Source organism: Comamonas jiangduensis (assembly GCF_030162955.1).
GTDB lineage: Bacteria > Pseudomonadota > Gammaproteobacteria > Burkholderiales > Burkholderiaceae_C > Comamonas > Comamonas jiangduensis.
On record NZ_JARXOV010000003.1, the window covers coordinates 1 to 55841 of the forward strand.

At 57.4% G+C, this 55841-nt stretch carries 58 protein-coding genes and 1 tRNA gene (1 of these 59 running past the window's edge); 21 read left to right on the top strand and 38 right to left on the bottom strand.

Annotation, left to right across the window (positions count from 1 at the left end; translation table 11 throughout):
• Positions 1-166: 166 nt before the first annotated feature.
• Positions 167-553, top strand: a complete 387-nt coding sequence (locus tag QEP12_RS02890; RefSeq protein ID WP_219164020.1) for a VOC family protein — start codon at positions 167-169, stop codon at positions 551-553.
• Between the two features lie 65 nt (positions 554-618).
• Positions 619-807, top strand: a complete 189-nt coding sequence (locus QEP12_RS02895) for a hypothetical protein (RefSeq protein ID WP_284213297.1) — start codon at positions 619-621, stop codon at positions 805-807.
• A 149-nt stretch (positions 808-956) separates the two neighbouring features.
• On the opposite strand, the gene QEP12_RS02900 is transcribed toward QEP12_RS02895, so the two are convergent.
• A complete protein-coding gene (locus QEP12_RS02900) occupies positions 957-1943 on the bottom strand; it encodes a Bug family tripartite tricarboxylate transporter substrate binding protein (RefSeq protein ID WP_284213298.1) in 987 nt (328 codons plus the stop codon).
• 615 nt (positions 1944-2558) lie between these two features.
• Between QEP12_RS02900 and QEP12_RS02905 the strand changes: the two genes are divergently transcribed.
• The 3 genes from QEP12_RS02905 (at position 2559) to QEP12_RS02915 (ending at position 5071) form a co-directional block, all read left to right on the top strand.
• Positions 2559-3170 (top strand): class I SAM-dependent methyltransferase, encoded by a 612-nt coding sequence (locus tag QEP12_RS02905; RefSeq protein ID WP_174863104.1) that lies wholly within the window; start codon positions 2559-2561, stop codon positions 3168-3170.
• An 85-nt stretch (positions 3171-3255) separates the two neighbouring features.
• Complete coding sequence (locus QEP12_RS02910; RefSeq protein WP_284213299.1) at positions 3256-4029, top strand: tRNA-uridine aminocarboxypropyltransferase; 774 nt, start codon at positions 3256-3258, stop codon at positions 4027-4029.
• A 121-nt stretch (positions 4030-4150) separates the two neighbouring features.
• Positions 4151-5071 (top strand): transporter substrate-binding domain-containing protein, encoded by a 921-nt coding sequence (locus QEP12_RS02915; protein ID WP_174863103.1) that lies wholly within the window; start codon positions 4151-4153, stop codon positions 5069-5071.
• Positions 5072-5145: 74 nt separating this feature from the next.
• On the opposite strand, the gene QEP12_RS02920 is transcribed toward QEP12_RS02915, so the two are convergent.
• From QEP12_RS02920 to rpsO, 27 genes are all read right to left on the bottom strand, one after another.
• Positions 5146-6144 (bottom strand): branched-chain amino acid ABC transporter permease, encoded by a 999-nt coding sequence (locus QEP12_RS02920; protein ID WP_284213300.1) that lies wholly within the window; start codon positions 6142-6144, stop codon positions 5146-5148.
• A 15-nt stretch (positions 6145-6159) separates the two neighbouring features.
• Positions 6160-7044: a branched-chain amino acid ABC transporter permease gene (locus QEP12_RS02925; protein ID WP_219164014.1), complete on the bottom strand. Its 885-nt coding sequence runs from the start codon at positions 7042-7044 to the stop codon at positions 6160-6162.
• A gap of 83 nt (positions 7045-7127) precedes the next feature.
• Complete coding sequence (locus QEP12_RS02930) at positions 7128-8336, bottom strand: ABC transporter substrate-binding protein (RefSeq protein WP_370891852.1); 1209 nt, start codon at positions 8334-8336, stop codon at positions 7128-7130.
• A 147-nt stretch (positions 8337-8483) separates the two neighbouring features.
• Positions 8484-9683, bottom strand: coding sequence for an ABC transporter substrate-binding protein (locus tag QEP12_RS02935; RefSeq protein ID WP_431308054.1), 1200 nt, complete (start codon positions 9681-9683; stop codon positions 8484-8486).
• Between the two features lie 48 nt (positions 9684-9731).
• The gene (locus tag QEP12_RS02940) at positions 9732-10442 is read right to left on the bottom strand and encodes an ABC transporter ATP-binding protein (RefSeq protein WP_174863099.1); all 711 of its coding nucleotides are present in this window, start codon (positions 10440-10442) and stop codon (positions 9732-9734) included.
• Positions 10442-11212, bottom strand: coding sequence for an ABC transporter ATP-binding protein (locus QEP12_RS02945; protein ID WP_174863098.1), 771 nt, complete (start codon positions 11210-11212; stop codon positions 10442-10444). The genes QEP12_RS02940 and QEP12_RS02945 overlap by 1 nt, the downstream gene beginning before the upstream one ends.
• Before the next feature lie 442 nt (positions 11213-11654).
• Positions 11655-12137, bottom strand: a complete 483-nt coding sequence (locus QEP12_RS02950; RefSeq protein ID WP_174863097.1) for a DUF1178 family protein — start codon at positions 12135-12137, stop codon at positions 11655-11657.
• Between the two features lie 72 nt (positions 12138-12209).
• Complete coding sequence (locus QEP12_RS02955; RefSeq protein WP_284213301.1) at positions 12210-12521, bottom strand: DUF2818 family protein; 312 nt, start codon at positions 12519-12521, stop codon at positions 12210-12212.
• Between the two features lie 15 nt (positions 12522-12536).
• Complete coding sequence (nuoN, locus tag QEP12_RS02960; protein WP_174863096.1) at positions 12537-14030, bottom strand: NADH-quinone oxidoreductase subunit NuoN; 1494 nt, start codon at positions 14028-14030, stop codon at positions 12537-12539.
• 23 nt (positions 14031-14053) lie between these two features.
• On the bottom strand, positions 14054-15529 hold the full coding sequence (locus QEP12_RS02965; RefSeq protein ID WP_284213302.1) for an NADH-quinone oxidoreductase subunit M: 1476 nt from the start codon (positions 15527-15529) through the stop codon (positions 14054-14056).
• A gap of 9 nt (positions 15530-15538) precedes the next feature.
• On the bottom strand, positions 15539-17575 hold the full coding sequence (nuoL, locus tag QEP12_RS02970) for an NADH-quinone oxidoreductase subunit L (RefSeq protein ID WP_284213303.1): 2037 nt from the start codon (positions 17573-17575) through the stop codon (positions 15539-15541).
• Positions 17576-17603: 28 nt separating this feature from the next.
• Complete coding sequence (nuoK, locus tag QEP12_RS02975; protein ID WP_042418761.1) at positions 17604-17912, bottom strand: NADH-quinone oxidoreductase subunit NuoK; 309 nt, start codon at positions 17910-17912, stop codon at positions 17604-17606.
• Complete coding sequence (locus tag QEP12_RS02980; protein ID WP_174863095.1) at positions 17909-18583, bottom strand: NADH-quinone oxidoreductase subunit J; 675 nt, start codon at positions 18581-18583, stop codon at positions 17909-17911. The genes nuoK and QEP12_RS02980 overlap by 4 nt, the downstream gene beginning before the upstream one ends.
• Before the next feature lie 30 nt (positions 18584-18613).
• On the bottom strand, positions 18614-19123 hold the full coding sequence (gene nuoI, locus QEP12_RS02985) for an NADH-quinone oxidoreductase subunit NuoI (RefSeq protein ID WP_219164006.1): 510 nt from the start codon (positions 19121-19123) through the stop codon (positions 18614-18616).
• A gap of 11 nt (positions 19124-19134) precedes the next feature.
• Entirely contained in the window at positions 19135-20211 is a 1077-nt protein-coding gene (gene nuoH / locus QEP12_RS02990; protein WP_284213304.1) for an NADH-quinone oxidoreductase subunit NuoH, read from the bottom strand.
• The gene (gene nuoG / locus QEP12_RS02995) at positions 20208-22328 is read right to left on the bottom strand and encodes an NADH-quinone oxidoreductase subunit NuoG (protein WP_284213305.1); all 2121 of its coding nucleotides are present in this window, start codon (positions 22326-22328) and stop codon (positions 20208-20210) included. Before nuoG ends, nuoH begins: the two co-directional genes overlap by 4 nt.
• Before the next feature lie 20 nt (positions 22329-22348).
• Positions 22349-23722, bottom strand: coding sequence for an NADH-quinone oxidoreductase subunit NuoF (gene nuoF / locus QEP12_RS03000; RefSeq protein WP_284213306.1), 1374 nt, complete (start codon positions 23720-23722; stop codon positions 22349-22351).
• Complete coding sequence (gene nuoE, locus QEP12_RS03005) at positions 23719-24210, bottom strand: NADH-quinone oxidoreductase subunit NuoE (RefSeq protein ID WP_174863091.1); 492 nt, start codon at positions 24208-24210, stop codon at positions 23719-23721. Before nuoE ends, nuoF begins: the two co-directional genes overlap by 4 nt.
• Entirely contained in the window at positions 24207-25460 is a 1254-nt protein-coding gene (locus tag QEP12_RS03010; RefSeq protein ID WP_174863090.1) for an NADH-quinone oxidoreductase subunit D, read from the bottom strand. The genes nuoE and QEP12_RS03010 overlap by 4 nt, the downstream gene beginning before the upstream one ends.
• 30 nt (positions 25461-25490) lie before the next feature.
• Positions 25491-26099 carry an NADH-quinone oxidoreductase subunit C gene (locus QEP12_RS03015; protein WP_174863089.1) on the bottom strand — a complete coding sequence of 203 codons (609 nt, stop codon included), beginning with the start codon at positions 26097-26099 and terminating at the stop codon, positions 25491-25493.
• A 12-nt stretch (positions 26100-26111) separates the two neighbouring features.
• Positions 26112-26591 carry a NuoB/complex I 20 kDa subunit family protein gene (locus QEP12_RS03020; RefSeq protein ID WP_042418791.1) on the bottom strand — a complete coding sequence of 160 codons (480 nt, stop codon included), beginning with the start codon at positions 26589-26591 and terminating at the stop codon, positions 26112-26114.
• Between the two features lie 31 nt (positions 26592-26622).
• Positions 26623-26982 carry an NADH-quinone oxidoreductase subunit A gene (locus QEP12_RS03025; RefSeq protein ID WP_174863088.1) on the bottom strand — a complete coding sequence of 120 codons (360 nt, stop codon included), beginning with the start codon at positions 26980-26982 and terminating at the stop codon, positions 26623-26625.
• Between the two features lie 72 nt (positions 26983-27054).
• Positions 27055-27139, bottom strand: a tRNA-Leu gene (locus tag QEP12_RS03030).
• Positions 27140-27268: 129 nt separating this feature from the next.
• Positions 27269-27631 carry a preprotein translocase subunit SecG gene (gene secG, locus QEP12_RS03035; protein ID WP_284213307.1) on the bottom strand — a complete coding sequence of 121 codons (363 nt, stop codon included), beginning with the start codon at positions 27629-27631 and terminating at the stop codon, positions 27269-27271.
• Positions 27632-27669: 38 nt separating this feature from the next.
• Entirely contained in the window at positions 27670-28416 is a 747-nt protein-coding gene (gene tpiA, locus QEP12_RS03040) for a triose-phosphate isomerase (protein ID WP_284213308.1), read from the bottom strand.
• A 178-nt stretch (positions 28417-28594) separates the two neighbouring features.
• Positions 28595-30829: a polyribonucleotide nucleotidyltransferase gene (gene pnp, locus QEP12_RS03045; RefSeq protein WP_284213309.1), complete on the bottom strand. Its 2235-nt coding sequence runs from the start codon at positions 30827-30829 to the stop codon at positions 28595-28597.
• A 228-nt stretch (positions 30830-31057) separates the two neighbouring features.
• Positions 31058-31324 carry a 30S ribosomal protein S15 gene (rpsO, locus tag QEP12_RS03050; protein ID WP_174863082.1) on the bottom strand — a complete coding sequence of 89 codons (267 nt, stop codon included), beginning with the start codon at positions 31322-31324 and terminating at the stop codon, positions 31058-31060.
• Positions 31325-31559: 235 nt separating this feature from the next.
• Here rpsO and QEP12_RS03055 point away from each other — a divergent pair, with 235 nt between their 5' ends.
• From QEP12_RS03055 to QEP12_RS03095, 9 genes are all read left to right on the top strand, one after another.
• On the top strand, positions 31560-32108 hold the full coding sequence (locus QEP12_RS03055; protein ID WP_284213310.1) for a GspH/FimT family pseudopilin: 549 nt from the start codon (positions 31560-31562) through the stop codon (positions 32106-32108).
• Positions 32109-32182: 74 nt separating this feature from the next.
• A complete protein-coding gene (locus QEP12_RS03060; RefSeq protein WP_284213311.1) occupies positions 32183-32803 on the top strand; it encodes a GspH/FimT family pseudopilin in 621 nt (206 codons plus the stop codon).
• Positions 32800-33420, top strand: a complete 621-nt coding sequence (gene pilV / locus QEP12_RS03065; RefSeq protein ID WP_174863080.1) for a type IV pilus modification protein PilV — start codon at positions 32800-32802, stop codon at positions 33418-33420. The genes QEP12_RS03060 and pilV overlap by 4 nt, the downstream gene beginning before the upstream one ends.
• An 11-nt stretch (positions 33421-33431) precedes the next feature.
• The gene (locus QEP12_RS03070; protein WP_284213312.1) at positions 33432-34274 is read left to right on the top strand and encodes a PilW family protein; all 843 of its coding nucleotides are present in this window, start codon (positions 33432-33434) and stop codon (positions 34272-34274) included.
• Between the two features lie 28 nt (positions 34275-34302).
• Positions 34303-35100, top strand: coding sequence for a pilus assembly PilX family protein (locus QEP12_RS03075; RefSeq protein WP_174863078.1), 798 nt, complete (start codon positions 34303-34305; stop codon positions 35098-35100).
• 105 nt (positions 35101-35205) lie between these two features.
• On the top strand, positions 35206-39063 hold the full coding sequence (locus QEP12_RS03080; protein ID WP_284213313.1) for a pilus assembly protein: 3858 nt from the start codon (positions 35206-35208) through the stop codon (positions 39061-39063).
• Positions 39064-39092: 29 nt separating this feature from the next.
• Positions 39093-39533, top strand: a complete 441-nt coding sequence (locus tag QEP12_RS03085) for a type IV pilin protein (protein ID WP_284213454.1) — start codon at positions 39093-39095, stop codon at positions 39531-39533.
• Between the two features lie 104 nt (positions 39534-39637).
• On the top strand, positions 39638-40759 hold the full coding sequence (gene ribD, locus QEP12_RS03090; RefSeq protein WP_246254199.1) for a bifunctional diaminohydroxyphosphoribosylaminopyrimidine deaminase/5-amino-6-(5-phosphoribosylamino)uracil reductase RibD: 1122 nt from the start codon (positions 39638-39640) through the stop codon (positions 40757-40759).
• Between the two features lie 68 nt (positions 40760-40827).
• On the top strand, positions 40828-42612 hold the full coding sequence (locus QEP12_RS03095) for a phospholipase D family protein (RefSeq protein ID WP_284213314.1): 1785 nt from the start codon (positions 40828-40830) through the stop codon (positions 42610-42612).
• A 150-nt stretch (positions 42613-42762) separates the two neighbouring features.
• On the opposite strand, the gene QEP12_RS03100 is transcribed toward QEP12_RS03095, so the two are convergent.
• Complete coding sequence (locus tag QEP12_RS03100; RefSeq protein WP_284213315.1) at positions 42763-43827, bottom strand: tRNA dihydrouridine synthase; 1065 nt, start codon at positions 43825-43827, stop codon at positions 42763-42765.
• Between the two features lie 202 nt (positions 43828-44029).
• Between QEP12_RS03100 and QEP12_RS03105 the strand changes: the two genes are divergently transcribed.
• Positions 44030-44518, top strand: a complete 489-nt coding sequence (locus tag QEP12_RS03105) for a hypothetical protein (RefSeq protein ID WP_174863070.1) — start codon at positions 44030-44032, stop codon at positions 44516-44518.
• Between the two features lie 51 nt (positions 44519-44569).
• On the opposite strand, the gene QEP12_RS03110 is transcribed toward QEP12_RS03105, so the two are convergent.
• From QEP12_RS03110 to clpB, 5 genes are all read right to left on the bottom strand, one after another.
• On the bottom strand, positions 44570-45748 hold the full coding sequence (locus QEP12_RS03110; protein ID WP_174863069.1) for a methyltransferase: 1179 nt from the start codon (positions 45746-45748) through the stop codon (positions 44570-44572).
• A 68-nt stretch (positions 45749-45816) separates the two neighbouring features.
• Positions 45817-46338 (bottom strand): GNAT family N-acetyltransferase, encoded by a 522-nt coding sequence (locus QEP12_RS03115; RefSeq protein WP_219163990.1) that lies wholly within the window; start codon positions 46336-46338, stop codon positions 45817-45819.
• A gap of 209 nt (positions 46339-46547) precedes the next feature.
• Positions 46548-47984 carry a coniferyl aldehyde dehydrogenase gene (locus QEP12_RS03120; protein WP_174863068.1) on the bottom strand — a complete coding sequence of 479 codons (1437 nt, stop codon included), beginning with the start codon at positions 47982-47984 and terminating at the stop codon, positions 46548-46550.
• Positions 47985-48165: 181 nt separating this feature from the next.
• Positions 48166-48537, bottom strand: a complete 372-nt coding sequence (locus tag QEP12_RS03125) for a hypothetical protein (protein WP_284213316.1) — start codon at positions 48535-48537, stop codon at positions 48166-48168.
• A gap of 51 nt (positions 48538-48588) precedes the next feature.
• Positions 48589-51201, bottom strand: a complete 2613-nt coding sequence (gene clpB, locus QEP12_RS03130; RefSeq protein WP_174863067.1) for an ATP-dependent chaperone ClpB — start codon at positions 51199-51201, stop codon at positions 48589-48591.
• A gap of 238 nt (positions 51202-51439) precedes the next feature.
• Here clpB and QEP12_RS03135 point away from each other — a divergent pair, with 238 nt between their 5' ends.
• From QEP12_RS03135 to QEP12_RS03145, 3 genes are all read left to right on the top strand, one after another.
• On the top strand, positions 51440-52000 hold the full coding sequence (locus QEP12_RS03135) for a cytochrome b (protein ID WP_219163986.1): 561 nt from the start codon (positions 51440-51442) through the stop codon (positions 51998-52000).
• 43 nt (positions 52001-52043) lie between these two features.
• Positions 52044-52616, top strand: coding sequence for a YceI family protein (locus QEP12_RS03140; RefSeq protein ID WP_284213317.1), 573 nt, complete (start codon positions 52044-52046; stop codon positions 52614-52616).
• A 132-nt stretch (positions 52617-52748) separates the two neighbouring features.
• Positions 52749-53321 (top strand): YceI family protein, encoded by a 573-nt coding sequence (locus QEP12_RS03145; RefSeq protein ID WP_284213318.1) that lies wholly within the window; start codon positions 52749-52751, stop codon positions 53319-53321.
• Between the two features lie 52 nt (positions 53322-53373).
• Here the strand turns inward: QEP12_RS03145 and moaE are convergent, their stop codons facing one another.
• The gene (gene moaE, locus QEP12_RS03150; protein ID WP_284213455.1) at positions 53374-53835 is read right to left on the bottom strand and encodes a molybdopterin synthase catalytic subunit MoaE; all 462 of its coding nucleotides are present in this window, start codon (positions 53833-53835) and stop codon (positions 53374-53376) included.
• Positions 53836-53947: 112 nt separating this feature from the next.
• Here moaE and QEP12_RS03155 point away from each other — a divergent pair, with 112 nt between their 5' ends.
• The 3 genes from QEP12_RS03155 to QEP12_RS03165 all read left to right on the top strand — a co-directional run bounded on the left by QEP12_RS03155 (position 53948) and on the right by QEP12_RS03165 (position 55050).
• Entirely contained in the window at positions 53948-54202 is a 255-nt protein-coding gene (locus tag QEP12_RS03155) for a hypothetical protein (protein WP_174863065.1), read from the top strand.
• 145 nt (positions 54203-54347) lie between these two features.
• A complete protein-coding gene (locus tag QEP12_RS03160) occupies positions 54348-54668 on the top strand; it encodes a hypothetical protein (RefSeq protein ID WP_174863064.1) in 321 nt (106 codons plus the stop codon).
• A 196-nt stretch (positions 54669-54864) separates the two neighbouring features.
• Positions 54865-55050: a CsbD family protein gene (locus QEP12_RS03165; RefSeq protein ID WP_174863063.1), complete on the top strand. Its 186-nt coding sequence runs from the start codon at positions 54865-54867 to the stop codon at positions 55048-55050.
• Between the two features lie 153 nt (positions 55051-55203).
• On the opposite strand, the gene QEP12_RS03170 is transcribed toward QEP12_RS03165, so the two are convergent.
• The 3 genes in view from QEP12_RS03170 to QEP12_RS03180 are tightly spaced (at most 20 nt apart) and all read right to left on the bottom strand, a layout consistent with a single transcriptional unit that may run on beyond the window.
• Complete coding sequence (locus QEP12_RS03170; RefSeq protein ID WP_174863062.1) at positions 55204-55557, bottom strand: recombinase family protein; 354 nt, start codon at positions 55555-55557, stop codon at positions 55204-55206.
• A 9-nt stretch (positions 55558-55566) separates the two neighbouring features.
• Positions 55567-55818 carry a molybdopterin converting factor subunit 1 gene (gene moaD, locus QEP12_RS03175; RefSeq protein WP_284213319.1) on the bottom strand — a complete coding sequence of 84 codons (252 nt, stop codon included), beginning with the start codon at positions 55816-55818 and terminating at the stop codon, positions 55567-55569.
• A 20-nt stretch (positions 55819-55838) separates the two neighbouring features.
• On the bottom strand, positions 55839-55841 hold the 3' end of the coding sequence (locus tag QEP12_RS03180; protein WP_284213320.1) for a molybdopterin molybdotransferase MoeA. 1236 nt of this gene lie beyond the right edge of the window; only the last 3 of its 1239 coding nucleotides appear in the window; its start codon lies off the right edge, out of view; the stop codon is at positions 55839-55841.

The window sequence follows — 55841 nt, forward strand, 5'->3', positions numbered from 1 at the left end:
CACCTCTGATTCTTACGCAGCAAGCGCTAGCAGCCATCAAAATTAATGGGTTGCATCGCCTGTGTGACGCGCTGCGTGCCAGGGCAAGCGTTAGCATGCGTGCGGGCTGGTGCTGTGCAGCGCCCCAGCCCTGACCCACTACCGCTTACTGAGGAGACACCCCCCTATGTTCAGCCACGTCATGCTCGGCGCCAATGACCTCGATGCGTCCGTCAAGTTCTACAACGCCCTGCTGGGCACCTTGGGTGCCAAGCCCGGTGTGCAAGACCGCCACCGCTATTTCTGGCGCCATGCGGGCAGCACCTTCAGCGTGACCCTGCCCATCAATGGTGAGCCTGCCACGGCGGCCAATGGCTTTACGCTGGGCTTTGCGGCCGATTCCACCGAGCAGGCGCTGCAAGCCTATGAGGCAGCATTGGCTGCAGGCGGCACCGCCATTGAAGACGCCCCCGGCTGGCGCGGCGATGAGCGCATGAAGCTGTATCTGGCCTATTTGCGTGACCCTGCGGGCAACAAGGTGTGTGTGATGCACCGCCCACCCAAGGCGGCGTAAGCTCGCTGGACTGCAGCGTGCGGTGTCGGCCAGCCAGCAACCGCAGGCCCGCATGCTGCTGGCGTATGCCTATTGAAATATTGAAACGCTGCCCTGCGTGCAAAGCGACATGGCAGAAACGACAAAGCCCGCATGCAGCGGGCTTTGTGATGGTATTGGACGGCGACTCTTACGCGATCACCGTATTACGGCAGAACGTCTCTGCAGCTGTCACTTTTCTTTTTCTCGTCGAAGTGCTCGACGTACTGGCGTGAGATCAGCATTGTTTGCGCAAACAACCGAGCGAGTATACGAAAAATGCTGCACTGCGTGCTGAACCCTGTTTAAAGCCCTTACGCAGTGCCTACCAGCCGCGCTGATGCACGTTTGGCAAATCCCCCCGCCGACAGCGGCACCGCAGCCATCAACCTTCGGCCTTGAACCCTGTGCGCTGCACCACGGGCGCCCATTTGGCGATGTCCTGGCGCAGTTGCTGGGCAAAGTCTGCGGTGCTGCCTTGGTTGACGGTAAACGCCATTTCCGCCAGTGCCTGCTGCACCTTGGGCGCCGCCACACTGCGCGTAGCCGCCTGGTGCAGGCGTTGCACCAGCGCAGCCGGTGTGCCCTTGGGGGCCAGCAGGCCCATCCATTCGCTGGCAGTCAGTGCATCCATGCCTTGCTCTGCAAAGGTAGGCACCTGGGGAAACTGTGGCATGCGCTGCTTGCTGGTGACGGCCAAGGTACGCAGCTTGGGGTTGCCAATCTGCGCGACGGCTTCGCTGGCTACGTTAAAACTGGAGGGGATTTGCCCCGCCATGACATCTTGCAGCGCCAGCACACCGCCCTTGTAAGGAATGTGCAGGTAATCCACACCCAGCTGGGCGGCGTACAGGGCGCCCAAAAAGTGCATGGCCGTGCCTGCGCCCGCCGAGCCGTAGGAGGCCTGCTTGGGATGGGCTTTGAGCCATAGGCCAAAGTCTTTCAGGGTGCGCACGCTCTCGGGCACCGCCGGGCCAATATTCAGGCTGTACGACATCTCGCACAGGTTGGCGATGGGGGCCAGATCGGCCACGGCGTCATAGCTGAGCTTGTCGTACACATGGGGGTAAATGGTGAGGATGGCACCGGGCGTCACCAGCAAGGTGTTGCCGTCGGGCTTGGCGTTTTTAACCGCCTCTACCGCAATGCGCCCCCCCGCGCCGGGGCGGTTTTCCACCACCACAGGCCCCCCCAGCTCTTCAGCCAGTTGGATGCCCATCTGGCGCGCGACATAGTCGGCAGAGCCGCCTGCGGCAAAGCCCACCAACAAGCGCACGGGCTGACCATTGCTGGCGAAGGCGCTGAGCGCCCCCCAAGGAGACAAAGTGGCCGACGCTGCCGTAGCAGCCACCAATTGGCGACGCGAGATCATGACAAAGTGCTTTCTGATGAGGTGGCAAGGCGCACAACCACCAACTGCGCCAAGCGCGGCACTGGCTCTGTGTGGGTCTGGTGCCCACTCCTCCCTCCAGTGCATTGGCAGTCATGCGCAGCGGATTCTAGAAAGGCCCAACCCCGCCCCAAGCCGAATAGATCAAACACAGGCGTGCAGTGCAATGGCTTGCCATACCTGGCAAATTGTTCTAGCACCATCAATTTGTGCGCCGCACCAAAGCTTGGCGGATGATTCCTGCGTCAGGCGCGGGCAGCGCAACCAGCGCATGCTTGGCGGCTGAACGCCTGCCACGCAAAAAACATGCGTAAAAACTGCTAATACACCTATGGGGTGGTCGATCATTGCGTGTAGATTTTCTATAAATACCTGCCAAATCTGCCCTCAAGGCAGATGCAGCAAGCGCCATTAGCTCCTAAAGAATTAGCACCCATACCGCAGCAGAGCATGCCGATAAGGTCTATGCCCGATACTCAGCGGCTCTTTCTTTGGAACCACTTCACACCCTCCACACCTTGTTGCCCTGCCTGGTCTGTGCTGCATGCTGCGGCGGGGGGCGTCAGTCGTTCTTCACCCCTTTACACAGGAGAGCGCGTGCAATCAGCGAGCGACCAATGGTTTGACGAGGCGTACTACCAGCGCTTTTACTTTGACAAAAAGACCAGCGTGGTAGACCCCGAGCACATTGAACGCCTGGGCACTTTTGTGTGCAGTTACCTGAAATATTTGCGCGTTCCCGTGGCCCGTGTTCTGGACGTAGGCTGTGGCATTGGCCTGTGGAAAGGCGTGGTGCAGCAGCAGTTTCCCGGCTGCAGCTACCACGGTGTGGAATTGAGCGAATACCTGTGCGGCCGCTTTGGCTGGGAGCGTGGCTCCGTGGTGAATTACCAGAGCAGCGAGCCGTTTGACCTGGTGATCTGCCAAGGCGTGCTGCCCTACCTCAGCCCCGCAGACCTGAAACTGGCTTTGCACAATCTGGGCAAGCTCTCACGCGGCGCCTTGTACCTGGAAGCCGTGGCCAAGGAAGACTACGAGCGCGACATCATTGACGAAGACTTGACCGACCCGCGCTTGTTCCGCCACCGTGCGGCGCTGTACCGCCAGGGCCTCAAGCAAAGTTTTAGCGAACTGGGTGGCGGCATGTGGCTCAGCCGCAAAGCGCAAGTTCCGGTGTTTGAGCTGGAGTGCGCCGGCGGCGGGCACTAAAGACTAAAGATGCGGCAGCAGCGGCGCTGCATTGGCCCATGCGGCTGCATTGCCACCTGCCCGCTGCGACAATAGCGCCCTGCCCATGTCCGCACCTCGCAACGCCCCCCCCACTTTTCCCCATGCTGTCGCACGCCTGCGCACAGCCCGTTTAGCACGCAGCACCCGGCCTTTTCTGGCCCGCGGTGGCGTCAAGGGCGAGCGCTGTGAAGGCTGTAGACTGCGCCCCACACACTGCATGTGCGCGCTGCGCCCTCAGTTAGCTACACGTGCAGGGGTGTGCCTGCTGATGCACGATGCAGAGCCTCTCAAGCCCAGCAACACCGGCTGGCTGATTGCCGATGTGGTGCAAGACACTTTTGCCTTTGGCTGGAGCCGCACCGAGGTGGACGCACAGCTGCTGGCTTTGCTGGACGATCCGCAGTGGCAGCCGTATGTGGTTTTCCCCGGCGAGTACGTGCAACCGCCCGAGCGCGCAATCTCCGCACTGGCCAGTGATGCGCCGCACAGCGGCAAGCGCCCGCTGTTTATCTTGCTGGATGCGACTTGGTCCGAAGCGCGCAAGATGTTTCGCAAAAGTCCGTACCTGGATCGCTTTCCCGTCTTGGGGTTTCAGCCCGAGCAGATCAGCCACTACCAGTTGCGCCGTGCCAAACGCGACGATCACTTTTGCACCAGTGAAGTCGCGGCCCTGTGCCTGGAACTAAGCCCAGACGCCCGCGATGTGCATGCAGGACAGGTGCTGGAGCGCTATCTGGCGGTGTACACCCACCACTATCTGCGCGCCAAACACCAGTTGCCACCGCAGTGGGAGGGCGATGCCCACCAAGCCTTGCAAAGCACGCTGCAGCCATCGTAGAAACCGCATGCGGGCATTCCCTGCTGCAGAATTTGCATAACACTGTGATGTCTTAAGCCAGTGGGACAATTTGCGGCAAAGGCCACCCATCTGCGGTGCGGCCTACCGATTGCGAGTCCCCATGAAGTCTGTTGTGAAGTTCTCTTTGGCCTCGGCTGCACTGACTGCAGCCGTTTTTACTTCTGCGGCGTACGCCGCAGCCCCTGGGGCAGCATCGGCTACGCTGCAGCGCTGGCAAGCGGGGGGCACAGTGGTGCTGGGTGTGCGTGAAAGTGCCACGCCCATGTCCTATGCCCTGGGGGCCAATGAAAAGTTTGTGGGCTACCACACCGAGTTGTGCGAGCAAGTGGTGCGCACCATTGCGCCCAAGGCCCAGCTCAAATACATGGTGCTCACGCCGCAAAACACCATGCCGCTGATCCAAAACGGCACAGCAGATTTCAACTGTGCCAGCATGACCAACAGCCTCAAGCGCCAAGACCAGGTGGCGTTTGGCCTGACCACCTATGTCAGCGAAGTGCGCATGGCCGTGGCCCGCAACCAGGCCATCACCAGCTTCAAGCAGCTGGACGGCAAAAAAGTCTCTGTCTTGACGGGAACCACGGCAGTGCAAATCCTGCGCCGTTTTGCTGCCGAGCACGGCATTCAGTTTCAGACCCTGATGGCCAAGGATCAGTTTGAAGCGTTCTTGCTGCTGGAGTCAGGCCGCGTCGATGCGTTTGTGCTGGACGACAACATGCTCGCTGGCGTGATCGCGCAAAGCAAGAACCCCGAAGGCTTCAAAATTGTGGGGGAAGTCATTGGTGCAGAGCCGATTGCCATTCAGTTCAGCAAGGCGGATCCGGCCATCAAGCAAGCGGTGGATGGTGTGATCCGCCAGATGATGGCGAATGGGGATTTGGAGCGCCTGTACGCCAAGTGGTACCTGCAGCCTATCCCACCCAAGCAGATGAACTTGAACTTGCCGATGGGCGAGACACTCAAGAAGATGATTGCCCAGCCCAACGATGTGCCTGTGGAGCAATTTGACGGCGTGCGCTAAGCCCTCAAGGCATATGTCGACCAACAAAAAACCGCCCTTGAGGCGGTTTTTTGTGGGGTTACACCTTTGGGTGGCTACAGCATTTTGCCGCTGCCTCTGCGGCGCGCCAGCCATGCAATGAGTTCACCCATCACACCACGGCGGAAGGCCAGTACGCAGACCACAAAGATAAAGCCGGTGACGATGGTGACGGACTCGCCCAAGGTCGAGAACCATTCAAAGCCCGTGAGCTTGGCCAGCCAACTGCCCAAATCTCCAATCTTGTTTTCCAGCGCTACCACGATGGCCGAGCCAACAATCGGCCCAGACAGCGTACCCATGCCGCCCATCAGCGTCATCAGCACCACATGGCCCGACGATGTCCAGTGCACATCGGACAAGGTAGCAAAGCCCAGCACCAGGGTCTTGAGAGAGCCTGCCAAGCCGGTGAGCGCAGCAGACAAGACAAACACCAGCAGCTTGAAGCGATTGACGTCGTAGCCCAGCGAGATGGCACGCGGCTCGTTCTCTTTGATGGCTTTGAGCACCTGGCCGAAAGGCGAGTGCACCGTACGCACAATCACCAAGAAGCCCAGCACACAGATGACCAGCGCCACGTAGTACATGGTCAGGTCACTGGACAGGTCAATCAGGCCAAACAGCTTGCCCCGAGGCACACCTTGCAGGCCATCTTCACCACCGGTGAACGGCGCTTGCAGTGCCACAAAGAACAGCATCTGCGCCAGGGCCAAGGTAATCATCGAGAAGTAGATACCTTGGCGGCGGATGGCCAGCCAACCCGCTACCAGCCCCAAGACTGCACCACCCAGCGTGCCCAAAATAATGCCCAGCTCCGGGGTGAAGCTCCAGACCTTGATGGCGTGGCCCGCCATATAGGCTGCGCCGCCCAGGAATGCCGCATGCCCAAAAGACAGCAGCCCCGTATAGCCCAGCAACAGGTTGAACGCCGAAGCAAACAGTGCAAAGCACATCAGCTTCATGACAAACACCGGGTAGGCACCAAAGAAAGGCGCGACGATCAAGGCCAGCAGCAGCAAGCCATAGCCAAAGAATGCAAGTTTCTTAGAAGTCATGGTGTGTGCCCCCTCTTATTTCTCTTTACCGAACAAGCCGGCGGGGCGAATCAGCAAAACGATGACCATGATGACGAACACCACGGTGGAAGATGCTTCCGGATAAAACACTTTGGTGAGGCCTTCAATCACGCCCAGGCCCAGGCCCGTCAGGATGGAGCCCATGATGGAGCCCATGCCCCCAATCACCACTACGGCAAACACCACGATGATGAGGTTTTGCCCCATCAACGGCGTCACTTGGTACACCGGTGCGGCCAGCACGCCCGCAAAAGCCGCCAAACCTACGCCAAAGGCATAAGTGAGCGTGACCATGACGGGCACGTTGATGCCGAAGGCTTCGACCAGCCGAGGGTTCTCGGTACCTGCACGCAGGTAAGCACCCAGACGGGTTTTCTCAATCACATACCACGTGGCAATACACACGACGAGCGAAGCCACCACGACCCATGCACGGTAGTTAGGCAAGATCATGAAGCCCAGGTTGGTGGCACCTTCGAGCAGCTCTGGCGTGTCGTAACCCAGACCCGATACGCCGTAGATGGAGCGGAACACGCCCTCAATCAGCAGCGACAAGCCCAGTGTCAGCAGCAGTCCGTACAGGTGGTCGAGCTTGTAAATCCAGCGCAATAAAAACCGCTCAATCAACACCCCAAAAGCACCCACCACAATGGGCGCCAATATCAGCATCACCCAGTAGTTGATACCCAGGTAGTTCATGGCCATCCACGTGACCATGGCCCCCAGCATGAACAGTGCGCCGTGCGCAAAGTTGATGACGTTGAGCAAGCCAAAGATGACCGCTAGCCCAAGGCTCAAGATCGCATAAAACGAGCCGTTGACCAGCCCCAGCAATAGCTGGCTGAGCAGGCCCGGCAGTGAGACACCGAAGATTTCCATGAGAGAGACGCTTTTGGTTAAACAGGATGGCCCTGGCGAATGCGCGGTGCACGCCCACTTGTGATGGGCGTGCTTGCCTCACATCACTTCCAGAGCGCGCATTTGGTTTCTGCTTTGGTGGTCCAGACGGTGTCTGCAGGCAAGGTCTGCAGCACCTTCAGATAGTCCCAAGGCTTGGTAGATTCCTCTGGCTTTTTCGCCTCGACGAGGTACATGTCGTGGGCGTAAGTGCCATCGGGACGGATCACGCCCTTGGCGTAAAAGTCAGACAGCGGTGTGCTTTTGAGGTGTGCCATGACCTTGTCGGCATCGGTGCTGCCCACGGCTTGCACCGCTTTCAGGTACTGCATGATGGCGGAGTAGTCTGCAGCCTGAACATCAGTGGGCATGCGCTTGGTTTTGGCAAAGAACTTGTTGGCGAACTTGCGCGACTCATCGTTCATGTCCCAATACCAGCTGGTGGTGTGCAGCAAGCCCGCTGTGTTCTTCAACCCCAGAGAGTGGATATCGGTCAAGAACACCAGCAACCCTGCGGTCTTCATGCTCTTGTCGATGCCAAACTCTTTGGCCGCCTTGATGGCATTGATGGTGTCGCCACCCGCATTGGCCAGACCCAAGATGTGGGCCTTGGAGCTTTGGGCCTGCAGCAAGAAGCTGGAGAAGTCCGAAGCGTTCAGCGGGTGCTTGACACTGCCCTTGACCGTGCCGCCCTTGGCTTTGATCACCGCCGTGGTGTCTGCCTCCAGCGCCTGGCCAAAGGCATAGTCTGCCGTCAGGAAGAACCAGTCTTTGCCACCCCGATCAACCACCGCACCGCCTGTGCCCTTGGCCAGCGCCACGGTGTCATAGGCGTAGTGGATGGTGTAGGGGTTGCACTGCTCGTTGGTCAGCGCGGAAGTGCCTGCACCATTGTTGATGTGCAAGCGTTTTTTCTCATTGGCCACTTGCGAGACAGCCAGTGCCGTGCCCGAGTTGGTGCCACTGAAAATCAGGCTGATACCTTGGGTATCAATCCACTCCCGCGCTTTGCTGGCGGCAATATCGGCCTTGTTTTGGTGGTCTGCCGAAAGCAGCTCAATCGGCTTGCCCAGCACCTTGCCACCAAAGTCATCAATCGCCATTTGCATGGCCAGTACACCGTTTTTGCCTTCCACATCGGCGTACAGACTCGACATATCGGTCACAAAACCAATACGCACTTTGTCTGGTGACTGCGCGTGTGCCGTGGCGGCCATCAAGCCCGCTGCCGCGAGCGTGAGAGCCAACTTCGAATAATTGCGCTGCTGCTTCATTGCCTTGTCTCCTTGGTGGGTGGGGTGGCTTACGCCTTGTAAAACCAATGCCTTTGCACGGAATGTGCGCCGGCGGCAAACACTTGAGAACGCGAAAACGGGTACTGGGACAGAGCGCATCACCCTGCCCGATAGAGGCTTAAGGCTTTATTTCCACAAAGCGCACTTGCTCTCTTCCTTGGTCGTCCAGACCTGGTCCGGCGTCAACTTGGTCACGACCTTGTAGTAGTCCCAAGCTTGCTTGGACTCTGCAGGCGACTTCACTTGCATCAGGTACATATCGTGGGCGTAGCGGCCATCCGGACGGATCACGCCTTGCGCGTAAAAGTCTTTGAGTGGTGTGCTCTTGAGCACCGCCATCACCTTGTCGGCATCTACCGTTCCGGCCTTCTCCACCGCCTTCAGATAGTTCATGGTGGCCGAGTAGTTGGCGGCCTGCACGTCGGTCGGCATGCGCTTGGTTTTGGCTTCAAACTTCTTGCCAAACGCACGGGTTTCGTCGTTCAGGTTCCAGTCCCAGCTGGTGGTCAGCAGCAGACCTTCGGTGTTCTTCAGCCCCAGCGAGTGGATGTCAGTCAGGAACACCAGCAAGCCTGCCATCTTCATGCTTTTGTTGATGCCAAACTCACGTGCGGCCTTGATGGCGTTGATGGTGTCGCCACCCGCATTGGCCAAGCCCAGAATTTGGGCCTTGGAGTTTTGGGCCTGCAGCAAGAAGCTGGAGAAATCCGACGCATTCAGAGGGTGGCGCACGCTGCCCTTGACCGTGCCACCCTTGGCCTTCACGACCTTGGCAGTATCGTTTTCCAGTGAGTGGCCAAAGGCATAGTCCGCCGTCAGGAAGAACCATTCCTTGCCGCCGTTATCCACCACAGCGCCGCCTGTGCCCTTGGCCAGTGCCACGGTGTCATAGGTGTAGTGGATGGTGTAGGGCGTGCACTGCTCGTTGGTCAGCGCCGATGCACCGGCACCGCTGTTGAAGTACACGCGCTTTTTCTCTTGTGCCACCTTGGCCAATGCCAGCGCCACACCCGAGTTAGTGCCACCAAACAGCATGGACAGGTTTTGGGTATCGATCCACTCGCGCGCCTTGGTGGCGGCAATGTCTGGCTTGTGCTGGTGGTCTTGGGTCAGCAGCTCGATCGGCTTGCCCAGCACTTTGCCACCGAAGTCATCAATGGCCATCTGAATCGCAATTGCACCGTTTTTGCCATCCACGTCCGCGTAGTTGCTGGACATATCCGTGATGAAACCAATTTTGATCTTGTCAGGTGTCTGTGCCTGGGCCATGCCGGCCATAGCCAGCGACAGGGTCAAAACAGTCAAAGGGGTACGCAAAGCGTGCATGGTTGTTTCCTTGTTGTTGTATGGAGAAAAAAGGGAGGCAAAGCCAGGTCAGACACCTAGCAATTCATTGAGGACGGGCATCTTGGCGTCGAGCTGTGCGGCATTGAACGTCTCCACAATGCGGCCGTGCTCCATCACATAAAAGCGGTCTGCCAGCGGCGCTGCAAAGCGGAAGTTCTGCTCCACCATGACGATGGTGTAGCCCTTGTCGCGCAGGGTGTTGATCATGCGAGCCAGCGCTTGCACGATGACGGGCGCCAAGCCTTCAGAGATTTCATCGAGCAACAGCAGCCGCGCACCAGTGCGCAAAATGCGCGCTACGGCCAGCATCTGCTGCTCACCACCCGACAAGCGCGTTCCCTGGCTGTTGCGGCGCTCGGCCAAGTTCGGGAACATGGCGTAGATCTCTTCTACGCTCATGCCTTCATGGCCGGTTTTGAGCTGTGGTGGCAGCAGCAGGTTTTCTTCGCACGAGAGGCTGGAGAAAATGCCGCGCTCTTCAGGGCAGTAGCCCACGCCAAAGTGCGCAATCTTGTGGGTCGGCAAGCCAATCGCTTCCTGGCCATTGATCTTGACGGAACCCTTGCGCGCGCCCGTCAGCCCCATGACCGCACGCATGGTGGACGTGCGCCCTGCGCCATTGCGCCCCAGCAGCGTTACCACTTCGCCGGGTTGCACCACCATGTCAACGCCGTGCAGCACGTGCGACTCACCGTACCAAGCTTCTAGATTGCGAATTTCGAGTGCAGGAGTCGTCATCAGTGCGCTCCTTGCAGTTGGCCGTCGGTCGTGCCCATATAGGCTTCCATCACCTGTGCGTTGTTCGAGACTTCGGCGTAATTGCCCTCGGCCAGCACCGCACCGCGCTGCAGCACGGTGATGCGGTCCGCAATGGTGGAGATCACTTTCATGTTGTGCTCCACCATCAAAATGGTGCGCCCTGCCGACACTTTTTTGATCAGCTGGGTCACGCGATCCACATCTTCGTGGCCCATGCCCTGTGTGGGTTCGTCCAGCAGCATCAACTCAGGCTCCATCGCCAGCGTGGTGGCAATTTCCAGAGCCCGCTTGCGGCCATAAGGCAGGTTAACCGTGACTTCATCGGCCATGTCTTCCAGACCGACTTCGGCCAGCAGCTGCATGGCACGATCGTTGAGCTGATTCAGTGTTTTTTCGCTTTTCCAGAAGTGAAATGCCGTACCCAGCTGGCGCTGAAGACCGACGCGCACGTTCTCCATCAACGTCAGATGGGGAAAAACGGCAGAGATCTGAAACGAGCGGATCACTCCTCGGCGAGCAATTTGTGCTGGCGCTTCGCGGGTGATGTCTTGGCCGTTAAAACGAATTTCACCCGAGGTCGGCTCCAAAAACTTGGTCAGCAGGTTAAAGCACGTGGTTTTGCCCGCACCGTTGGGGCCAATCAGTGCATGGATGCTGCCGCGTTGCACCGACAGGTTCACTTTGCTCACCGCAGTGAAGCCTTTGAACTCTTTGGTGAGGTTGGTAGTTTGAAGAATGGCGTCGCTCATGCGCGTGGGCTGCTCCGTGGTGAAGGTGCAGCACCAGGCAGTTTTTGGCCGCCTTGGCATGCATGCACCGTGTCGAATGTTGCGGTGCATCGTATGTGCGAGGTTTCAGCCCCCGCACTAGGGCTTGTGCCTATGACTTACAACCTAAGCACTTACCCTACTCTCTGTTACTAAAACAAGAAATCGCTATTTGACGAATCAAAAACAGAAAGCAAACACTAACTATCGATCTTAAAAAGCTGTCACTCAACCTGCATGTCGACGGCTTTTTGTCAGCTTCAGCAGAACCATGAGCGCTGGTACGCGGGTTAACGTGGCAGCACGAGACATAAAAAAAGATAGCTGCCTGCGCAGTGAGATCAATAATTTCAGGCAAGAAACAATCGGAAAACATGAAAAGGCAAGCGCCAAGCGCTCTACTTTTAATGCCGCACAGCAATGCTTATTGCAGTGTTTCTTTGCTGTTTTTAGGCAAGATCAGGGGCAGCACAGGCACCCCTTCTTCCAGCAATTCGATTGCCTGCTGGGGCGTGGCTTGCCCACGGATGGGGCGCTCTGGTTCTTGTCCTTTGTGCATGCGCAAAGCCTCATCGGCAAATTTTTCACCCACGTCTTCGGTGTTTGCGGCAATCTTGCGCGACGCTTCCAACCAGGCTGCCTGCAAGGCATGCAGCCTCTGGCGCTCCTGCGTAGTGGTGGTGGCTGGTGAAGGGGCGGTTTGCTCTGCAGGCACTGCGCTTGCAGATGCCTCCGGCTTTGCGCCCAAGTTAAGACGCGGGGCACTCAAGCCTTTGCGCAACTGTTTACTGCCACACATGGGGCATTCCACCAAACCACGCTCCAGCTGGCGCTGAAAATCCACCTCAGAAGCAAACCAGCCTTCAAAGATGTGGTCTTGGGGGCAATGCAGGTCAAACACCTTCATGTGTGCACAACAACAGATAAGGACAATAAAAAAGGCAGAGTCGCAACCCTGCCTTTGTGCGAAGCGCGCAGCTTAGCGGCTGCGGCGCTTGGTAAGGTAACGCCAGACAAAGCCCGGGAAGGCCAATGTCATAAACAGTGTCGCCGTGATGGCGTAGAACTCCCAGCCTTGGGGATAAATCTGACCCGAGCGGCGCTCCAGCAGCAATGCCAGCGCGCCAACCACAAAGTACAGCAGTACCAGCTCAAACAACCTGCCCCACAACGGCTTCTTGGAAGAAGCTGCAACAGGGCCAGCCATGAGCCAGCGTTCATTCATAAAAGGCAAATTGGCGGCCACCAGGGCCGCCAAAATCACCAACCAAATAGAAGCGGTTTGAGTCACGCTTCAGATTATCGGTCAGGATGCCAGCGCACGCACGATCGCATCGGCGCACAAGGACATCAAACCACCGGGAACAATGCCCAGGATCAAAACCAGTGCACCGTTGACGGTCAGCACCGCACGCACATCCCAAGGCGCAGACACGGTGGTAGCGGTCAAGGGCTTGTCGAAGTACATGACCTTCACGACCCGCAGGTAATAGAAGGCGCCAATCAAGGACATGAGTACGGCGAAGATCGCCAGGCCGATGTAGAAAGTCTCACCCGAAGCCACCAGCGCTTGCAGCACCGACAGCTTGGCGTAAAAGCCCACCAGAGGTGGAATACCAGCCATGGAGAACAAGCACGCAGCCATGATGCCGGCGTACAAGGGGCTGCGCTGATTCAGGCCCGCAAAGTCGGCGATCTCTTCGCTCTCAAAGCCTTCGCGTGACAGCAGCAAGATCACACCGAACGTTGCCAGCGTGGTCAGTACGTAAGTCACCACGTAGAACATCGACGAGCTGTACGCGTTGGCGGCACGCGCTGGATCTACTTCCCCACCGATCACACCCGACAGCAGGCCCAGCAATACAAAGCCCATTTGCGAGATGGTCGAGTAGGCCAGCATGCGCTTGAGGTTGGTTTGTGCGATCGCGGCCAAGTTACCAATCAGCAGCGAGGCAATCGCCAGCACCGCCAGCATTTGCTGCCAGTCAAACGCCAAGGGCAGCATGCCATCCACCAGCAAGCGAATCACAATCGCAAACGCAGCCAGCTTGGGCGCGCCGCCAATCAAGGCCGTGATGGCGGTAGGTGCACCGTGGTAGACATCGGGCACCCACATGTGGAAAGGTGCCACGCCCAACTTGAATGCCAAACCTGCCACGACAAAAACCAAGCCAAACACCAGCACTTGGTGCTTGAGTTCGCCCGAGCTGATGGCCTTGAAGATTTCACCAATATCCAGCGAACCGGTAGCGCCATACACCATGGACAAGCCATAGAGCAAGAAGCCCGATGCCAGCGAACCCAGCACAAAGTACTTCATGGCGGCTTCGGTGGATACCGTGTGATCCCGACGCAAAGCTACCAGCGCATAGCTGGCCAGTGTCAACAGCTCCAGACCCAGATAGATCAGCAGCAAGTTGTTGGCACTGATCATGATGAACATGCCCAGCAGCGCAAAGATAGACAGGGTGAACAGCTCACCGCCACGCAACATGTCACGATCCGCCGAGTAAGGGCGGGCGTAGACCAAGGTCACCATCATGGCGACCGTGGCAAAACACTTGAGCCAGTTGCCCATGGCATCAGAGACAACCATGTTGCTCCAGCCATAGAAGGTGTTGCCACTCAAAGCGTAGTTGGCTTGCATGATGGCCACCAAGGCCAAGGTCAACATGGTCAGCACATAGGTGCCCGTACGACGGGTGCTTTTCACACCCAGATCCACCAGAGTAATCACGCACCCCATGACGAAGAGCACGATCTCTGGATAGATCGAAAGCCAGCTGATGTTGTCAATCATCTCAATCTCTCAGTTCAGTCTGGTCAAGGAAGCTTGGATTGGGCGACGTGCTTGAGCAGCTCTGCCACCGAGGGATCCATCACGTCAGTAAAGGGCTTGGGATACAGGCCCATGTACAACACCGCAATGGCCAAGATCGCCAAAATCAAGAACTCGCGGCAACCGATGTCTTCCAGGTTCTTGACGTTGTCGTTGCCCACGGGGCCCAAGTAGACACGCTTGTACATCCACAGGGTGTAAGCCGCACCAAAAATCAGTGCCGTTGCAGCCAGCAGGCCCACCCAGAAGTTGAACTGCACGGCGCCCAAGATCACCATCCACTCGCCCACAAAACCGGCAGTGGCTGGCAAACCGCAGTTGGCCATCGCAAACAAGAGTGCAAACGCTGCGAACTTGGGCATGGTGTTGACCACACCACCATAGGCAGCGATTTCACGCGAATGCACGCGGTCATACAGCACGCCAATACACAGGAACATCGCACCCGAGACAAAGCCGTGAGCAATCATCTGCACGATACCGCCGGACACGCCCAGGTCGTTGAAGATAAAGAAGCCCAGAGTCACAAAGCCCATGTGCGCCACGGACGAATAAGCCACCAGCTTCTTCATGTCCTTTTGCACCAAGGCAACCATGCCCACGTAGACCACCGCGATCAGCGACAGCGCAATCATCAGCCACGCCCATTCACGCGAGGCGTCTGGAGCGATAGGCAGAGAAAAACGCAGGAAACCGTATGCACCCAGCTTCAGCATGATGGCCGCCAGAACGGCAGAGCCGCCGGTGGGCGCTTCCACGTGCACGTCGGGCAACCAGGTGTGCACCGGGAACATGGGCACCTTCACGGCAAACGCCGCAAAGAAGGCGAAGAACACCAGGGTCTGGGGCAAGGAACCCAGAGGCAGTTTGTGCCACGTCTGGATGTCAAAGCTGCCACCGGAGACGTTGTACAAGTAGATGATGGCCACCAGGGTGAGCAGCGAGCCCATCAGGGTGTACAGGAAGAACTTGAAGGCAGCGTAGATCTTGTTGGGGCCGCCCCAGATACCGATGATCAGATACATCGGGATCAGGGTGGCTTCGAAGAACACGTAGAACAACAGTCCATCCAATGCCGCGAACACGCCGATCATCAGACCCGACAGCACCAGGAACGCGCCCATGTACTGGTTCACACGCTCGGTGATGTTTTCCCACGAAGCCAGCACCACGATCACGGTGATGAAGGCCGTCAGCGGCACAAACCAGAACGACAGGCCATCCAGGCCCAGGTGGTAGTGGATATTGAAACGCTCAATCCACAGCAGCTTTTCAACGAACTGCATGTTCGCCGAAGAAGTATCAAAGCCTGTATACAGCGGTACCGTAACCAGCAGGCCCAAGATGGAGCCAATCAGTGCGACCCAGCGCACGCCACGCGCGCAACTGTCTTTACCGAAGGCCAGCAGCAGGACACCAAAGACGATAGGTGTCCAAATGGCAAGACTCAACAAACCCATTTTTCTTCCTTACTTGTTGAGCCACACGAAGTAGGTCATGAGCAAGAAAATGCCCAAAATCATGACCAACGCGTAGTGGTAGATGTAACCAGACTGGAACCAGCGGATCACCGAAGCAATCTTGCCCACAATCTTCCAAGAGCCATTAACAAGCGCGCCATCGATAACGGCTTGGTCACCGGCCTTCCAGAACACGGTACCGAGGACACGTGCGCCACGGGCAAAGATGTTTTCGTACACCCAGTCCACGCCGTACTTGCCTTCCAGGACTTGGTACAGACCAATCTTTTTGGAGAAAGCCATGATGCCCGCAGGAATCTCTGGTTTGACCATGTAGAAGAGGTACGAAACTACAACGCCTGCCAAAGCCAACCAGAAAGGCGCTGTCTGGAAACCGTGCAGGGCCATAGGCAACCAGCCGTGAATCTTCTCTGCCAGCTCCGTCATCGCGGGGTGCTTGGCGTGATCGATGAAGATCACTCCATCAAAGAAGCCACCGAACAACATGGGCATCAGTGCAATCGCACCAATCACTACCGAGGGAATAGCCAGCAGCACCAGCGGCGCCGTCACCACCCAAGGCGACTCATGCGGCTTGGCATCGTGACCATGGCCGTGATCGTCATGACCGTGGTGGTCATCGTGGTGCGCATCCGGATTCTGGTCGTAACGCTCTTTACCGTGGAACACGATGAAGTACAGACGGAACGAGTAGAACGCCGTGATGAACACACCAGCCAGAACGGCAAAGTTGGCAAAACCGGAGGCTGGCAGGTTCGAGGCATGTACGGCTTCAATGATCGCGTCCTTCGAGTAAAAACCCGAGAAGAAAGGCGTACCGATCAGTGCCAAGTTGCCCAACAGGAACGTGATCCAAGTGATGGGCATGTATTTGCGCACGCCACCCATCCAGCGAATGTCTTGGTTGTGGTGCATACCCATAATCACAGAGCCAGCCCCGAGGAACAGCAACGCTTTGAAGAACGCGTGAGTCATCAGGTGGAACGTGGCCACGGAGTAGGCCGACACACCCAGCGCAATCGTCATATAACCCAGCTGCGACAGCGTGGAGTACGCAATCACGCGCTTGATGTCGTTCTGGATGATGCCCAAGATACCCATGAACAGGGCAGTGATGGAACCGATCACCAAAATGAAGTTCAGTGCCACATCCGACATTTCATACAAGGGCGACATGCGCGATACCATGAAGATACCCGCCGTCACCATGGTCGCCGCGTGGATCAGTGCGGAGATAGGTGTGGGGCCTTCCATGGAGTCTGGCAGCCAAGCATGCAGCGGGAACTGCGCCGACTTACCCATCGCACCAATGAACAAGCAAATGGCAGTCACTGTGACCAGCGACCAATCGGTGCCAGGCAAAGTTTGCGTGGCAAATTCTGGCAACTTGGCAAAGATTTCAGCGTAGTGCAGCGTGCCGGTATAGGCAGCAATCAGACCAATACCCAAGATGAAACCAAAGTCACCCACACGGTTGACCAAGAATGCCTTCATGTTGGCAAACGTGGCCGTGGGCTTCTTGTAATAGAAGCCAATCAGCAGGTACGACACCAAGCCCACCGCTTCCCAGCCAAAGAACAGCTGCAGCAGGTTGTTACTCATCACCAGCATCAGCATGGAGAAGGTAAACAGGGAGATGTACGAGAAGAAACGGTTGTAACCGTCATCTTCTTCCATATAACCCATCGTGTAGATATGCACCATCAGTGACACAAAGGTCACCACGCACATCATCATGGCGGTGATGGAGTCGATCAAGAAACCGACTTCCATCTTTAGGCTGCCGACCGTCATCCATTCGTAAATGGTTTGATCAAAGCGCGCTCCGTCGAAAACCACCGATTGAAAAACCAGTGCCGACAAGATGAAAGAGATCAGCACGCCCAAGATGGTCAGCGAGTGACTGATGCCACGACCGAACTTGTTGCCACCAAAGGCCGTGCCAAATATGCCTGCCAGAACAGAACCCGCCAGCGGAGCCAGCGGTACTGCCAGGAGCATGGATGCAGAAAGTGTTTGACTCATTCTTCAGAACCTTGCAAATACCGGCGTCTCAACCCTTGAGGGTGTCGAGATCTTCCGCATTGATACTGGACTTGTTACGGAACAGCAGCACCAGGATGGCCAAGCCAATCGCCGATTCCGCAGCCGCAACTGTCAGGATGAAGAACACAAACACTTGGCCATGCATGTCGCCCAGGTAGTGGGAGAAGGCCACAAAGTTGGTGTTGACCGCCAAGAGCATCAGTTCAATGCACATCAGCAAGACGATCAGATTTTTCCGGTTCAGAAAAATACCGATCACCGAGATAGCGAACAACATCGCTCCCAGCGTCAGGAAATGCCCTAGTGTGAGCGTCATTTTTTCTCCTCCACAGCGGTCTCACCCTCTGTAGCAGCAGGAGCAACAGGAGCCTTGGTGGCTGCCATCTTGACCAGGCTGATTCGGTCCGCAGCACGTACACGTACCTGGATCGCAGGGTTGATCGCTTTATTGGTGTCCTTGCGCTTACGTAGCGTCAACGCAATCGCGGTGATCATTGCCACCAGCAACAAAACGGCGGCAATTTCAACGGGGTACAAGTATTGGGTGTACAGCAGACGGCCCAATGCTTGGGTATTGGAATAAGGCAGCACTTCTCCTTGCTGGTTCAGCAGTTCGGCAACAGGCTTGACCTCATCAACAGAGCCAAAGCCTGCCATTAGTACCAGCGCCATTTCCAAAGCAACTACTGCACCGACAAACGCTGCCACAGGAAAGTGCTTCCAGAAACCCTGACGTACGCGATCAATGCGGATATCCAACATCATCACGACGAACATAAACAGCACCATCACCGCGCCCAGGTACACCACCACCAAGGCAATGCCCAAGAATTCCGCTTTCAGCAGCAGCCAAATACCAGCAGCTTGCGAAAAAGCCAGGATCAAGTTCAACACCGCGTGAACAGGGTTACGCGACGTGATCACGCGGAAAGCTGCAAACAGCATTACCGCGGCAAAGAGATAAAAGAAACCAGTTTTGGCATCCATGATTCGAATCTTTCTGGATCAGGAGCCGCTTTAGCGGTACTTGGCATCAGCCGCTTTAGCAGCGGCGATGTCGGTTTCATAACGATCACCCACAGCCAGCAGCATGTCCTTGGTGAAGTACAGGTCGCCACGTTTTTCGCCGTGGTATTCCAAGATCTGTGTTTCCACGATCGAATCAACCGGACAGCTTTCCTCGCAGAAGCCGCAGAAGATGCACTTGGTCAAGTCGATGTCATAGCGCGTTGTACGGCGCGAGCCGTCATCACGCACGTCAGACTCAATCGTGATCGCCATGGCGGGGCACACAGCCTCGCACAACTTGCAGGCAATGCACCGCTCTTCACCGTTGTCATAACGGCGCAAAGCATGCAACCCCCGAAAGCGTGGGGAAAGTGGTGTCTTTTCTTCAGGGAACTGAATAGTGACGTGGGGCGAAAACGCCTTACGACCAGTCAAGGCCATGCCCTTGAACAGCTCCCAGAGCAGGAAGCTCTTGAAGAAGTCTTTGATAGAAAAAGGTGTAGCAGCAACAGCAGCCATGATGTCCCCGCTTAATTCCAAATATTCCAAGGCGAGTGCAACCATGCACCCACGATGACCAGCCACACCAAGGTGACGGGGATGAAGATTTTCCAGCCCAGACGCATGATCTGGTCATAACGGAAGCGAGGGAATGTGGCGCGAATCCAGATAAAGCAACTCACCACAAAAGCCGTCTTTACAGCCAGCCAAATCCAGCCAGGAATAAACGACAGTGCTTCCACTGGTGGCAGCCAGCCCCCCAGGAACATCGTGACGGCCAAGATGGACACAAGCCACATGCTGGCATACTCAGCCAGGAAGAAGATCGCAAAGCCCATGCCCGAATACTCGACCATGTGGCCAGCCACGATTTCTGACTCGCCTTCGACCACGTCAAAAGGTGCACGATTGGTTTCTGCCACACCAGATATCAGGTAGACCAAAAAGATGGGCAGCAAAGGCAACCAGTTCCAAGACAAGAAACTCAGCCCCATGTCAGCAAACTGTCCCTGGCCTTGGCTCACGACAATTTGTGTCAAGTTCATGCTGCCAGTCACCATGATGACGACCAAGAAGCAAAAGCCCATGGCAATTTCATAGCTTATCATCTGTGCCGATGCACGCAGCGCTCCCAAAAAAGCGTACTTGGAGTTAGAAGCCCAGCCAGCAATGATCACGCCATACACTTCAATCGAAGTGATTGCCATGATCAGCAAAATACCGGCATTCACATTCGCAAGCGCCACTTCAGGCCCAAAGGGCACTGCCACCCAGGCAGCCAATGCCGGCATGATGGCCATCACAGGCCCCACATAGAACAGCCCTTTGGCTGCCACGGTGGGCATGATCAGCTCTTTGGTCAGCAGTTTCAGGCCGTCAGCCATGGGCTGCAGCAAGCCCCAAGGTCCTACCCGATTGGGGCCAGGGCGCACCTGAATCCATCCAAGAAACTTGCGCTCCCACAAAGTCAGGTAAGCCACGGCAATCATCAAAGGTGCCACGATGGCGATGATGCCCAGCAGAATCCATATCACAGGCCACGCCACCTCGGTCCACCAAACCGCATCCACCAGGCCCGCGCCTGCAATCTTGAGTTGATCAATCATGCGGCACCTCCCTGACGTGCCTCGCGCGCATCTGCTGTCAATTGCAGCGATGTCGCACGGCGGACAATGCTGTCCAGTTGATAGATGCTTGCCACTGTAGGCTCAGCCACCGCTTCACCTGTGATTTGCGCAGCCACCTTGGTGGCGTTGCTCAACACATTGGCTGGGACTTCGTTCGTACCGGTGCCAATAGCGGTTGTCAGCACGTCTTGCGACGATTCGTAATCAACGCCTTGCACACCCAGCAAATTAGCCAGTACACGCAATACTTTCCAAGCGGGACGGGTTTCAGCCAAGGGCTTTACCACCGCATGGAAGCTTTGCACGCGGCCTTCTGCGTTGACGAAGGTACCTGAAGTTTCGGTGAAAGGTGCAATAGGCAACAGCACATCGCTGATTTCCATATTGGCCTTGAACGGGCTCAAGGTCACCACCATCTCCGACTTGTTCAAGCCTTGCAGGGCTTGCTGCCCAGCAGCGGTATCGAATGCAGGTTCGTTGTTCAGCAAAATTGCAGCCTTCAAACCACCAGCAATCATCTGTGCTGCATTGAAGCCACCGGTTTGTGGCTGTGCTTTGACCCACTGCGCACCCACGGTGTTGGCAGCTTCGGTCAGGTAGCCCACAGTGGCACCGGTTTGCTCTGCAATCCAGTTGGCCAGCGCCAGCAGTTCAGCAGCTTGCGCGTGGTGCGCAGCAGCATTACCGAGCAACACCGCCTTACGCTCGCCAGCCATCAGGGCTTGAGCAATCGCTTGGGCTTCTGTGTTGGCTTGACCAGCCAAGGGGGCTTGCACGCCCTTGGCTGCAGCCACCGCAGCAGCCACATCGGCCAGTGCTTGTACCCAGTCTTGTGCGGCCACTACCGAAGCAGTCACTGGCATCGCCCAGTCGTACACCTTGGAGTTCAAGGCAAACACTTGGGCGCCCTTCTTCGTTGCTTGGCGAATGCGCTGCGCAAACAGGGGGTGATCCTTGCGCAGGTTCGAGCCCACTACCAAAGCAGTTTGCAACTCAGACAAACTAGCAACCGAAGTGCCCAGCCAACGCACGCCTTCATCAACATTAAATTGCGCATTGCGCAGGCGCCAGTCGATGTTATCGCTGCCGATGCCGCGCAGCAGTTGACCCGCAAGGAACAACTCTTCGAGAGTACTGTGGGGGCTGACCAAGGCACCGATGCTGTTCGCACCGTGTTGTTCCTTGATTTGCTTTAGGCCATTCGCCACATATTCCAACGCGGTCTGCCAGTCCACCGTCTTCCACTCACCACCCTGCTTGATCATGGGCTGTGTCAAGCGCTCGTCGCTGTTCAGTGCTTCGTAAGAGAAACGGTCGCGGTCAGCAATCCAGCACTCGTTGATGGCTTCGTTCTCAAAAGGAACGACGCGCATCACCTTGTGGTTCTTCACCTGAACGATCAGGTTGGCGCCGGTAGAGTCATGCGGCGACACCGATTTGCGGCGCGACAGCTCCCAGGTACGTGCGCTATAGCGGAAAGGCTTGCTGGTCAACGCACCCACTGGGCACAGATCGATCATATTGCCCGACAGCTCGGAGTCCACGGTATCACCCAGCACAGTGGTGATTTCCGAGTGCTCGCCGCGGTTGACCATGCCCAGCTCCATCACGCCGGCCACTTCTTGGCCAAAGCGTACGCAACGTGTGCAATGGATGCAGCGGCTCATCTCTTCCATCGAGATCAGAGGCCCCACCTCTTTGTGAGCCACTACGCGCTTTTCTTCTTCGTAACGCGAAGATGTACCGCCGTAGCCCACTGCTAAGTCTTGCAACTGACATTCACCGCCTTGGTCGCAAATAGGGCAATCCAAAGGGTGATTAATCAGCAAGAACTCCATCACCGACTGCTGCGCCTTGATGGCTTTATCGCTCTTGGTACGAACGATCATCCCCTGCGTCACAGGCGTAGCGCAGGCTGGCAGTGGCTTGGGCGCCTTTTCCACTTCCACCAAGCACATGCGGCAGTTGGCAGCAATGGAAAGTTTCTTGTGGTAGCAAAAGTGCGGAATATAGGTGCCAGCCTTTTCAGCCGCATGCATGATCATGCTGCCGGGAGTGGCTTCCACCTTCTTGCCGTCTAGTTCAATTTCAACCATATGTCTCTCGCCTCTCGCGATCAGGCAGCTGTAGAGCCCGACTTCGCAGCCGCGGCAATCTTGGCTTCAAACTCGTGGCGGAAATGCTTGATCATGGCGCGCACGGGCATTGCAGCCGCGTCGCCCAGCGCACAAATCGTGCGGCCCATGATGTTCACGGATACGGAATCCAGCAGTTCAATGTCTTCTGGTCGGCCTTCACCTTCCTGAATACGCTTGACCACGCGCCACAGCCAACCTGTGCCTTCGCGGCAAGGTGTGCACTGGCCACAGGACTCATGCTGATAGAAGTACGACAGACGCAACAGGCTTTCCACCATGTCACGCGAATCATCCATCACGATCACAGCCCCCGAACCCAGCATGGAACCAGCCTTGGAGATGGAGTCGTAGTCCATCGTGCATTCCATGATGATGTCAGCAGGGAGCACGGGCGAAGATGAGCCACCAGGGATCACTGCCTTGAGCTTGCGACCTGTACGAACGCCGCCAGCCAGTTCAAGCAGCTTGCTGAACGGCGTGCCCATGGGAACTTCATAGTTACCGGGCAGATTCACGTCGCCGCTAACCGAGAAAATTTTGGTGCCGCCGTTGTTGGGCTTGCCGCATTCCAGGTAGGCATTACCACCGTTACGAATGATCCAAGGCACCGCTGCAAATGTCTCGGTGTTGTTGATCGTGGTGGGCTTGCCATACAGACCGAAGCTGGCAGGAAATGGCGGCTTGAAGCGGGGCTGCCCCTTCTTGCCTTCCAGCGATTCCAGCAATGCCGTTTCTTCGCCGCAAATGTAAGCGCCAAAGCCATGGTGACCATGCAGCTGAAAGCTGAAGTTCGAGCCCATGATGTTGTCGCCCAGGTACCCTGCGGCGCGCGCTTCTTCCAAAGCAGCTTCAAAGCGTTCGTACGCTTGGAAGATTTCCCCGTGGATGTAGTTGTAGCCGACGTTGATGCCCATCGCATAGGCCGCAATCGCCATGCCTTCGATCACGATGTGCGGGTTGTGCATCAGGATTTCACGGTCCTTGCACGTACCTGGCTCGCCTTCGTCCGAGTTGCATACCAGGTATTTTTGACCTGGGAATTGGCGAGGCATGAAGCTCCACTTCAGACCCGAAGGGAAGCCTGCACCACCACGACCACGCAGGGCCGATTCCTTAACCGTGGCAATGACCTCGTCCTGGGTCAGGCCAGGCCCGCCGTCTTGACCCAATATCTTGCGCAGGGCTTGGTAGCCACCCCGGGCTTCGTAGTCTTTGAGGGACCAGTTCTTGCCGTTCAAATCCTTGTAGATCTGGGGCTCAATGTGGCGGCCGTGGAAGCAGGTTTCGTTGCCCGAAGAGGCAAACTTGGCCAACACGTCGTTGGCAGCAGGATTGTTAAGGATGGTGGTCATGCCTTGTCCTCCGCAGCACGCAGGCCGTCCACCAATTCGTCCAGCTTCTCATTGCTCATGAAGCTGCACATGCAACGGTCGTTCACCAGCATCACCGGAGAATCGGCGCAGGCGCCCAGACATTCCGACTGTTGCAGGGTGAACATGCCGTCCGGTGTGGTCTCGCCCATCTTGATGCCCAGCTTGGCTTCCAGGTGGTGCAATGCCTTGTAACCATCGCGCAGTTGGCAGGGCAGGTTGGTACAGACGTTCAACTTGTACTTGCCCACTGGCTTTTGGTTGTACATGTTGTAGAAGGTCGTGACTTCATGCACGGCAATCTGCGGCATGCCCAGCACTTCGGCAATGACTGCCTCGCTCTCGGGCGTGACCCAGCCCAGCTCTTGCTGTGCAATCGACAGGCAGGCCATCACGGCAGACTGCTTTTGGTCGGCCGGGTACTTGGCCACTTCACGCGCAAAGCGCGCTTTGGTCGCTTCAGTAATCATCGGTCAATCTCTCCGAACACGATATCCATAGTGCCGATGATCGCCACCACGTCAGACAGCATGTGGCCGCTGACCACTTCGTCCATCATCGCCAAGTGAGCGAAACCAGGGGCACGAATCTTCAAGCGATAAGGCTTGTTGGCCCCATCACTTACCATGTAAATACCGAACTCACCCTTCGGGTGCTCCACGGCGGCATAAGCTTCACCTTCTGGCACTTTGAAGCCTTCAGTGAACAGTTTGAAGTGGTGAATCAACGACTCCATGTTGGACTTCATGTCCTCACGGGCCGGTGGTGCTACCTTGGTGTTTTCTGTGATGACGGGCCCGGGGTTGGCTCGCAACCACTTGACGCACTGCTTGATTAGCTCATTGGACTGGCGCATCTCGGCCACACGCACCAAATAGCGGTCGTAGCAGTCGCCGGTTTTGCCAACAGGCACGTCAAAGTCCAGCTCGTCGTAGATCTCGTAGGGCTGCTTCTTGCGCAAATCCCATGCGATGCCTGAGCCACGCAGCATGGGGCCTGTAAAGCCCATGTTCAGTGCACGCTCCGGTGTCACCACACCGATACCGACCATACGCTGCTTCCAGATCCGGTTGTCGGTGAGTAGATACTCATACTCATCGACGCACTTGGGGAAACGATTGGTAAAGTCTTCAATGAAGTCCAGCAGCGAACCTCGGCGGTTGGCATTCAGCTTCTCAATGCCCTTTGCATTGCGCACCTTGCTGGCCTTGAACTGCGGCATGGTGTCAGGCAAGTCGCGGTAAACGCCACCAGGACGGAAGTAGGCTGCATGCATGCGCGCGCCGGATACGGCTTCGTACATATCAAACAGGTCTTCACGCTCACGGAAGGTCCACATCAGCACGGTGGATGCACCGCAGTCCATGCCGTTCGAGCCCAACCACATCAAGTGGTTCAGCAAGCGTGTGATTTCGCTGAACATCACACGGATGTACTGCGCACGCTTGGGGACTTCCAGGCCCAGCAGCTTTTCGATGGCCAAGCAGTAGGCGTGCTCATTGCACATCATGGACACATAGTCCAGTCGATCCATATAAGGCAGCGACTGGATATAAGTTTTGTGCTCAGCCAGCTTTTCTGTGGCACGGTGCAACAGGCCCACGTGCGGATCTGCGCGCTGGACCACTTCACCGTCCAGCTCCAACACCAAACGCAACACGCCGTGTGCTGCCGGGTGCTGCGGACCAAAGTTGATGGAATAATTTTTGATTTCAGCCATTTTCTTCAACCAACAAACGCTACGCGCCTGTTAGTGCAAGCCTCCGTAGTTCTCCTCACGAATGATGCGAGGCGTGATTTCACGCGGCTCAATCGTGACTGGTTGGTAGACCACGCGGCGCTGCTCGGTGTCATAAGTCATTTCTACATGACCCGACAGCGGGAAGTCCTTGCGGAAGGGATGACCAATAAAACCGTAATCGGTCAAAATGCGGCGCAAGTCAGTGTGACCTTCAAACACAATACCGAACAGGTCAAACGCTTCGCGCTCAAACCAGTTGGCACTGCTCCACAACTCGCACACTGAAGCGACGATTGGGAAGTCATCATCTGCGCAAGACACCCGGACACGAACACGCTGGTTCAAACTCACGGACAGCAGGTGCGAAACAACAACAAAGCGCGCCCCTTCAACCCCAACTTCTTTGTAGGCAGAATAGTCAACGCCACACAGGTCAACCAGTTGCTCAAACTGACAACCCGGCGTATCGCGCAGCTTGCGCATCACATCCAAATATTGAGAGGCAGCAACTTCTACAGTCACTTCACCCAGCTTAACGGTGATGCTGCGAACTTGGTCACCCAAGGCAGCGGCCACCACATCCCGAAGTGCTTCGGGCTGAATTGCAAATGCGGACATCCTCTCGGCTCCTTAAACGCGGGCGATGGTGTTCGTGCGGCGGATTTTCTGCTGCAGCTGGATGATGCCGTAGATCAGCGCTTCGGCTGTGGGAGGGCAGCCCGGCACATACACGTCCACCGGAACAATGCGGTCACAACCACGTACCACTGAATAGCTGTAGTGGTAGTAACCACCACCATTGGCACAAGAACCCATCGACAGCACCCAGCGGGGCTCTGACATCTGGTCATACACCTTGCGCAAAGCAGGTGCCATCTTGTTGCACAAGGTTCCAGCGACAATCATCAAGTCAGACTGACGGGGCGAAGGGCGAAACACCTCTGCACCAAAACGCGCCAAGTCATAACGCGCAGCTGCAGCATGCATCATCTCTACCGCGCAGCACGCCAGCCCAAATGTCATCGGCCAGATAGAACCGGTTTTGGCCCAGTTCACCACAGCGTCATAGCTGGTGGTGACAAAGCCTTCCTTCATCACGCCTTCAATCATCGTGTGTCCTTTTTTGAGGATTACGTGGTGCTCATTCCCAATCCAGGGCGCCCTTTTTCCATTCGTAGGCAAAACCCACAACCAGAACGCTCAGGAAAATGAGAACGGCGACAAAACCAGCCATCCCTACGTCTTGCAGCGCAACGGCCCAAGGCAACAGGAAAGCGATTTCCAAGTCAAACAAGATGAAAAGAATGGCGATCAGATAGAAGCGCACATCGAATTTCATGCGCGCGTCTTCAAAGGCTTCAAAGCCGCATTCATAGGGAGAATTCTTGGCGGCATCCGGGCGATTAGGGCCTAGAACATAGCCAAGAACTAAGGGAACGACTCCCACGGCGATACCCACCAAAATAAATAGCAGGACCGGGAGATATTGCTCGAGGTTCATGTGAGGTCGCGTTTTCCGCTTGTTGACCTTGCCCTCGACCACTGCCTGATCATGGGCAGGCTGTATTTATGATGGTGCCGTCGGCGAGACTCGAACTCGCACAGCTTTCGCCACTACCCCCTCAAGATAGCGTGTCTACCAATTCCACCACGACGGCATTTTTACGTCTCAAATCACTCAGATCGCATGAGGAGCCCCCTCTAACTGGGCTATCGCTTTCTGAGCAACCTGAGGATTCTAACCCGATAAATGCTGCGCTACAGCATTTATCAAGGGTTTAAACCAATTATTTGGCAGGGACCTGATTCACACCTTGTGCAGGTGCCGTGGGTACGGTGCTATCCACAGCCGGAGCTGTGACAGCAGGTGCTGCTGGCACCGCCTCCAAAACACTGCCCGTGCTGACAGGACGTGCGTTACCCAAATAGGCCAGCGCCAATGTCGCCACAAAGAACACGGTAGCCAGCGCCCCGGTGCTGCGCGACAAGAAGTTCGCACTGCCGCTGGCACCAAACAAACTACCTGAGTTGCCACTACCAAAAGCAGCACCCATGTCAGCACCTTTGCCGTGCTGCATCAAAACCAGACCAATCATGCCCAGCGCAGACAGCATCTGCACCGCCAAAATCAATGTCGCGAACGCGCTCATCTCTTCTACTCCTCAGTTAAACACCCGCAACCTAGCCATTAATTGGCTGCTGCAATGATCTGTAAAAAGTCAACCGCCTTGAGGGATGCCCCTCCTACCAGGCCACCATCGATATCCGCCTGCGACAGCAACTGCGCAGCATTCGCTGCATTCATGCTCCCGCCGTACAGCAGCGGCACACGCTCAGCATGCGCCGTGGCAGCTGCCAGCTGCGCGCGCAACACGGCATGCACTGCTTGCGCCTGCTCAGGCGTTGCCGTTTTGCCTGTCCCGATTGCCCAGACAGGCTCGTACGCCACCACCAACTCACTCACGCACGGACCCACATGGTGAATCACTGCAGCGAGCTGGCGCTTGACCACTTGCTCGGTCTGACCAGCCTCACGCTCCTGCAAGGTTTCCCCCACACAGACAATAGGAGTGATGCCCTTAGCCAGCGCAGCTTGCGCCTTGGCGGCAACCACTGCATCCGTCTCACCGTGGTATTGGCGACGCTCCGAGTGACCCACGAGCGCGTAACGCACCCCAAAGTCTTGCAGCATGGATGCTGACACCTCACCGGTGTAAGCACCTTTTTCATGCTGCGACACATCTTGCGCCGCTACCGCAATCGCACTGCCTTGCAGCAAGGCCTGCACCTGCGCCAAATATGCAGCAGGCACGGCCACACCCACGCCACAGTTCAGCGGAGCGGGCAGCCCTTGCACCAATCCAGACACCAAGTCTGCATTGGCTTGCAAGCTGCCATTCATCTTCCAGTTACCAACAATCAGTTTCTTCTTCATGGAGTTACAACATCATCAAGATGGAATCGATCACGGTATTGAGCCCAAGCCACGCCACCAATTACAAAAAGGATTTAAGCCAAATATGGCTTAAATCCTTGTGTAGCAAGCGCTAGCAGCTATTTTCTCAATAGCACACCCGCAAACCTCAGCTTGCGGAACGCTTCAAGCCTAGGACTTATTGCTGTTGCTGTTGTTGCTGCTGCTGGTCAGCGTCGGCAGCACCGTTTTGCTCAGCACGCGGCTGACGGGGCTCACGATATTCGCGACGCTGGCGATCTGCAGGTGCAGGACGCTCAGTGCGCTCAGGCATGCCCGCAGGGCGATCCAGCAAAGCCTTCATGGACAGCTTCACACGACCCTTGTCATCCGTCTCCAAGACCTTGACCTTGACCACTTGGCCTTCTTGCAGGTAGTCGGTGACCTTTTCCACGCGCTCGTGCGCGATCTGGCTAATGTGCAGCAAGCCGTCCTTGCCTGGCAACAGATTCACCAGCGCACCGAATTCCAAGATCTTGACGATGGGGCCTTCGTACACCTTGCCAATTTCCACTTCGGCAGTGATCTCTTCGATGCGCTTCTTGGCAGCTTCGGCCTTATCGCCATCGGTAGCGGCGATGGTGATGGTGCCGTCTTCCTCGATATTGATCTGGGTGCCGGTCTCTTCGGTCAGCGCACGGATGGTTGCACCACCCTTGCCGATCACGTCACGGATCTTCTCGGGGTTGATCTTCATGGTGAACAGCTTGGGGGCGAAGGATGAGACTTCGGTCTTGGCTTCGCCCATGGCTTCTTGCATCTTGCCCAAGATGTGCATGCGCGCTTCCTTGGCTTGCGCCAGGGCCACTTGCATGATTTCCTTGGTGATACCTTGGATCTTGATATCCATCTGCAGGGCAGTAATACCGTTGGTGGTACCTGCCACCTTGAAGTCCATGTCACCCAGGTGATCTTCATCACCCAAGATGTCGGTCAGCACGGCAAAGCGGTTGCCGTCCTTGATCAGACCCATGGCAATACCGGCCACGTGCGCCTTCATGGGCACGCCGGCATCCATCATGGACAAGCAGCCGCCACACACCGATGCCATCGACGAAGAGCCATTGGACTCGGTGATTTCCGACACCACGCGGATGGTGTAGGGGAATTCTTCCTTGGATGGCAGGCAAGCGGCCAGCGCACGCTTGGCCAGACGACCGTGACCAATTTCGCGGCGCTTGGTCGAACCCATGCGACCGACTTCACCGGTGGCAAAGGGAGGCATGTTGTAGTGGAACAGGAAGGTGTCTTCAAACTCACCAGCCAGCGCATCAATACGCTGCGCATCACGCTCAGTACCCAACGTAGTCACCACCAGCGCCTGGGTTTCACCGCGGGTGAACAGGGCCGAGCCGTGGGTGCGGGGCAGCACGGAGTTGCGGATTTCGATGGGGCGCACGGTGCGGGTGTCGCGACCGTCGATACGGGGCTCACCCGCCAGAATTTGCGAGCGCACGATATTGGCTTCAATATCGAACAGCATGCTTTCAACCTTGACGCCGTCAAAGGCAATGCCTTGCTCCGTCAACGCAGCCTTGACTTCACCGTAGGCCAAGCGGCAAGCGTGCGTACGCACTTGCTTGTTGCGCTCTTGGTAAGCAGCGCGCAGCTTGGCCTCACCCAACTCCGCCACCTTAGCGATCAGCACTTCATCCTTGACGGGTGCAGTCCAATCCCAAGCAGGCTTGCCGCCTTCACGCACCAAGTCATGGATCGCGTTAATAGCCACTTGGCTTTGCTCATGGCCATACACCACAGCACCCAACATCACTTCTTCAGGCAACTGCTGTGCTTCAGATTCCACCATCAACACAGCCGATTCAGTACCCGCCACCACCAGATCCATCAGCGAATCTTTGCGCTGTGTCTGGCCGGGGTTCAGTACATATTCGCCATTGATGTAACCCACGCGGGCTGCACCGATAGGGCCATTGAAAGGCAAGCCAGACACCGCCAAGGCTGCGGAAGTCGCGATCATTGCCGCAATGTCGGCATCCACTTCAGGGTTCAACGAGATGGTGTGGATCACCACGTGCACGTCGTTGTAGAAACCTTCTGGGAACAGAGGACGGATGGGGCGGTCGATCAGACGCGAAGTCAGGGTCTCCAGCTCCGAAGGCTTGGCTTCACGCTTGAAGAAGCTACCAGGGATCTTGCCCGCTGCGTAAGTCTTCTCGATGTAGTCAACCGTCAAGGGGAAGAAGTCTTGACCAGCCTTGGCAATCTTGGAACCCACCACAGTGGCCAGCACCACGGTGTCGTCGATATTGACCAGCACAGCGCCGGAAGCTTGGCGAGCGATCTCGCCAGTTTCCATGGTGACAGTGTGTTGGCCCCACTGGAAAGTCTTGGTCACTTTATTGAACATCGTCATGTATGTACTCCTATTGGAATAGCTGAATGCGCACACTCAGCAATGTTTTGGAGGCAAAACAGAACACGATGCCATTCCACAAGCGTGCTTACAGCTATTAAAACTACAGCACTTTCACCGCAAACACGGTTATGGAATGACACAGCTTCGCTCTGTTTTCACCAACTCCAAAGTAAAAAACGCCTGAGCTAGGCAATCTAACTCAGGCGTTTTGATCTTGCACTGTGCTTACTTACGCAGGCCCAGCTTCGCGATCAAAGCTGTGTAACGCTCTGCATCCTTACCCTTGAGGTAGTCCAGCAGCTTGCGACGACGGCTCACCATGCGCAGCAGACCGCGACGACCGTGGTGGTCCTTAGCGTTTGCCTTGAAGTGGGGAGTCAGTTCGTTGATGCGTGCTGTCAGCAGTGCTACTTGCACTTCTGGGCTACCAGTGTCGTTTTCGGAACGAGCATTAGCCTTAACAACTTCAGCCTTCTTATCGGCAGCGATCATTTTGTTTTCCTTGTCTGCGGTGGCGTGAGGAGTTTGAACCCCAAGCACCTAGGTTACTTGCGCCGTGGGCTGGAAGGGCCGGCGGCGTGCGTCTTGCACCATGCAAAACTCTGCGATTATAACGAATACCCACCAACCCTTGAAAAACGCTCCTCCAGCCGCTGATCAGCACCACCCCTACCGCTGGTCACGCGCGTAATCAGAACACACGACCAGTGGTATAGCTTTAAAACAAATGTCACGCACCACTTTTTCTTCTCAACCTCCTACCCACCTCCAACTCGGCCTGACACTGGTGGAGTTGATGGTGACACTTGGGATTCTCGCCATTCTCACTGGGCTAGCCGCCCCCAGTTTTACTAGCTTGTTTGAGCGTTGGCGCGCAGGTCAAGCCATTTCCGCGCTGGAATCTGCTTTGTTTCACGCCCGCGCAGAAAGCATTCGCCGTGGTAGTAATTTGGTGCTGATACGCCACACCAATGACAGCATCTGTACAGCCCCCAGCGATGCAGACTGGCGCTGTGGCTGGGCGCTGACAATGGCCGCCGACAAAAGCACTGTCTTGCAGGACAGCAACAAAACTTTTCACGGTATCGCACTCACAGCGTCGGCAAGTGTTACGGAAATCAGTCTAGACCGCTGGGGCGGCATGCAACTAGGTGATGCAGGCAACAGCTTTTCATTTACTGCCACCTCTCCGAATGGCAGCTCAACCTCCGGCCGCAGGCTCTGCATCAGCGCAGGCGGGCAAATGGTGCAAAAGTCGGTAGACCAAAGCTGTTAGGACTCACACTTTAAACCCGCTCGTCACCACAATCTGCCAAACGCACCACCAACACTAACAAGCCTTTGATATAGATGGAGCCTATCGAAATGACTACTTGGCTACTGCTGTTCACCGTCATGCGCTCCACATACACCACCTCTGTACAAGGCTTCACCCTGATCGAAACCTTGGTTGCACTTGCCATCCTCTCCATCCTGATGAGTTTGGCTACCCCGTCATTACGCAATCTGCACAGAAACTGGAAAGTCAGGCAAACTGTTCAAGCTATGGAATCCACGCTGCTACTGGGGCGCAGTGAAGCCATTCGCTATGGCGGCAACATAGTGCTGCACAAAATCGACAACGCTGCCAAAGGTTCCACCGGGTGCCAAAACGCATCCACCAAACAGGACTGGGGTTGCGGCTGGTTCCTGTTTCAGGATCTTAATGGCAGCGGCACTTGGACCAAAACCGAACCCAAGCTGCACGAAGTCGCCTTAGACGGCAGCGTCAACACCATGCACAGCTCTGGTGGCTCCGCCATCAGATTCAACCGCTACGGCATGGCTAGCGGACTCAATGCCAAGGGCATGACTTTTTCTCCTGCCGGCGACGGCAAAGACGACGGCATCAACTCCCCTGCCACACGCACACTGTGCATGGCAGCCGGCGGACGCATACGCATCATCGAAGACGCAAGCTGCCCAAAATGACATACCCCACACACAGCCATTTCCCGCACCAGCGGGGAGTTACCTTAATTGAATCCCTAGTTGCCATCATCATCATGGCGCTGGGCATCCTGGGCATTCTGGGAATGCAGATGCGCACCCTGAACAATACCCAGACCAGCCTGTATCGCACCCAGGCGATACGCCTCATCGAAGACCTGAGCGAGCGCATGGCCACCAACCCCAACGCGTTGCTCAACCTGAGCAATTACGTTTCAGATTGGGACGATGATGTCGCTGCCGACAAAAACTGCAGCAGTGTTACCTGCACGAACAGCGAGATCGCGGCCTATGACTTGGAGCAGTGGAAAACCGCGGTGCAAGACAACCTACCTACCGGCCAGGCAAATATTTTCCTAGCCCCCGGGGAAACCGTGAATGCCAACCGCCGTCAACTTGGCGTGATGATCGCTTGGCGCGAAAACGAACTCGCTCAAGATGACGACTACAAAGACCCCATAAATGCAGCGTCTGGCAGTGGGCAAAACGCCAGTTGCCCCGCTGACCACAGCTGCCACCTGCAATACATCACCGTCATAGCACGCTGCGCCCCGTATTTTGCAGGTACTAACACCCAACTTTTCTGCCCAGGCTCATGATGACTTTCCGAATGACTTCATCCCGCGCCCAGCACGGCATCTCACTGGTCGAGCTGATGGTGGGACTGTCGATTGGATTGATGACGGTTGCTGTCGCCATGGGCGCCCTCATGGCCTCGCGCAGCGTCACTGGCACTGTTCGCGACGCCAGCCACCTACAACAGCAAGCCTCCCACATCTTTCGCACCATGGGGCTGCAACTGCGGCAGGCGGGCTCTTTATACCTTCACCCCAGTCATGCAACCGACATTAACGCTCCAGTAGTTTTTGAAACCACGGCCACTGGATTTGACCCGAAGACCCACACGCTCAGCGGCATTGATGCACCAGGCCAAAACGAATTCAAACTCACCACAGGTTATCGCAACTACACTGAGCCCCTCTACACCAGTGCCGTCGATGCATCCCAGCAGCGCAACTGCTTGGGCCAAGCCGGCAGCGACACTCTGATTCAGAGCCGCTTTGTACTTGAAGGCACCAATCTGATGTGCGCTGGCGCAGATGCCTCCCAACCTATTGCCGACAACGTCGCCAATTTCCAAGTTCGCTATTTGCTGCAAACATTTCCCGCCGGTATGGGGAATCCGCAGTTGCAGTATGTTGACGCCAGCACCGTAGGTAATAACTGGGCCAACGTCTATGCCGCGGAAATCTGTCTGGTCTTGTTTGGCGCGGAGTCCATCGAACTACCCGCTCCACCTATCGACGCCAGCTACGCAGATTGCCCAGCCGCCGACGGCACCGTTGCCGATGTAGACATGCGAACACTGACAGGCCCACGCGCGCGGCGCATGCACAAAACTTTCCGCAGCGTCTTCCAGCTTCGCAGCCAGGGCCTGCTGGCCAGTTACTGACCCCACAGCCACACACAACCCACAGCGTATGCAAACCCCTCACCACCAACACCCACCACACCGCCGCCAGCGCGGCGCCGCATTGTTTGTGGTCATCGTGTTTGTCATGCTGTCGATGCTGCTGGCACTCTGGGCATCACGCACGGCGCTGTTCAGCGAAATGATTGTGGGCAACGATGCCGACTACCAACGTGCTTTTGAAGCCGCCCAGGCACTGCTGCAGGATGCCGAACTCGACATCCGCGGCGAGATGGCCGATGGCTCCGCATGCATCGGCCCTCCGTGCCGCGCTTACCAACCCAACAGCTTGCAGTTTCCAGCAGACGCCAAGGAAGTTCCACCCTTGCTGACACAGTTAGAAGCTGAGGCAACCCGCTGCAAACATGCACTCTGCGTAAGACGGGTAGGGCGACAGGACTTCTGGAACTACAAAACAGCAACCACCGAAATACCCAGCGCTGCCAATACCACTCTGGGGGAGGTTCCCCTCTCTGCACTCACGCGTATAGACGACGAGACGGGCCTGCCCTTGCACGCAGCCCGCTACGGCCAGTACACCGGGGCCGCCAACACAACTGCAAACGGCCCTATCAACCCCATCCTGACCGCAACCAATCCCGAGCGAGGGTGGTATTGGATAGAAATCATGCGCTACAGCGACACCGCTAACAACAGCACCCTCATCACAGATGCTGCCACCAACCAATTGCCACTGAATCTGGACCTGCAGGTGATCTACCGCATCACCGCAGTGGCATTAGGCCGCAAGGCAGAAACCATGGTGGTCCTACAGCAAACCTACGCACGCCAACGAATGAAGGATTGAAATAAGACGTTAAAAATATGAAATCTATAGCTAGAAGCACATACCCAGCAAGCATTTCAAGCATTTTTTACTTTTATTTCTCATTCCCCCACCAAGGAGCGCACCATGCCTGGCACCCAACACCTACCCTTTCGACACAAGCTACTGACGATTGCCATCCTCGCAACGCTGCCCTCCTCCGCAAGCTGGGCGCTGGAGCTGGTGCAGGAACCGCCACTGCCCACCTCCAAATCGGCTTTTGTGGCGCCGAATGTGATTATTTCGGTGGATGATTCGGGGAGTATGGATTGGGGCATCAAAACCACCAGTGGCGGCACCTCGGCAACTGGAAAGGGCTATACCGAACCCAATGATGACGGAACCTGGGCTAGCAATGCCAAGCGTATCAATGTTCTCAAATACACCCTAAAAACGGTTTTCAATAATAAAGAGCTAATACCAGAAAATAAAATTCGAATTGCCTGGCAGGCCATGAACAACAGTGACACCAGTGTCATAAGCACTGACGGCAATATTAAAAAAAATTCAATGCGTCCAATTGACGCTTTGATTCCGAGAGAAGTAGAGCTGGACACTGGTAGATATGTATGGACCTTGAACAGAAGGGGCAATGTACGAGAAGAAGATTGTGACCCAATCACAGGTATTATCCGTACAAGCAATTCAGGAACACTTGGAAGATGCAGCTACGTTCCTGACAAAGGTATTGTCTACGATAAACATCGAGATAATTTTTTAAGTTTTATCGGTGGATTGAAGGCAGACGGAGGAACACCATCACACAAAATGTTCAGCCAAGCCGATGCTTATATGAGAGCAGCTACGGACAAAAACGGACCGTGGTCCACAGACCCCGGCGGTACCGGCAGCAAAGCAACGGAATACCTGGGTTGCCGCCGTAATTACCACATTATGATGACAGACGGAGTGTGGAATAGTCTTTCAGATTCACACAAGAGCGGTGACCAAGACGGAATAAATTGGGAGGAATTGAATGACCGAAAGGCCTACAAGACAACCTCCGATCAAACCAAAGTCTATTACGACGGTCATTCCAATATGTTGGCCGATTGGGCACTAAAAAGCTGGATGGATCCTTTACAAGATCCAAAAAAACTCATAGATTCTGCAAATCTCAAACCATCCAAGATTTATGAAGATGCACCCACAACCGAGAATTTCACTAAAACTAAAACAATCACAACTGACGTAGAACCCTGTCTCGAATCGGAAAATTATTGGACGTGGGAAGGCTGGAAAAAAAGATGCATAAAATGGACTCAAAAAACTGTTACTGAAACAAAATCTGTCAATTTAGAAAAATACTGGAACCCAAAATACAATCCCGCAACCTGGCCCCATATGGTCACGTACACGGTTGGCTTCAGTGACCAAGCAACCAAATGGCAGTTCAGCCCCAACATCACAGCTCCAACCGATAAAGTGCCGTTTGGCTACACGGATGGCTTTGTGGATCTGGTGACCGGCTGGGCGCAATGGCCTAACCTACTGTCTAGCAATCACCATGAAAGTGATTCCAAGTCTGACCGGGCTCTGGACCTTTGGCACGCCTCTATCAATGGTCGCGGACGTTTCTATGCAGTCACCGAAGCTGAAGACCTCGCCAAAGCATTCACAGAAATCATTGGCAAGATCAACGAGGAAAGCGCGCCCTTGCCAGACTCGATTGCTGGCGGCGGCAGCACCAGTGGTTACAACGTTTCACAAACGAATGCGGGTATTTTTGCCTCGGTTTATAGCCCCAAGGACGGTTGGAGCGGCTATATCAAAGCGACCCGCGCGATTGAGCCCGAGGAATATGCCTGCCCCACGAAAGACGATCCTGAAAAAAAATGCTTCCGCTTTCCTGACGTAATTTCTGGATGGAAAGGCAAGAGCACCGCCGACCGGCTGGACGAATTATTGCCTGTGGATGGCCATCCAGACGGCAGACTTGTCTTGAGTTGGAGCGATAAAAACAATGCGGGCACCGCCTTCAAATGGCCAACTGCAGCGGATGCAACCATCGACTACAGCACGACCCAGATCAAGGCTCTGCTGGGGATTACAACGACCGCTGATCTCACTGCAGACCAAAAGACCCAGGCAAAAAACCTTGTTAATTACATCCGCGGCGACAGATCGCTAGAAGGCACCACGACCAACAAGCCGTTGCGCGTGCGTTATAGCCGCCAAGGCGATATCGTCAACTCCGAAATCTGGTACACCGGCGGTCCCATCAGCAACTACGCAATGGGTTATTCGTCTTTTGTGAAGGCCCAGAAGGACCGTACCCCCATCCTGTATGTCGGTGGCAATGACGGCATGTTGCATGGGTTCTCAGCCAAAGATGGCAAGGAGGTGCTCGCCTACGTACCGCGTGGCGTCGTGGGCAATCTCAGAAACCTAGCGGACAAGGATTACAAACACCAATATTACGTGGATGGATCGCCCATGACGGGTGACATCAAAGATGGCGAAACATGGAAAACCATGCTGGTCGGCACCTTAGGAGCCGGTGGCAAAGGCTATTTTCTGCTGGACGTCACCAATCCCGCCTCCTTTGACAGCTCCAATGTCCTACTGGACCGCACAAGTGGCAACAGCGAAGCAGCGACCAATTGCAGCTTGCTCAGTGGTGCAGCGCAGACAGCTTGCAGCACGGCCGTGGAAGAAAATAACGACATCGGCAACATCACTGCTCAACCGGGACGCAACCCCGCCAATCTGCAAGAAACCACCCAAATCACACGCATGAACAACGGCCGCTGGGCGGTGGTGATGGGCAATGGTTACAACAGTGCCAACCAGCGCCCCGTTTTGCTGGTGCAGTATCTGGATGGAGACAAGGCGCTCAAGCGTATTCATGCAGTCCCTGCGGAAGTCGCCACTGGAAGTGACAACGCCAAAGACAACGGCTTGGCAGCCCCAGCTTTGGTGGATCTGGATGGCGATGGAAAAACTGATATCGCCTACGCGGGCGATAATCTTGGCAACCTCTGGAAGTTCGACCTGACCAGCACTACCGACGCCAATTGGAAAGTGGCTTTTGGTGATAACAAGCCCTTGTTCACTGCGCGTGGTCTTCTAAAGTCAGACAGTGCCACACGGGATCAGGTGCAACCGATTACCGCCCCCCCCGTCGTGCGTGCGAGCGACCGCAGCATGACCGTAGGCACGGGCACGGATGCCAAGACTATTCCCTTGGCCGGGATGATGGTGGCGTTTGGCACGGGCCGCAACCTCACCAAGGAGGATCGCCGCACCGACATTACGCAGCCAGTGCAAACGCTGTATTCCGTGCTGGATAACACACGCTACCGCATGAATTCTGACAAGACTTCACTGGAAGTTCACCCTGGCTCGGGGAACTGCACCACTGCCCCTGCCACATGCATACCTACCCCCACGCCCGTAGGCACGATGGGGGCCACTGGCGTCGCCTTGGCCAAGCAAGATATTGATAAGGTAGACGGGGACTTTGCCACCGTGAAAGCTACCAACGAGTTGAAGAAAGAAACTTGGAAGGACTACAAAGGCTGGTATCTGGACTTGCCCGCCACCGGTGAGCGCCTGCTCAAGCCCATGCAATTCTACGATGGCAGCAATATCTTGGCCGTCTATTCAGAAACGCCTTCCGGCATCAAAAACAGCGAGAGCGACAACATCAACGAAAGCTGCGTGCCGGTCAAAGTAGACACCAGCGCCGGCAGCCAGTTCCGCACCTTCATCAACATCATGGATGGCAAGCTCCCCAACATTCAATTAGTGGACTACAACGGCGATGGTGTCTATGACACCAAAGACCTGTTGGTGGCTCGCGCCGCCGTGAAGACCGGAACGCCGATTCTGATTACCAAACGTAATCGCATTGTGGACTTGACGGGCGGTGGTGGTGGACGAGACACGCTGGCACGCATGCCTGAGAATTCCATGCGCCCCAGCTGGCGTCAGTTGAAGTAAAAGAGAAAGAAAAGTCCATGCACTTTCATATGCAACGCAAGCAAAACGGCTTCACCCTGATCGAACTGATGATTGTGGTAGCGATCATTGGCATTCTGAGTGCGGTTGCCTACCCCAGCTACACCGAATACATCATGCGCGGTCACCGTGCCGATGCACGCGCGGGGCTGCTGCAGGCCCAAATGTGGCTCGAGCGTGCCGCCACGGCGACTGGGGTGTATCCCACGAATGCTAACCCAGCCCTTGTCTTACCAGCGGCGTTGAGCTGGGCGAATGATGGCAGCAAGCGCTACACCATTAGCCTCAGTGCCAGCACCGAAACAAGTTACACGCTGACCGCCGCCCCCAAAACCGGGAGCGCACAAGCATACGACAAGTGCGGCACACTGACGCTGACCAACACTGGGACCCAAGGCGCTAGCTTGCCTACCGGCAGCAGCATGAGTGCTGCGGAGTGTTGGAAACGTTAAGCCTGCGGAGAAAGGCACAAGTGTGCGCCAGTGATGGCTTATCGGGGCGCTCACAAAACGGGTACCGCAAGGCCTTGTTTAGGGTGCGTTACCATCCAGTCGCCATGAATGAAGTAACGCCAACCATCCACCCCATGCAACAAGCGCTTGACCTTGCCCGTCAGGCGCTTTTCATTTCCAATCCCAACCCGCGTGTTGGCTGCGTTTTAGTCAATACCCAAGGCCAAGTAATTGGCAAAGGCTTCACCCAGCAAGCCGGAGGACCCCATGCCGAAGTCATGGCGCTGCGCGATGCGGCGGCACAAGGCCATGACACCCGTGGGGCGACGGCCTATGTCACGCTGGAGCCCTGCTCCCACACCGGGCGCACGGGCCCCTGCTGCAACGCGTTGATCGATGCCGGCATCGCCAAGGTGGTCGGCGCCATCACCGATCCCAACCCGCAGGTGGCCGGGCAAGGCTTTGCCAAGTTGCGCGCGGCGGGCGTTGCTGTGGAGATGGACGATGCTGCCGGTGCAGCATCGCGTGAGCTCAATATCGGTTTTTTCAGCCGCATGGTGCGCGGCACGCCCTGGGTGCGGATGAAGGCCGCCACCTCACTGGATGGTGTCACCGCTTTGCAAAATGGTCAAAGCCAGTGGATTACCGGGCCTGCGGCCCGTGCCGATGGCCACGCGTGGCGCGCGCGCGCCTGTGCCGTGCTCACGGGGATTGGCACTGTGCTGGAAGACAATCCACGCCTGAACGTGCGCGAGGTTGCCACCCCACGCCAGCCCAAAGTGGTGGTGGTAGACAGCAAGCTGGACATGCCGCTGGATGCTCATGTTTTAAAAGCAGCCAGCGGTTGCACCATCTACACTTCAAGTACTAACCCATCTAAAACTGAGGCTTTGCAGGCGCTAGGCGCTACAGTTATTGCTATGCCGAACGCGGCGGGTAAGGTCGATCTGGCAGCCATGCTGCGTGATCTGAGCGCTCGGGGCACCAACGAGTTGCATGTCGAAGCAGGTTTTAAACTCAACGGCTCCTTCTTGCGTGAGGGCTTGGTCGACGAGTTGCTGCTGTACATGGCACCCAAGCTGCTGGGTGCAGGCGCCATGGGCATGGCCCAGTTTGGCCCGCTGCAAGCGCTGTCCCAAGCCACGCCTTTGCAGTGGCACGATATCGCGCGCATTGGCGACGATTTGCGCATCGTGGCTCGTGTGGCGGCGCGCGATCAGTTTTAGCCGTTAACCACCGTCAAACCCTCTGACGTCCGACATGTGCGCTTTACGCGCACCGCTATACCTGAGCCATGTCCATCTTGCCTCTGGCGCACATGCGTTTCCCTTGGCGCAGCCACCTTCTCACAGCCTGCTGGTGTGCTGCGGTGCTTGCGCTCAGTGCCTGCGGCAGCTTGCCGCCCATGCCGCCGCGCAGCGCCAGTTATGCACTGGCACAGCCCTTGCAAACCCCGCTGGGGCAGATGGTGCAAGCGCAGCGGCAGGCCAGCGGCACGGCGTACCGCACAGGGTTTGCCTTGCTGGGCGGCGCCGATGCCGCGTTTTCCAGCCGTTTGGCCTTGGTGCAATCTGCCACGCAAACCTTGGACTTGCAGTACTACGCGATCCACGCCGACGCCAGTACCGCACGCTTGCTGGAGGCTGTGGTGCAAGCCGCTGAGCGCGGTGTGCGCGTGCGCGTGCTGTTGGATGACTTCCATGGCGCAGGCAAAAATGCGCAAATCATGCGCTTGGCGTTTGTGCCGGGCATTGAGATGCGCATGTTCAACCCCTTGGCCGGGCCGCGTGGCTCCACCGTGATGCGGGCGCTCTCGACGCTGGCTGACTTTCAGCGCACCCAGCAGCGCATGCACAACAAGCTGTTTATTGCGGACAACACCATCGGCATTACCGGCGGGCGCAACCTGGGCGATGCCTATTTTGATGCGCTGGACAGCGACAACTTCATTGACCTAGACATCATGGCGGCAGGCGATGCCGTGCGCCAGTTGTCCTCCAGCTTCGACCGCTACTGGAATGACGCGCGCGCCTACCCGGTCAGCGCGCTCATCTCTGAGCAACAACTGCTTCAACTGCGCCGCACCCCGGACGACCACGAAGACGAAGCCGCACTGATCCAGACAGCCATTCAGACCAGCAAAACGGCCAGTTTGCCTCCCATGAATTTGGCGGCGATAACCTGGATCTGGGCGCCATCCTTGGTGCTGGCCGATACGCCAGGAAAAATTTTGCCGCCACCGGAAGACTCCCCACCGGAGGGGATGGCGACTGAGGATCTGGCGCCCGAGCCTGCGGGGGATGAGCCGCCCCCAGCCCCTACCACCTTGGCCCAGCAACTGGCGCCCGGCGTCTTGCCCCCTGCCGGGGCCATCCACTCCACCAGCCGCCAAGCTTTGCGCGAGGTGATGACGCCCGTCATTGCCCAGGAGAACGTGGTCAGCGGCTTGCTGGCCTTGATTGACCAAGCCCAGTCCGACGTTTTGATTGTCTCGCCCTACTTTGTGCCGGGCAACGATATGAAGCGTGCTTTTGCACGTGCACGCGAACGCGGCATACGGCTGCGCATTCTGACCAATTCACTGGCCTCCAACGATGCGCCGCTGGCGCATGCGGGCTACGCACGGCACCGCAAAGAACTGCTGGCGCTCGGCATTGAGTTGTATGAACTGCGCAGCCTGCAGGACGGCCGCGTGGGCACCGGCACGCTGCGCGGCACCGCAGGCACCATCACCGGCTCCCAAGGTGGCTCACGCGCCATGCTGCATTCCAAAATACTGGTGCTGGACCACAAGCTCACCGTGGTGGGGTCCATGAATTTGGACCTGCGCTCCCAACTGCACAACACCGAAATTGCCCTGCTGATTGCCTCGCGCCAACTGGCGCAGGAAGCCACCGCCAACATTGAAGCCAGCTTGCAAGAAGCCGCTTGGCTGGTGGAAGACACTGCCCACGGACTCGTTTGGCGTGCGCCGCAAGGCAGCGACTGGGGCGACCAAACCCGCGAACCCGACGCCAGCTTGCCGCTGCGCATGATGATTCACCTGATCGGCCCGCTGGCGCCCGACCACCTGCTGTAACGCCGTCGCCAGCTTCACGGGCCTGGTTGCGGCACACCGGGCAGCGCCGGAAATGTCGGCCATCCCGGCAATGCGCTGTGTGCATGCCCCAAGCGCATCGGGCGCAGCCCGCCGCTTTCATAGTGAGAGCAGCCAGCGCTGGTCAGCGCTTCAATTCAGTGCAGGAATACCTTCAGGCATACGATCTACGTACGCTGACAGCTCATTTTTATGCAGCACAAAGTCTGCGCCGTAGCGTGCACACTCTTGCTCCAGCCAGTCGGCCACCAGGCTTTGCTGCGTCAGCACCCGCACGCTCTGGAAGGCAACTTCCGCTTCAGGGTAGCGGCGGCGCATCAGGTTCAGCCACTGCTTCAGGCGCCCCGCACGCTGGTTGGGCGTGAGATCGCGGCACACCAGCCACCAAAAGCGCTGCAGGTGGGGCAGCATCGCGGCCCACGGCACCGCGGGCGCAATCTCAGCGGGTACGGCCTCCGAAGGTGGCGTTCCCTGCGCCATGGCCGCGCGCAGGGCCAGCGCCAGCCCGGGGTCTGCCACACTGCCGCGCCCCAGCATCAAATCGTCACACCCTGATTGCTCCCGGCAGCGCAGTGCTTCTTGCACCGTCCAGATCTCGCCATTGGCCACCACCGGCACCTTCACCACGGCTTTAATGTCCGGAATCAGCTCCCAGTAGGCGGGCGGGCGGTAGCCTTCCACCTTGGTGCGTGCATGCACCACCAGCTCACAGGCACCGTTTTCCACCATGGCCAGCGCGCATTCGCGCATCAGGCTTTTGTCGTTGAACCCCATGCGCATTTTGGCGGACACCGGCAAATGCGCAGGCACAGCCTGGCGCACGGCCGCCACCAGCTTGGCAATGCTTTCCGGGTCTTGCAGCATGGAGGCGCCACCGCCGTGGCGGTTCACGGTTTTGGCCGGGCAGCCAAAGTTCAGGTCAATGCCCTCGGGGTTCAGCCGCGCCAAATTGGCGGCATTGGCAGCCATGTAGCCCGGGTCAGAGCCCAGCAGTTGGGCGCGCACCGGCACGCCTGCCAAGGTTTTGCTGCCGTTGAGCAGCTCAGGCATATAGCCCAGAAAGACGCGATCCGGCAGGAGGGAGCCGCTGACGCGGATGAACTCTGAGACGCAGCGATCCACGCCGCCCACACGGGTCAGCACATCGCGCAAGACAAAATCGAGCAAGCCCTCCATCGGGGCCAAAAGCAATCGCATGTAAATTTCACCACGCCTTCACGGGGCGGCACTTAGGTATAAAAAAGGCTTCTAGCGCTTATGTATCAAGCGCTGCAAGCTATGCTTTTCAAAAGAACAAACATCCACTCCACCGCCCCGGCCACGCGTATTGTCGCAAGCTTGCTGCGGCTTTGCCGGTGGTTTCACGCGGCTGTCACAAGCTGCAGGTGCAATAGCCTGCATGTTTTTACAGCGCACCCCCAAGGCACAGTCTGAGCTCGCCCCTGGCCAGCGCAGCTTGGGCCTGCGTGAGCGCTCCATGCTGCTGCTGGCAGAAGGCACGCCGCTGCATCAGTTGCAAGCCATGTACCACGGTGAAGGCGCAGCGCTGGTGGAGCAACTGCTGCACGCCGGTTACTTGCAAGCCGCCAACTACGCTGCAGCGCCCACAGCCGAAGCCACTGCTGGCGCCCCCGCCCCAACCATCAGTCTGGCAGGGCTGCGCATGTATATGTTTGATCTGTGTGAGCGCATGTTTGCCAACCGTGCCCACGACACCGCCCAGCATCTGCGCCAACGACTGCGTGAAGCCCGCGACGTCGACAGCATGCTGGCAGTGCGCGACGAACTCTTGCTGGCCATTCAACTGCATGCTGGCGCACAGCGTGCAGAAACCATTCGCCAGCAGCTGATGCACATGCTGCCCGAACGCAGCCTAGAGACCAGTTAAGCCTCCAGGCGCAGGCACACATGCCCGCCCGTATGCATGCATGCAGGTGGGTTAGGCCACCTTGGCCTTCAAACGCCACAGCGAAGTCATCTCTGCCGAACGTGCTGCATGCAATGCATCGCTGCTATCTTGGGCTTTGCCGTGCGTCGGCTCAGTATCCATGCGGTAGACCACGTACAGGCCTGCAGCATCGATCCAGCCCATCAACTCTTCGCGGCTGCGCAAGCCCAGGTGCTCTGCCAGGTCCGACAAAATCAGCCAGCCTTCGCCTTCGGGCGTCAGGTGCGCGCGCAAGCCATTCAGAAAACCGCGCAGCATGGCGCTGTTCTCGTCGTACACCGCGTGCTCTAGCGTGGTTACTGCGCGAGCGGGCAACCACGGAGGGTTACAGACAATCAGCGCCGCCTGCCCTTCGGGGAACAAATCGACCTGCTGCAGCTGCACCCGCTCACTCAGCCCCAAGCGCGCAATATTGTCTTGCGCACAAGCCAGCGCACGGGGCGACATATCGGTGGCTACCACCTGCTTGACACCGCGTTTGGCCAGCAGCGCCGCAAGCACGCCGGTGCCAGTGCCAATATCAAAGGCGCGCTCACGCGCACCTTCAGGCAAAGGCGCCTCATTGACCAGTGCCACATACTCGCCACGCACGGGGGAAAAAACACCGTAATGCGGGTAAATGCGCGCTTCCTTGCCCAGCACGGGCATGGCCACCCCTTTTTTGCGCCACTCATGCGCCCCCACCACGCCCAGCAACTCGCGCAGCGTCAGCACTTGCACGGTGGCATCCGCTGTGGGCGCCCCCCAAGCCTCGGTGCATGCCAGTTTCCAATCAGGTGCGCGGCGCAGCGCGATGCTGTAGTCCGGCTGCAGCGCAATCAGGATGCTGCCCAGCACGCGCGCGCGCTGGCCTTGTGCCATGCGGTAGTGGTGAAAAGCCTCTGCCGGGGTTTGTGCCGTTTGCTGGCTAGACGCTCGCAGCTGCTTGCGTGCTTTGGCGGTGCTTTTGCCAGCAGGCTTGTCCAGGCGGCGCTTGAGCGCATCCAGCAACAGGCGGGCATTGTGAAAATCACCCTGCCACAGCAAGGCGGTGCCTTCGCAGGCCAAGCGGTAAGCGGTATCGGCGGGCATGGTGTCGTCCGCCACGACCACACGCCGTGGCGCGGGCAGGCCGCTTTCGCTGCGCCAAGCAGCTTGGTGGTCAATGCCTTGGTGTTGCCATTGCAGCATGTGGTGCTTTCTGTGAAGAGTCGAAATACAAAAAAATCGGCCCGCCGAAGCGGGCCGTGAGGCGGCAATTAGTTTAAGGGACGCTTTAAGCGAATTTCCTCAATCTTGATACCGCCCACTGGGGTGGTCTTGGCGGTCGACATTTCACGCTTGAAGCCAGCCATCTCATGAAAGCGCAAAGCACGCTCATTTCGCAGCGGCACCCAAACGGTCACGTTGGTACAGCCTTCTTCTTGCAGACCTTCGCGGGCTGCATCCCACAGCGTCACGCCGACACCTTTGTTCCAGTGCGAAGGGGCCGCATAGATGGCCCACACCTCACCAGTGGTCTGGCGAGATTTTTCGTCACGGGAACGGTCAAAACCAACAAAGCCTACGATCTTGTCGCCGTCAATGGCAACATGCACTTGGGGCTCGCAGTATTCGATCGCCTCACGCCAGTAAGCTTGACGCTTCTCGACGGAAGACATGGCTTTCAGTTGGTCGTCAGGCACGATGCCACGGTAGGCTTCCAAAGCAGAAGCGGTGTGGATTTGTGCAATCGCCTTCGCATCGCGAAGCGTTGCAGGACGGACCTGGTAATTAGACATGGAAAAACCGAAAGGGAAACTAGGTGTTGAAAACGAAAGTCCGCAATTGTCAGTGAAAACGCGAACTTCGCTTATGCCTGCTCGCTGTAGCCATTTAAGCGAGTACGGCTGTCAAAGGTTTCTTGCCCGCAGAAAAAGGATGTGCTAGGCCGTTGCAACGGCCTATAGCAAGCTGCTTGTTGCAAGCAGTTGGAGAGAGTGGCAAACGCTCAACCCAAGCGTTTGATCAGCGCCATGACGCGCTCAAACTTGGCTCCGTACGGCGGGTACAGCCAAGAGGCAGGGCTCCATTTTGCTTGTAAAAAGACCGACTTTTGGTGAGAAAAGCGTAAAAAACCATGCTCACCGTGATATGCCCCCCATCCGCTGGGGCCCACACCACCAAAAGGCAGGTTGTCGTGCGCCACGTGCATGAGCGTGTCATTGACCGTCACCCCCCCGCTCACGGTACGGCGCAACACGCTGTCACGCAGCTTTTCATCCTTGCCAAACCAGTACAACGCCAAAGGCCGTGGCCCCGCATTGATCGCTTGGATTACGTCATCCAGCCGGTCATAGCTGATCACTGGCAGCAGCGGCCCAAAAATTTCCTCACGCATGATGTCCATGCCGGAATGCACGTTCCACACCAGTGCCGGTGTCATCTGGCGCTGCACCGCATCGCCCCAGCCGGGCGCAGCAGAGGAGGCAGCAGTCTGTGCAGGCTCCAGCCACTGCACATGCGCGCCCTGGCTCTCGGCTTGCTGGGCCAGGCCGCGCAGGCGGTGGAAATGCTTTTGATTGATGATGGCAGCGTAGTCCGGGTTGCCCCCGATGGTGGGGAAGAGCTGCGCCACAGCCTTGCGATAGGCCTGCTCAAACGCCTGCTCTTGCCCGCGCGGCAGCAGCAAATAATCGGGCGCGATACAGGTTTGGCCGGCATTAAGCAGCTTGCCATGGGCAATACGCAAGGCAGCTTGCTCCATATCGCAATCGGTGCCGAGAATGCAGGGAGATTTGCCCCCCAGCTCCAGCGTCGTGGGCGTCAGGTGCTGGGCTGCGGCAATCGCCACTTTGCGGCCGACAGCCGTCGAGCCGGTAAACACCAGGTGATCAAACGGCAGGCCTGCAAACTGGCTGGCCACCTGCGCATCGCCTTGGATCACACAAAATTCATCGGGGGCGAAAAACTGGCCAATCACATGGGCCAGCTGTGCAGAGGTATGGGGCGTTAACTCGCTGGGCTTGAGCATGACGCGGTTGCCCGCTGCAATCGCCGCAATGGCAGGCCCCAAGGCCAGCTGCAAGGGATAGTTCCACGGGGCGATGATGCCGACCACACCCAGCGGTTGGCGCTCGATGCGCGCCATGCTAGGCAGCAAGTGCAACGGCGTCCACACGCGCTGATGGCGCATCCATGTGCGCAGATGGCGCAGGGTATGCGAGAGCATGCTGCGCAGCACCATGAGGTCCGCCATTTCGGTGAGCTGCGGCGAGCGCACGCCAAAATCCGCCTGAACCGCTGCAGCCAAGGTCGTGCCATGCTCCTGCAAAATTTTCTGAATGCGCAGCAAACGCTCCTTGCGCACCAGCGCAGGCACTTCAATATGCTGACGGCTGGCTTGGTGTTGCTGGTCGAAAAACGCACGGATATCAGCTTGATTCATAAAGGCATGATAGAGAGCAGCATCGGGGAAACGCCAAGGAATCCCCCAATTCCACAACACGTTACAACTTCGCGGTAACCAAACGCTAATTACGCTGCGGGCCGCGTGGCTGCAGACAGAAAAAAAGCAGGCCTATGGCCTGCTTCGTATCAAGAAAGAATGGCATGCGCCATGCATGCCCTCAGTGCACCTCGCGCGCCTGAACGTCGCTGACTTCGCCTGCCACTTTGGACAAAATACCGCCGCGCTTGCTACCCGCAGCAGGGGTGAAGGGGGCGCAGCCCTCTTCTTTGTCGGCCGCGGCGGCGGCACCGGCCATGCCGCCAAAACTGCCTGCACGCTGGTACATGCTGGCCCAACTGCTGGCTGCACGCATGGGCATGACCCATGGCGTCACAGGCTGGCCGGTGAGCTTGGCCCATAGCGCACGCAGGCCCCAAAACGCAGCCAGCACGCAAGCGACCGTCAACAGGCTCAAAAAGAACGCCACACCAACCATCAACAGCACAATGCGCACGGTCCAACGGGTGAGCGAATTCAGAAAGTCGTTCAAAGCAATGCCTTTCAAATGCGGCCAGCGCCCTGAGGCACTGGCCGTGGAGGCTTAAGCCGCGCTATCCGCCACAGCGCCTAAGCCGAATTTAAAGACGCCGGGCTCCTGCACGGGATCCACCGACACCTCGATCACGCTCTTGGGCGGGAACTTGCCCTCCAGCAAGGACCGTGACAGCGGGTTCTCAATGCGCTGCTGGATGGCACGCTTGAGCGGACGGGCACCAAAGACCGGGTCGAACCCTACTTTAGCCAATTCCGACAAAGCCGCGTCACTGATGTGCATTTGCAAATCCATCTTCTCCAGACGCGACTGCAGCAATTGCAGCTGAATCTTGGCAATGGACTCGATGTGTGCAGCATCCAAGCCATGGAAGACCACAGTTTCGTCGATACGGTTCAAGAATTCGGGGCGGAAATGGGATTTAAGTTCCCCCCACACCGCTTCTTTGATGTCTTCGCTGTCCTGGCCCACCATCGCTTGGATCAGGTGCGAGCCAATATTGCTGGTCATCACGATCACGGTGTTCTTGAAGTCCACGGTGCGGCCCTGACCATCGGTCAGGCGGCCATCATCGAGCACCTGCAGCAGCACGTTGAACACGTCGGGGTGGGCCTTTTCGACCTCATCGAGCAGCAGCACGCTGTAGGGCTTGCGGCGCACGGCTTCGGTCAGGTAACCGCCTTCTTCATAGCCAACATAGCCAGGAGGCGCACCAATCAAGCGTGCCACGCTATGCTTTTCCATGAATTCCGACATATCGATGCGCACCAAGTGGTCTTCGCTGTCGAACATAAAGCCCGCCAACGCCTTGCACAGCTCGGTCTTGCCCACGCCCGTAGGGCCTAGGAACAAAAAGCTACCCAGTGGCTTGTTCGGGTCAGACAGCCCGGAGCGCGAACGACGGATGGCGTTGGAGACTGCAGAGATCGCCTCGTCCTGGCCCACCACACGCTGATGCAGCTTGTCTTCCATGTGCAGCAGCTTGTCTTTTTCGCCCTGCATCATTTTGGACACAGGAATGCCCGTGGCACGGCTGACCACTTCCGCAATCTCTTCCGCGCCGACGTGGGTGCGCAGCAGCTTGTGCTTCGGCGCGTCGCCATCGGCCTCGCTGGCCTGGGCTTCCTTGAGCTGTTTTTCCAAAGCGGGCAGCTTGCCGTATTGCAACTCGGCCACTTTGTTGAAGTCGCCCTTGCGCTTCAAATCTTCGATTTGCGTGCGGATGGCATCCACTTCCTTGCGGATTTGCTCAGAGCCTTGGGCGCTGGCTTTTTCGGCCTTCCAGATTTCTTCCAGGTCGGCGTACTCGCGCTCCAGCCCGGTCAACTCATCTTCAATGAGCTGCAGGCGCTTTTGCGAAGCCTCGTCCTTTTCCTTCTTCATGGCCTCGCGCTCAATCTTGAGCTGGATCATGCGGCGCTCCAGCTTGTCCATGACTTCAGGCTTGGAGTCGATCTCGATCTTGATCTTGGCGGCCGCCTCGTCGATCAGGTCAATCGCCTTGTCGGGCAGGAAGCGGTCAGTGATGTAGCGGTGGCTCAGCTCCGCTGCAGCAACGATAGCGGGGTCCGTAATGTCCACGCCGTGGTGCGCCTCATAACGCACCTGCAGGCCACGCAAGATGGCGATGGTATCTTCCACCGAAGGCTCGTCAACCAGCACTTTCTGGAAACGGCGCTCCAGCGCCGCGTCTTTTTCGATGTACTTGCGGTACTCGTCCAAGGTGGTCGCGCCAATGCAGTGCAGCTCACCGCGCGCCAGCGCAGGCTTGAGCATGTTGCCGGCGTCCATCGCACCTTCGGCCTTGCCAGCGCCCACCATGGTATGGATTTCGTCAATGAACAAGATGATGCGGCCTTCTTCCTTGGCCACATCGTTCAGCACGGCTTTGAGGCGCTCTTCAAACTCGCCGCGGTACTTGGCACCCGCCAGCAGGCCGGCCATGTCCAGCACCAGCACGCGCTTGTCCTTGAGGGTTTCGGGCACTTCGCCTTCCACAATGCGCTGCGCCAGGCCTTCCACAATCGCGGTCTTACCCACGCCGGGCTCACCGATGAGCACGGGGTTGTTCTTGCTGCGGCGCTGCAGCACCTGGATGGCACGGCGGATTTCGTCGTCGCGGCCAATCACGGGGTCAAGCTTGCCCATGCGGGCGCGCTCGGTCAGGTCCAGGGTGTATTTCTTCAGGGCTTCGCGCTGGCTTTCGCCTTCGGCGCTGTCCATGGTCTGGCCACCGCGCACAGCGTTGATGGCGGACTCCATGGCCTTGCGGGTCAGGCCGTGCTCCTTGGCGATCTTGCCTGCCTTGGTATCGCTGTCGGACAGCGCCAGCAGGAACAATTCACTGGCGATGAACTGGTCACCGCGCTTGATGGCTTCCTTTTCCGTGGCCTGCATCAGCTTGCCCAGCTCGGAGCCGATGGTGACCTGGTCGTGGCCTTGCACCTCGGGCAACTGCTTGATGGCGTTTTCAGCCGCCGTACTCATGGCGGCCACATTGGCGCCCGCGCGCTGCAGCAGGGCCTTGGGGCCGTCGTTCTGGCGCAGCATGGCAGCCAGCAGGTGCAGAGGGTCGATGTAGGCGTGGTCATTGCCCAGGGCGAGGCTCTGCGCGTCGGCCAGGGCTTCTTGAAATTTGGTAGTGAGCTTGTCGATACGCATGAAAGGCTTCCTTCAACGGTAAATCTGTAACTCCCTCACAACTGTGGGCTTTTTATGTTTTTTCAATAGTTTGCACGTGCAATCCACATGCCTTCCATCTGCAAAAGCGCACCTATTGACGAGGCGCAATGCAACAAAAAGTTCCTTGCAATCTTTTGATGATTGTCTTCAAGACGATTGAATGCTGCGTCAGACGATCGCTTCTAGACTGCATTCCTTTATCGCTTTCCTGCCCTTCATGCCCTCTTCCTCTGCGCAACGCTACACCTTGCCCGCCATCGCCCTGCACTGGCTGCTGGCTGCAGGCCTGATCGGTCTGCTGGTATTTGGCTGGTATATGGTGGACCTGCCCTTCTCGCCCACCAAGCTCAAGTACTACAACTGGCACAAGTGGGCTGGCGTGACCATTTTGCTGCTAAGCGTGCTGCGTTTGCTGTGGCGCATGACGCACCGCCCCCCCGCTTTGCCAACTGCCATGGCCGCCGCCATGCCCCGCTGGCAGCAGCTGGCGCACCATGGCGTACACCACCTGCTGTATGCGCTGTTTTTTGCCGTACCGTTGATCGGCTGGGCGTACAGCTCTGCGGCGGGCTTTCCCATCGTCTGGTTTGGCGTGTGGCAACTGCCCGACTTGGTGGCGGCCAACCCAGCGCTGGCCGAAGCCATCAAGCCCTGGCACATGATTTCGGCTTACACACTGGCCGCGCTGATTGCGCTGCACATTGCCGCCGCTTTGAAGCACCAGTTGATTGACCGCGATGGCCTGCTGCGCCGCATGCTGCCCGGCCAGGCCCGCTGAGCCTCACACCCTTTATTTGTTAGATCGTCACAAGGACTTCACCATGACTCTCGCCACCAATTTGCGCACCGCCGCTTTGGCCAGCATGGCCTTGCTGGGCACTGCGGCCATGGCCCAGCAAGCGCTGGTGCCTGCACAAAGCAGCATCCACTTCACCGCCAAACAGCTGGGCGTGCCTTTGAACGGCCACTTCAAGCAGTTTGCCGCGCAAATCCACTTTGACACCGCCAAACCCGAGGCCAGCAAAATCCACTTCACCGTGGATACCGGCAGCGCCACCATGGGCAGCAAAGAAACCGACAGCAATCTGATGGGCGCAGACTGGTTCAACATTGCCAAGTTCCCCAAGGCCACGTTTGACTCCAGCACCGTCAAGGCCCTGGGCGGCGGCAAATACCAGGTGGACGGCACGCTCACCATCAAGGGCAACGCCCAGAAGGTATCGGTGCCCGTGCAGCTGACGCAGTCCGGCGCCACCACCACCGCTGCAGGCACCTTGCCGCTCAAGCGCCTGCCCTTCAAGATCGGGGACGGCGACTGGGCCGACACCTCCATGGTGGCCGATGAAGTCACCGTGCAGTTCAAGCTGGCACTGACCGGCGTGGGCAAGCTGTAAATCATTTTGGAAGCATCTAGCGCTTGATTTTTATGGCTTTCAACAGGTTTTGAATCCGAAAGCCAAGCAATACCTGCGCTAGCCGCTACTTTTTTTCATATTTTTCGCTTCACTTTTCCACAGGAGATTTCCATGCGCTCTACCCTGATTGCTCTGGCCGCCACCGGTTTGCTGGCTACCGCCGCCCACGCTGCACCTGCCACTTACACCGTGGACCCCACCCACACTTTCGCAACGTTTGAGATCGACCACTTCGGCGCCTCAACCAACCGCGTGCGCTTTGACAAAAAGAGCGGCACCGTTCAGTTCGACAAAGCGGGCAAGACAGGCAAGGTAGAAGTGACGCTGGACATGAACGCCGTGAACTCCGGCACCGCCGCCTTTGACAAGCACTTGAAGAGCGCAGACATCTTCAACACCGAGAAATTCCCCGAAGCCAAGTTTGTCTCCGACAAGTTTGTGTTTGAGGGCGACAAGCTCAAGGAAGTCACCGGCCAGTTGACCCTGATGGGCCAAACCAAGCCCATCACCATCAAGGCCAACAAGTTCACCTGCTACGACAACCCCATGCTCAAGCGCGAAGTGTGCGGCGGCGACTTTGAAGCCACCATCGACCGCACCCAATGGGGCGTGAACTACGGCGTGGACTGGGGCTTTGCCAAGAACGTGCGCCTGGTGCTGCAGATGGAAGCCGTCAAGCAGTAATCCCGCCACAAGCACGCAACAAAACCCCAAAGGGCCCTGTCAGGGCCCTTTTTTATGCTTCCCAGCGCGCCAGCGCCTGCTCATCGCTCACCCGCGCATCCACCCAGCGTGCGCCTTGCGGGGTCTGCTCTTTCTTCCAGAAAGGCGCTTCGGACTTGAGGTAGTCCATGATGAACTCGCAGGCCTGAAAACTCATGCCGCGGTGGGCGCTGGTGACGGCCACCAGCACAATCTGGTCCATAGGCTGCAGCGGGCCCACGCGGTGAATCACCTTGGCGGCGTAAATGCCAAACCGCTGCACTGCCCGGTCAATGATGGCTTCGATGCTTTTTTCCGTCATGCCGGGGTAATGCTCCAGCTCCATGGCCGAGACGTTGGCGCCCTCATTGCGATCGCGCACCGTGCCCACAAAGCTGCACACCGCCCCGACGCGCGCATCGCCCTGCCGCAGGGCAGCCAACTCGCGGGAAACATCGAAATCTTCGCTCTGGATCAAAACACGTGGGGCATTCATATCCATGATTGTCGCAGCAGGCGCTGGCATGCATGCCCACACACGCACGAAAGCCAGCGCCATCGCGGTAGCATTGCGCCCCGCTCGTACTGGCACTCATCAATTACCACCTATGGCCACCCCCACCATTGATACCCCGGAGTACATGCTTTACCCCTCACCACGCAACGAGCACCGCGTGGTCTTTGAGCACCAGTGCTTCGTGCCCTACCCCTACGCCATCATCCACCTGCCGGATTTTGACTTTGAGGGCCGCGCCACCCTGTTTTCGGCCCGCCGCAAAGCTGACGACAAAAATGGCCAGCTGGTGACCTGTGAGCTGGAAATTGACATCCTGCGCTTTGAGCGCCTGTTTGACCCCGAATAAGAACCGTCCCCACAACCCCGCCCATCGAAGTTGGACGGTTGCAACCAGGCGCGCAGCCACTGGCAGTACTTTCGTACCAGCAGGCCCAGCGACCACGTAGCAAAGGTTGTGTGACCAAGCCCCGCCGCGTACCGCACGATCTCCCATGGACGACACCAGCCAAATCCAACCCACGGAAAGCTTTGCCAACCTGTTTCGCAGCCGCGCAGGGGTTTTGAAGACCCCGATTGCCGAAGTCGTTGCGCGCTATGAGCTGTGCGAAGACCTGGCCTGCCATTTGGTTGAGCAAGCGCAAACGCTCTACCACAGCGGCAACTCCAGCGAAGCAGGCATCTTGCTGGGCTTTCACACGGCACTGTCTACCGAAGGTGCCCCAGTCACGCCCGCGGAAGCCGGCTGGGTGATCCAGCGCCTGGCCGAACTGCTGGAATGGCGCGCACCGCAATTGCCTGCACCTTTGGAATAAGCACAAAAACAGGCTTTTGCGCTTATCTGGCCTACGTGAAGCGCTACCAAAATTACCACTCCCTGTCAGTCTTCGCGCACAGGCAGGGGCGTTAATGACCGTCCATCACCTACCGTTCATCGGGTTACGCTATCCCTTCGAACGGACAGCAAGCCACCGCTGACCGCCATTGTTTTCACGCTTTTATGGAGGCTGTATGAACAAAGACCAAATCACCGGCACGATCAAGGAAACCGCAGGCAAGGTGCAGCAAAAAGCTGGCGAGCTGATCGATAGCCCTGAGCAGCAAGCCAAGGGACTGGCCAAACAGGCGCAAGGGCTGGCCCAGCGCAAAGTGGGCGACGTCAAAGAAGCGGTAGAAGACGCGAAAAAGCGGATGTAACCCCGGTCTAGCGATAGCACGCTGACCCAGTGCAGCGAGCTGCATGCCGTATCGGCACCGCAGCACAGCACGCTGTCGGGTCGCGCTAAATCGCCCACAAAAAAGGAGCACCTTGTGCTCCTTTTTTTTTTGATTCACACCCACCAACCCCATTCACACGCGCTCAGTCCTGTCGCTGGCCTGGGCCTGCGCCCAATCCGCATAGCGGTTCAAGATGCGCTGCACCTGCCCATGCGTCCACGGCCCGCCCTTGGCAGCGGCAATGCCACGCTCGTTGAGCACTTCGGCCATCTTGCGGTGCGTCAGGCCCTGCGCCACCAATTCGGCAAACAAAGCTTCATGCTGCTTGGCAAAGGCATCGGCGGCGCTTTTTCGCTTTTCGACCGTGGCGCGGATGTTGTCCGCCCCGGCTTTGCCCAGTTGCACGCCACGGGCCTTGGCATCGCTCAGCGCCTGGCGCGTGCGGCGGCTGATGGCAGCGTCAATCTCTGGTTTCGCGTCAGTCATACACGCTGCCTAGCCACCGGTGACAGGGGGGAAAAAGGCGACTTCGTCCCCGGACTTGAGCGGCGCATCACCGCTGCACATGTCCTGGTTCAGCGCCATGCGCACGGCCTTGCCGTGGGCCAGCGCATGCGCCGCAGCATCGCTGCGCGCCATCAGTTCGTCGCGCAAATCGCCCACCGTCGTTGCAGTGGTTTGCAGGTCTTCGGAGCCTGTGCCCATGGCTTCACGGATGGAAGCAAAGTAACGCACGGTGATATTCATAGAGTTTTCTCCCTGGCCATTCA

What these genes read in the sequence shown, in the direction of transcription:
- moaD (WP_284213319.1), bottom strand. Translation starts at nt 55,818, where the DNA reads ATGAATATCACCGTGCGTTACTTTGCTTCCATCCGTGAAGCCATGGGC.
- QEP12_RS02950 (WP_174863097.1), bottom strand. Translation starts at nt 12,137, where the DNA reads ATGAAGGTGTTTGACCTGCATTGCCCCCAAGACCACATCTTTGAAGGC.
- QEP12_RS03100 (WP_284213315.1), bottom strand. Translation starts at nt 43,827, where the DNA reads ATGCGATTGCTTTTGGCCCCGATGGAGGGCTTGCTCGATTTTGTCTTG.
- QEP12_RS02890 (WP_219164020.1), top strand. Translation starts at nt 167, where the DNA reads ATGTTCAGCCACGTCATGCTCGGCGCCAATGACCTCGATGCGTCCGTC.
- QEP12_RS03105 (WP_174863070.1), top strand. Translation starts at nt 44,030, where the DNA reads ATGTTTTTACAGCGCACCCCCAAGGCACAGTCTGAGCTCGCCCCTGGC.
- nuoN (WP_174863096.1), bottom strand. Translation starts at nt 14,030, where the DNA reads ATGATTGACAACATCAGCTGGCTTTCGATCTATCCAGAGATCGTGCTC.
- QEP12_RS03110 (WP_174863069.1), bottom strand. Translation starts at nt 45,748, where the DNA reads ATGCTGCAATGGCAACACCAAGGCATTGACCACCAAGCTGCTTGGCGC.
- pilV (WP_174863080.1), top strand. Translation starts at nt 32,800, where the DNA reads ATGACATACCCCACACACAGCCATTTCCCGCACCAGCGGGGAGTTACC.
- QEP12_RS03025 (WP_174863088.1), bottom strand. Translation starts at nt 26,982, where the DNA reads ATGAACCTCGAGCAATATCTCCCGGTCCTGCTATTTATTTTGGTGGGT.
- pnp (WP_284213309.1), bottom strand. Translation starts at nt 30,829, where the DNA reads ATGACGATGTTCAATAAAGTGACCAAGACTTTCCAGTGGGGCCAACAC.
- QEP12_RS02910 (WP_284213299.1), top strand. Translation starts at nt 3,256, where the DNA reads ATGTCCGCACCTCGCAACGCCCCCCCCACTTTTCCCCATGCTGTCGCA.
- QEP12_RS02935 (WP_431308054.1), bottom strand. Translation starts at nt 9,683, where the DNA reads ATGCACGCTTTGCGTACCCCTTTGACTGTTTTGACCCTGTCGCTGGCT.
- QEP12_RS03115 (WP_219163990.1), bottom strand. Translation starts at nt 46,338, where the DNA reads ATGTCTAATTACCAGGTCCGTCCTGCAACGCTTCGCGATGCGAAGGCG.
- QEP12_RS02965 (WP_284213302.1), bottom strand. Translation starts at nt 15,529, where the DNA reads ATGGGTTTGTTGAGTCTTGCCATTTGGACACCTATCGTCTTTGGTGTC.
- nuoH (WP_284213304.1), bottom strand. Translation starts at nt 20,211, where the DNA reads ATGATTGATCAACTCAAGATTGCAGGCGCGGGCCTGGTGGATGCGGTT.
- QEP12_RS02915 (WP_174863103.1), top strand. Translation starts at nt 4,151, where the DNA reads ATGAAGTCTGTTGTGAAGTTCTCTTTGGCCTCGGCTGCACTGACTGCA.
- QEP12_RS02930 (WP_370891852.1), bottom strand. Translation starts at nt 8,336, where the DNA reads ATGAAGCAGCAGCGCAATTATTCGAAGTTGGCTCTCACGCTCGCGGCA.
- nuoF (WP_284213306.1), bottom strand. Translation starts at nt 23,722, where the DNA reads ATGACCACCATCCTTAACAATCCTGCTGCCAACGACGTGTTGGCCAAG.
- QEP12_RS02920 (WP_284213300.1), bottom strand. Translation starts at nt 6,144, where the DNA reads ATGACTTCTAAGAAACTTGCATTCTTTGGCTATGGCTTGCTGCTGCTG.
- QEP12_RS03160 (WP_174863064.1), top strand. Translation starts at nt 54,348, where the DNA reads ATGGACGACACCAGCCAAATCCAACCCACGGAAAGCTTTGCCAACCTG.
- QEP12_RS02980 (WP_174863095.1), bottom strand. Translation starts at nt 18,583, where the DNA reads ATGGATGCCAAAACTGGTTTCTTTTATCTCTTTGCCGCGGTAATGCTG.
- moaE (WP_284213455.1), bottom strand. Translation starts at nt 53,835, where the DNA reads ATGAATGCCCCACGTGTTTTGATCCAGAGCGAAGATTTCGATGTTTCC.
- QEP12_RS03085 (WP_284213454.1), top strand. Translation starts at nt 39,093, where the DNA reads ATGCAACGCAAGCAAAACGGCTTCACCCTGATCGAACTGATGATTGTG.
- QEP12_RS03165 (WP_174863063.1), top strand. Translation starts at nt 54,865, where the DNA reads ATGAACAAAGACCAAATCACCGGCACGATCAAGGAAACCGCAGGCAAG.
- QEP12_RS03170 (WP_174863062.1), bottom strand. Translation starts at nt 55,557, where the DNA reads ATGACTGACGCGAAACCAGAGATTGACGCTGCCATCAGCCGCCGCACG.
- QEP12_RS03155 (WP_174863065.1), top strand. Translation starts at nt 53,948, where the DNA reads ATGGCCACCCCCACCATTGATACCCCGGAGTACATGCTTTACCCCTCA.
- nuoL (WP_284213303.1), bottom strand. Translation starts at nt 17,575, where the DNA reads ATGAGTCAAACACTTTCTGCATCCATGCTCCTGGCAGTACCGCTGGCT.
- rpsO (WP_174863082.1), bottom strand. Translation starts at nt 31,324, where the DNA reads ATGATCGCTGCCGATAAGAAGGCTGAAGTTGTTAAGGCTAATGCTCGT.
- QEP12_RS03015 (WP_174863089.1), bottom strand. Translation starts at nt 26,099, where the DNA reads ATGTCCGCATTTGCAATTCAGCCCGAAGCACTTCGGGATGTGGTGGCC.
- QEP12_RS02895 (WP_284213297.1), top strand. Translation starts at nt 619, where the DNA reads ATGCCTATTGAAATATTGAAACGCTGCCCTGCGTGCAAAGCGACATGG.
- QEP12_RS03135 (WP_219163986.1), top strand. Translation starts at nt 51,440, where the DNA reads ATGCCCTCTTCCTCTGCGCAACGCTACACCTTGCCCGCCATCGCCCTG.
- nuoG (WP_284213305.1), bottom strand. Translation starts at nt 22,328, where the DNA reads ATGGTTGAAATTGAACTAGACGGCAAGAAGGTGGAAGCCACTCCCGGC.
- QEP12_RS03140 (WP_284213317.1), top strand. Translation starts at nt 52,044, where the DNA reads ATGACTCTCGCCACCAATTTGCGCACCGCCGCTTTGGCCAGCATGGCC.
- QEP12_RS02900 (WP_284213298.1), bottom strand. Translation starts at nt 1,943, where the DNA reads ATGATCTCGCGTCGCCAATTGGTGGCTGCTACGGCAGCGTCGGCCACT.
- nuoE (WP_174863091.1), bottom strand. Translation starts at nt 24,210, where the DNA reads ATGATTACTGAAGCGACCAAAGCGCGCTTTGCGCGTGAAGTGGCCAAG.
- QEP12_RS03095 (WP_284213314.1), top strand. Translation starts at nt 40,828, where the DNA reads ATGTCCATCTTGCCTCTGGCGCACATGCGTTTCCCTTGGCGCAGCCAC.
- clpB (WP_174863067.1), bottom strand. Translation starts at nt 51,201, where the DNA reads ATGCGTATCGACAAGCTCACTACCAAATTTCAAGAAGCCCTGGCCGAC.
- QEP12_RS03070 (WP_284213312.1), top strand. Translation starts at nt 33,432, where the DNA reads ATGACTTCATCCCGCGCCCAGCACGGCATCTCACTGGTCGAGCTGATG.
- QEP12_RS03055 (WP_284213310.1), top strand. Translation starts at nt 31,560, where the DNA reads ATGTCACGCACCACTTTTTCTTCTCAACCTCCTACCCACCTCCAACTC.
- QEP12_RS03145 (WP_284213318.1), top strand. Translation starts at nt 52,749, where the DNA reads ATGCGCTCTACCCTGATTGCTCTGGCCGCCACCGGTTTGCTGGCTACC.
- nuoI (WP_219164006.1), bottom strand. Translation starts at nt 19,123, where the DNA reads ATGGCTGCTGTTGCTGCTACACCTTTTTCTATCAAAGACTTCTTCAAG.
- QEP12_RS03060 (WP_284213311.1), top strand. Translation starts at nt 32,183, where the DNA reads ATGGAGCCTATCGAAATGACTACTTGGCTACTGCTGTTCACCGTCATG.
- QEP12_RS02940 (WP_174863099.1), bottom strand. Translation starts at nt 10,442, where the DNA reads ATGACGACTCCTGCACTCGAAATTCGCAATCTAGAAGCTTGGTACGGT.
- QEP12_RS03120 (WP_174863068.1), bottom strand. Translation starts at nt 47,984, where the DNA reads ATGAATCAAGCTGATATCCGTGCGTTTTTCGACCAGCAACACCAAGCC.
- QEP12_RS03010 (WP_174863090.1), bottom strand. Translation starts at nt 25,460, where the DNA reads ATGGCTGAAATCAAAAATTATTCCATCAACTTTGGTCCGCAGCACCCG.
- secG (WP_284213307.1), bottom strand. Translation starts at nt 27,631, where the DNA reads ATGAGCGCGTTCGCGACATTGATTTTGGCGGTGCAGATGCTGTCTGCG.
- QEP12_RS03020 (WP_042418791.1), bottom strand. Translation starts at nt 26,591, where the DNA reads ATGATTGAAGGCGTGATGAAGGAAGGCTTTGTCACCACCAGCTATGAC.
- ribD (WP_246254199.1), top strand. Translation starts at nt 39,638, where the DNA reads ATGAATGAAGTAACGCCAACCATCCACCCCATGCAACAAGCGCTTGAC.
- nuoK (WP_042418761.1), bottom strand. Translation starts at nt 17,912, where the DNA reads ATGACGCTCACACTAGGGCATTTCCTGACGCTGGGAGCGATGTTGTTC.
- QEP12_RS02925 (WP_219164014.1), bottom strand. Translation starts at nt 7,044, where the DNA reads ATGGAAATCTTCGGTGTCTCACTGCCGGGCCTGCTCAGCCAGCTATTG.
- QEP12_RS03080 (WP_284213313.1), top strand. Translation starts at nt 35,206, where the DNA reads ATGCCTGGCACCCAACACCTACCCTTTCGACACAAGCTACTGACGATT.
- QEP12_RS03075 (WP_174863078.1), top strand. Translation starts at nt 34,303, where the DNA reads ATGCAAACCCCTCACCACCAACACCCACCACACCGCCGCCAGCGCGGC.
- QEP12_RS02945 (WP_174863098.1), bottom strand. Translation starts at nt 11,212, where the DNA reads ATGAGCGACGCCATTCTTCAAACTACCAACCTCACCAAAGAGTTCAAA.
- tpiA (WP_284213308.1), bottom strand. Translation starts at nt 28,416, where the DNA reads ATGAAGAAGAAACTGATTGTTGGTAACTGGAAGATGAATGGCAGCTTG.